Genomic DNA, 56922 nt, shown 5'->3' with positions numbered 1-56922 from the left:
TATGCCCTCACGCACGAGACGTTCAGCGACTTCGTCGAGCTCGTCGTGCCCGAGTTGCAGCGCCGCGGTGCCTACAAGACCGAATATGCGCGCGGCACGTTGCGCGAGAAGCTGCACGGCGGCGGCGCACGCCTCGCCGAGCCGCATCCGGGGGCCCGCTATCGCTCGGCGCCGATGGTACCCGTGGTCTGAGCAGTTGAATGGATCGAACGAAATACGACGAACAACAAGGGGGTTCCGATCATGGCAAGCGGGTTTGGTCAGCGCGTGGTGCGCAAGACATGGCGTGCGGCAGCAGGGTTGATGGTGGTGGCCGCGGCACTCGGATGGACCCCCGGCGCGCGTGCCGCCGGCATTCCCGGAGCACCGCCGCCGTTCGACAAGGGCGGCGTGAAGATCGCGCTCGTCAACTATCTCTCGACGGGCGATTTCTTCCAGGCGTATGAAGCGGGCGCGCAAAAGCAGGCGAAGGCGCTCGGTATCGATCTGCGCATTTACGAAGGGCGCCAGGACGCGGCGGAGCAACGCGAGCAGATCCAGCAGGCCATCAGTCTCGGCGTGTCGGCGATCATCGTGAATCACGGCTTGCCCGAGTCGCTCAAGGACGTGGTGCAGCGCGCGCTCGACAAGGGCATCAAGGTCGTCGCGTTCGATGTCGATCTGGCCAACCCGAAGGTGCCGCAGATCGAACAGAGCGACCACGATCTGGCCACGCTGCTGCTCGACCAGGCCGTAAAGGACAATGGCGCGACGTTTTCCGCGGGCTACGTGTACGTGGCGGGCTTCGCGCCGCTCGACCGGCGGGATGCCGTATGGCGCGCGTTCAAGAGCGCGCATCCCGGCGTGCAGGAAAAGGCGCGTTGGGGCACGGTGGACAACCCGATCGCGCAGTCGGTCGCGAACCAGGCGGCCGCGGCCTATCGGGCGCATCCGGAGATTCGCGTCGTGTTCGCGCCTTACGACGAGTTCGCACGCGGCGCGAAGCTGGCCGCCGACGAAGCCAGTCTCGGCGCGAAGCTGCGCATCTACAGTGCCGACATCTCGACGGCGGACATCGAAGCCATCCGCGCGCCGAACAGCCCGTGGGTGGCCACCGCCGCCACCAACCCGGCCGTGGTGGGCGCCGTGTCGGTGCGGGCCGCGGCGCTGCTGGTCGCAGGCGAGGACCCCGGCCATCGCATCGTGGTGAAGCCGACCTTGATCACACGCGACGACCTCGTGAAGAACGACATCCATACCATTGCCGAACTGGGTGCCAGGTTCCCCGCGTTCCGCGCGAGCGACGCGGCGACAGCGGTGTGGATCGGCAAGGCAGGACGCGACTGACGGCGCCGTTCGCGACAAGACGACGAACGCAACGGGCCGTCAGTGCGCGACGATACGCCGCACGAGGCCGCCGAGCCCCGTATGACGGCCCTACGTGCCCCACGGAATATGCATTTTCCACATCGTTAGTAGGGCGCATTACCTGCCGCTGATCTAATGGCCTCCGAACCGCCTCCCCGTGTGGGAGGCGCCCAACATCTTTCGGGGAGCCCCTCATGAGTCTCGACATATTCTGGTTTTTGCCGACGTCAGGCGACACACGCTATCTGGGTCAATCGGATTCGGGGCGTGCGCCTTCGAACGCCTACATGCGGCAGATCGCCGTGGCCGCCGAGGAACTCGGTTACGACGGCCTGCTGATTCCAACCGGCAGCAGTTGCCTCGATCCATGGGTGACGGCGGCGAGCCTTGCGCCCGTCACGCGGCGCATCAAGCTGCTCGTCGCGTTGCGCACTTCGCTCGGCAACGTCACGGCTTCCGCGCGGCAGGCCGCCACGCTCGACGAGGCCCTGGGCGGACGTCTGTTGCTCAATGTCGTGCCCGGCGGCGACGCGACGGAGCTTGCCGCGGACGGCATCTTTCTGGACCACGACGAACGCTATGCCCACGCGGACGAATTCCTCACGGTGTGGCGACGGCTGTTCGCGGGCGAGCAGGTGGATTTCGAGGGCAAGTACATCCGCGTGGAGAAGGCGAAGAATCACCTCTCGCTCGCGGAGCAGTCGCGTCCGCCGCTCTTCTTTGGCGGCTCGTCGCCCGCGGCGCACGAGATTGCCGCGGAACACGTCGATACCTACCTGACCTGGGGCGAGCCGCCTCACGCCGTGGCGCAGAAGTTTGCGGACGTGCGCGCACGTGCTGCGCGACACGGAAGGGAAGTGCGCTTCGGCGTGCGGCTGCACGTGATCGTGAGAGAGACGAACGAGGAAGCATGGGCCGCAGCCGACGCACTCATCAGCAAGCTGAGCGACGAAGACATCCAGCGCGCGCAGCAGAATTTCGCGCGCATGGATTCGGTGGGCCAGCGGCGCATGGCACAACTGCACGGCGGGCGCCGCGACCGGCTGGAGATCAGCCCGAACCTGTGGGCGGGCGTGGGCCTCGTGCGCGGCGGCGCAGGCACCGCGCTGGTGGGCGACCCCGCTACCGTGGCCGCACGGCTCGAAGAATATGCGGCGCTCGGCGCGACGCGTTTCGTGCTCTCCGGCTATCCGCATCTGGAAGAAGCCTGGCGTTTCGCAGAACTCGTGTTTCCACTGCTGCCGGGCAAGAAGCCCGTGACGACATCCGGCGGCGTTCAGACCGGGGGCGCGTTCGACGTGCGTGCGGCCTCGGCTTCCTGACGGGGCACCGCGAGCGGCGCCTCGCGGGCTGATTAGCAACTGACAATAAGTTAGAAGCACTGCGCGTGCAGCCGTCCATAATCGACGGCCTGCACGCCTGTACCTATTTTCCGGAGTGAATTGATGAACCGTATTGTCCGTGCCCTGCTGCGTGCGGGTGCGCTCGCTTCGCTGGTTGTCTTGCCGGCTTTCCTGAGTACCGCGGCGCAAGCCGACACGCGCGAAGTGGTGATTGCCTACCAGGACATGGTGGTGCCGTGGCGCTATGCACAGGCCACCGGCGAAGTGGAGAAGGCGACCGGCTACAAGGTCACGTACCGCAAGCTCGCGAGCGGTGCCGACGTGATTCGCGCGCTCGCGTCGGGCTCCGTGCAACTGGGCGAGGCGGGTTCGAGTCCGGTTGCGGCGGGCCTCTCGCAAGGTGTCGATATCTCGCTCTTCTGGATTCTCGACAACATCAACGACGCCGAAGCGCTGGTGGTGCGCAACGGCTCGGGCGTAACGAGTCTCGCGCAGCTGAAGGGCAAGAAGATCGGCGTGCCGTTCGTTTCGACCTCGCACTTCCATACGCTGGTCGCGCTGCAAAACGCCGGCGTGAATCCCGCCGACGTGAAGATCGTCAACCTGCGTCCGCCCGAAGTGGCCGCGGCGTGGGAGCGCGGCGACATCGACGCCACGTACATCTGGGACCCGGTGCTCGCCAAGGTGAAGAAGAGCGGCAAGGTGCTGATTACGTCGGGCCAGGTAGCGCAGTCCACGGGCAAGGCGACCTTCGACGGCTTCGTCGTCGACCGGCGCTTCGCGAAGGGCAACGCCGAATTCATGACGCGTTTCGTGAAGGTACTGGCCGCCGCGGACGAGAACTATCGCGCCCATCGCAACACGTGGGATGCGGCCTCGCCGCAGGTTGCCGCGGTGGCGAAGGAGTCGGGCGCCAATGCCGACGAAGTGCCCGCAAGCCTTGCGCTCTACGCGTTTCCGTCGCCCGCGGAGCAGGCTTCGAATGCGTGGCTGGGCGGCGGCGCACAGTCGGGCGCGGCGAAGTCGCTGGCCGCGACGGCGGCATTCCTGAAGACGCAAGGCACTATCCAGAACGTGTTGCCCGATTACTCGATCGGCGTCGATCCGCAGTTCGTGCAACGGGCGGTGGCGCATTGAACGCGTCTTCATGGAGCACACCGTGAGCATGCTGGAGATTCGCGGCCTCGCCGTGGCCTATGGCGACCCGCGCACAGGCGAGGGAGCGATGGCGCTGGCGGACGTCGATCTGCGTATCGAGGCCGGCGAATTCGTCGTGGCACTGGGCGCGTCGGGTTGCGGGAAGACCACGCTGCTCAACTGCATCGCGGGCTTCGTTACGCCGACCGAGGGCGAGGTGCTGATTGACGGCCAGCCGGTGAACGGGCCCGGCGCGGATCGCGGCGTGGTGTTCCAGAAATACGCGCTGATGCCGTGGCTCGACGTACTCAACAACGTGGCGTTGGGCCTGCGTTTTCAGGGCGTGCCGAAGGCGGAACGCGAACGCAGGGCGCGCGAGATGCTCGCGCTCGTCGGACTCGAGCGACAGGCCCATGCCCGCGTCTATACGCTCTCGGGCGGGATGCAGCAGCGCGTGGGCATTGCGCGCGCGCTTGCAAGCAATCCGCGTGTGCTGTTGATGGACGAGCCCATGGGCGCGCTCGACGCCATGACGCGCGAGTCGATGCAGGAACTGGTGCTCGACGTCTGGGACCGCACGCACAAGACGGTGTTCTTCATCACGCACAGCGTCGAAGAGGCGCTCTTTCTCGCGACGCGCCTCGTCGTGATGACGGCGGGGCCCGGGCGTATCGCGCACAGCTATACGCTTCCGTTCGCACGCCGCTATCTGGAAACGCGCGATGCGCGGGCGGTGAAGTCGTCGGCCGAATTCATCGCGTGGCGCGAGCGGCTGGTGCGCGAACTGCATGCCGGCGTGAAGCAGGAGGAGGGCGCGTGGTGAGTGCTTCGAACGAACGCGCGGGCGACGTGACGCTCGCCACGCGTGGGCAGGCAGGTTGGGCGCATGCCGATCACGTGCAGGACCGCGACGTTCCTGCGCGGCGCGCGGCGAACTTCTGGCGCTTGCGGCCCGCACGGCGACGCTCGACCGCATGGCGTTTGCCCGGCGAAGGTCCGACGCTGGCGTTGAGCGCTGCCTCCGTTGCAACACTCGCGCTCGCATGGTGGCTCGCCACTCATCTCGGCTGGCTGCCGCCTCTCTTTCTGCCCACGCCCGAAGCCGTACTGCGCGCTTTTGCGGACGCGTGGCACGGCCGCATTCAAGGCGGCCTGCCGCTCTCGACGCATCTCGCGTGGAGCACGGTGCGCGTGTTCGGCGCGTTCGCGCTTGCCGCAATCACGGCCGTGCCCATCGGCATCTTGATGGGCGTGAGCCGCGTCGCGCGCGGTCTGCTCGATCCGCCGCTGGAGTTCTACCGGCCGCTGCCGCCGCTCGCTTATCTGCCGCTCGTGGTGATCTGGTTCGGTATCGACGAGACGGCCAAGATCATCGTCATCTATCTCGCCTGCTTCGCGCCGATCGCATTGGCCGCGCGCGCCGGCGTGCGCAGCGCGACGGCCGAGCAGATCGGCGCGGCGTACTCGCTGGGCGGCAGCTTCGCGCAGATCGTGCGCCACGTCGTGTTGCCCGCGGCGCTGCCGGAGATACTGACCGGCCTGCGCATTGCGGCAGGCTTCGGCTGGACCACGCTGGTCGCCGCCGAAATGGTGGCGGCCACGGCGGGCCTCGGCCAGATGGTGCTCAATGCGTCGAGCTTCCTGCGCACGGACGTGGTGGTGATGGGCATCGTGCTGATCGGCGCCATTGCGTGGCTCTTCGATCTTGGAATGCGGGCGCTGGAGCGGCGCCTCGTGCCGTGGAAGGGGCGCGTCTGACGGCGAGCGTCGAAAACGGTCTTGTTCCCGAGGTGCTGCTCGGCGGCCAGTACGGCCACCGCCTGCATTTCTGGGATCTGCATACGCGGCAGCACAAGCCGGTGCTCGATTTCGGCGCGGAAAACCAGCTTGTGTGCGAACTGCGGCCCGCGCACAACCCCACGCGGCCCTGTGGCTTCGTGAACTCCGTCATCCGTTTGAAGGACCTCTCTGCGTCGATCTGGCAGTGGTATCTGGACGGCGACCGCTGGGCGGCGCGCAAGATCATCGAGATTCCCGCCGAGCCGGCCGACCCTGAACGGCTTCCGCCCATGCTCAAGAGGTTTGCGGCCGTGCCGCCTCTCGTCACGGATATCGCCCTTTCGCTCGACGACTGCTTCCTGCTCGAGTGGCCGAAGTCGCACCCGCCGCCCCAGATCCGGCTGGAGGGCGGTAACTGTTCGTCCGATTCGTACTGCTACCCCTGAACCGCTGTGAACGTGCCGAGTGCGCGATGAGCGGCCTGTTCGACGCGAACTGGACCATCTGGGCTGCCGTGATCGGCAGCGGGGTCTTTCATGGCGCGAATCCCGCGATGGGGTGGCTTCTTCGCGAATGGACAGCTACCTCTGGTCCTGACTGCTCTCAGGAACCCCCCACTTTGAGGTCTGGCGATCTACGGCCCGCTGGAAGGAGAGTTAATGAATCGTTGCTACCGGCCGGGCCATCCGAGTTGCTGTGCCCGGTCGAGCGAGGCTCGCACGACGAGGCGATGGAAAGGAGCGATAAGGCCAAGATAGGCCCGGCCCAGCAGACGATTGTAGAAGACAAGCGTAGTGACTATCAGGCGCTGGGGGCGGTCCTCAGATGCGGGCTGCACGAGAACCGACACACGGAAATCAAGATGCCTGTCGTCCTCGCCGAGAATGATCTCGTCCTTATGCCGTTCGAACACGCGGAAAATGCTTAGCCGGTCGTCCTTCGCGATTTTCAGATCGACCGTTTTTTTAAGTCCGAATGGCCATACGGCAACGTCACGAACTCCCTGCAGAATCGCGATCCACCCGGGTTGCCCGCCAAAGATGTGTCGAGCGAGAGACTCTGCGTCGTTGCAGGCCGTCGCCGGCAAGTCCACCGAGAATGCGTCGGCAAAATCAGCCTTGCCGTACGACCGGCTCAGCCGTGAGGTCGCCGGCAGGCCGACCTGTTCAGCTTTCTTCGAATTCGTCTGCATGCCCACTCTCCATGCGTTCAAATTTCCCCCAGCGCGACCCAAGCGAACGCGGTCCAAATTAGCGTGACATATTCCCGCTGAAGCGGAAGCCGAACCGATGGCGGCGATCCGGCAATGGACAATGCCAAAACATTCATCCGGTGGCTGCGCATCTGCGAGTCGACATTGGCGAAAAACGGATGGTCTCCATATGATGATCGACGCCGCTTTCGTCCGACCGGGAACATTGGACCGGATCACCCCTCCGGGGCAGCCCACCTTTTAGCCTTCTCCGTACTGATGCTGGTCCATTGCGCAAACCTTACGAATAGTGCCTGCACGCTCTCACGCTCGCACTGACGCAAACTGATGACGATGACGTAGCGACGTTGCAGGCGGTATTCGAACGGTACTGAAAAACAGGGCAACGTGGACGTGTTCAGCCAGCCTTCACGCCCAGCGTGGCCATTTCGCGCTTCATCGTGGTGTGGACGAGCTGCAGAAAATTCTCGACGACGGGATTGGCCTGTTGCAATTGCGGGCACAGAATGAAGCCGCGAAAAAGAATCTCCGGCACGAATGGACGAAACACGATACGCCGACGGTCCGCTTCGAGCGCCGCCAACGGATTGACGATGCCGACGCCCACGCCGCGCGACACCAGCGCGCAGATTGTCGCGCCGTACGGCGTTTCGACGGCAGGCACCTGATCGGCGCCTGCGGGCCGCAACGCGCGATCGAGCGGCGTGCGGGTATCGTCTGCATAGGACGGCAGGATCAGCCGTTCGCCGCGCAGATCCGCGGCCTGAATACGTTCCCGCGCCGCCAGCGGATGACGCGCCGGCAACGCGCATAGCCCAGGCAGACGATACAGTTCGGCGCTCGTCACACCGAACGCATCGGGCGTCGCCGTCGCAAAGCCCACGTCGCAATGTCCCGACGACACCCAGCGCTGGATCGTGCCTTCGCTGCGCATTTCCAGCGACACCGCTACGTGCGGATACACCTCGAGGAAACGCTCGATCACCGTCGGCAGGAACGACAGCGCCAGCACGGGCGCCGCGACGATGCGTAAGCGCCCGCTGCCGAGCTGACGGATCTCACGAGCCGAATGCCCGAGTTTTTCGAGCCCGACGAAGCTGCGATCCACCTCGCGATAGAAGGCACTGCCCGCATCTGTCGCGCGGATGCGCCCGCCGTTGCGCACGAACAGCGTCAATCCCGTCGAGGCCTCCAGTTCTCCAATCAGCCTGCTGATGCTCGGTTGCGACGTGCCGAGTTCTTCCGCTGCCGCCGTCATCGAGCCACGCAGCATGACGAGCCGAAACGCTTCAATTTGCCTGAGATTCATGCACTCTCCGATGCAACGCAGCATGCACAAGGCGACAGCTTGCCATATCAGAAATGAATAGAAGACGTTTTTGTCGCTATTTGACCGGATGATTTGCAGCGACCTAGACTGGCCTCACGTCGAGCTTACAGATCTTCATCCATGCGCCCCGATGCCTTGCTGTTTCACCAGACGTTCAGCTGCACGCCTTACTGGTGGGAAGCCGCGCCGCCCGAAACGTCGGCCGCGCCCTTGCCGGCGAACGTCGATGTCGCGATCGTCGGCAGCGGTTATTGCGGACTGTCGGCGGCGGCTGAAGCGGCGCTTCATGGCGCACGCGTCGCCGTGCTGGATGCGGCCGAAATCGGCGCAGGCGGCAGCACGCGCAGCGGCGGCATGGTGTCGAGCGGACAGAAACTTGCGTTGACCAACGCGATTCGCGGCGTGTCCGCCGACCGGCTCACGCGGTTGATGCAGGAATCGATGGCAAGCTTCGATTATCTGAAGCGGCTCGTTGCGCATGAATCGCTCGACGCCGATCTGAACATCACAGGCCGCTTTTTCGGCGCGTACACACCCGCGCATTTCAACGTCTTGCGCCGCCAGGGCCAACTGCTGCACGACAAGACGGGTGTGACCGTGCATGTGATCGAACGCGATGCGCAACGCGCAATCATCGGTTCGGACTACTACTACGGCGGCATTCTCGTCGACGAATATGGTGGGCTGCACACCGCGAAATATCATCGCGCGCTGCGCGATCTCGCACGGCGGCGCGGCGCGACACTGCATTCGCATGCGGCGGTGCAGCGCATCGAAAGGGACGGCGCGCAGTTTCGCGTGCATACCGTGCGCGGCACGCTGGAGGCACGGCGCGTACTGGTGGCGACCAACGGCTACACGGGCGCGCTGCTGCCATTCTTTGCGCGGCGTGTGCTGCCCGTTGCGAGCTATCAGATCGCCACCGAAACGCTGCCCGAAGGTCTGATGGATGCGCTCAATCCCGGCCGCCGCATGATCAGCGATTCGAAGCGCAATCTGTTCTATACGCGCCCATCGCCCGATGGCACGCGCATGATCTTCGGCTCGCGCCCCTCTATTCGTGAACTGAACGAACGCGAAGCCGCGCGAAGGCTTTACGCGAAGCTGGTGCAGTTATGGCCCGCGTTGCGCGACATGCGGATCACACACGCATGGAAGGGCTATGTCGCGATGACACACGACAAGCTCGCGCACGTCGGCGCACACGACGGCATCCACTACGCGCTCGGCTGCAACGGAAACGGCGTCGCGCTGATGAGTTATCTGGGACATCGCATCGCGAAACACATGCTCGACATCGAGCGCGATGCGGGCGCTTTCGGCGAAGGCACGTTCCCACTGAATGGCGCCGGCATGGTGAGCCGACTTGCCGTGCCGCTCGGCACGGCGCTCTACAAGGCCGACGACATGTGGCGCGGCCGGGTGCGCAACGCGTTGTCGTGAGCGTACGGCACGGGCAACCCATGTTTCATGAATTGGGAGGAACACGATGATCGAATTGCTCAAGGTTTCGAAATGGTATGGGGGCCATCGGGTGCTGTCCGATTGTTCGGCAACCATTTCGCGCGGTGAAGTCGTCGTGATCTGCGGACCATCGGGCTCCGGCAAGTCGACGCTGATCAAAACCGTCAACGGGCTCGAGCCCGTGCAAAGCGGGCAGATTGTCGTGAACGGCGTGGACGTCACGGCCAAAGTGGCGAATCTTAGCCAGTTGCGTGCGAAAGTCGGCATGGTGTTCCAGCACTTCGAACTGTTTCCCCATCTCACCGTGCAACGCAATCTGATGCTCGCGCAACGGAACGTGCTGGGCCGCAGCCGCGACGAAGCGGCCGACAAGGCGCGCGCCTTGCTGCGACGCGTCGGTCTTGGCGAGCATGAGGACAAGTATCCGTCGCAACTCTCGGGCGGCCAGCAGCAGCGTGTGGCGATCGCACGCGCGCTATCGATGGACCCGGTTGCGATGCTGTTCGACGAACCGACTTCGGCACTCGACCCCGAAATGGTCAACGAAGTGCTCGACGTGATGAGCACGCTTGCGCAGGACGGCATGACGATGCTGTGCGTCACGCACGAAATGGGTTTTGCGAAGCGCGTGGCCGACCGCATCCTGTTCATGGACCGCGGTGCGATCGTCGAAGACGACACGCGGGAAGCGTTTTTCGACAGGCCGTGCTCCGAGCGCGCAAGAGAATTTCTGTCGCGCATTCTTCACTAGCCGGCTTGCGAGTCGTACCAAGTCGCGCGCGAGTTTCGTTTATCGAAGTTTCTACCTGGGGAGTGTCAGATGCGATTCCTTCAATTTGCACGCAGCTTTGCTGTCGCTACATCGCTGTGCCTCGTCGCTGCAACGGCGGCTCATGCCGAAGATGTCGGCACGCTGACGCCAGGCAAGATCGTTGCGGGCGTCGATGCGAACAACAAACCGTATTCGTACGTCGACAACGGCAAGATGACAGGCTTCGACGTCGAGCTGATTCGCGCGATTGCCGCGAAGCTCGGGCTCTCCGCCGATTTTCGCGCGCAGGATTTCGCGGGCCTGTTGCCGAGCGTCGCGAACCAGCAGATCGATCTCGCAGCGGGCTCGATCTCGATCACGAAGGACCGCCTGAAGATGGTGGATTTCTCCGACGGCTATCTGACGGGCCTGCTTTCCGTCGCCACGCTGCCCGGCAGCACGATCAGCGCGGATGTTGCTTCCGTGAAAGACAAGCGCATCGGCGTCGTGCAAGGCACGATCGAAGACACTTACTCGGCCAGCTATCTGCCCGGCGCACAGATCGTGCGCTTTCCTAACCTGAACGCGGGGTTCCTTGCATTGCGCAACAAGTACATCGACGGCTATTTCGTCGACAAGACGCTCGTCGAAGGTCTGCAAAGCAAGTATCCGCAAGCGAATATCGCCGACAAGCTCGATATCTCCGCCGTCAATCTGCCCGCCGGCTTTCCCGTGCGCAAGGGCAACACGAAGCTCGAAGCTGCGCTCAACAAGACGATCGGCGAACTCGTTGCCGACGGCACGTGGATGAAGTTATATCTGCAGTTCCATCCGGGTTATCCGAAGCCTACCGATCTTCCGCCGTACGCGATGAAGTAGGCAACCCTTCACGCCAACGCTGTAAGCAACGGGCGCGCGGGAGAGTGCGGTCGCTTTTCAACGTCGGACACGCTTCAGGAGAGCGCAGATGGATGCCTTCTTGCAAAACTTTCTCGACTGGCCGCTTTTGCTCGATTCGCTGCCCGGCCTGCTTGGCACGGGCCTCGTGAACACGCTGATCCTGTCGCTGTTTTCCACGGTGCTCGGCATTCTGGCGGGCATGGTGCTGGCACTGATGACCGTGTCGAATACGCGCTGGCTGACCTGGCCTGCCCAGGTCTTCATCGATGTGTTTCGCGGCCTGCCCGCCGCGCTGGTGATTCTCGTGGTCGGCCAGGGCCTCGCGCCCATCGGGCTGTCGCTGTTCGGGCCGAATCCGTATCCACTCGCAATCGTCGCGCTCGCGCTGATCTCGTCGGCGTATATCGCGGAGATTTTCCGCTCCGGCATCCAGAGCGTGGGGCGCGGCCAGATGTACGCGTGCCAGGCGCTCGGCATGACGTACTGGAGCGGCATGCGTCACGTCATCGTGCCGCAAGGCGTGCGACGCATTCTGCCCGCGCTCGCCAACCAGTTCATCGCCATCGTCAAGGACTCGAGCCTCGTGTATTTCCTGGGTCTGCTGACGTCGCAGCGTGATCTGTTCACGATTGGCCAGAACGCAGCCGTCAATACGGCCAACCTGTCGCCGCTGGTGGCAGCGGGTTTCGTGTATCTGCTGATCACCGTGCCGCTCACGCATGCGATCAATCACATCGACCGTTGGACCAATCGCTTCAGCAATCCCGGCGCGCGTCGCGGCCGTCGATCCGCGCGCGTACTGCGCAGCCTGCGCCGCGAAGAGGCGTTGCAATCGCAGGCGCCCGCCGCCGCCGAACATCGCTGCTGATAACGAACCCTCACACACATCAATCAGAACATGGGACCGAAAGTCGACATCGTCGCCGACGATATCAAACTGCCGGAACGCGCCGACATCGTCGTGATAGGCGGCGGCATCATGGGCGTGTCCACGGCGCTCGCGCTGAGCGAAAAAGGATTGAGCGTCGCGTTGTGCGAGAAAGGCCACATCGCCGGCGAGCAGTCGAGCCGCAACTGGGGTTGGGTGCGCGTCACGCGGCGCGATCCGCGCGAATTGCTGCTGAGCATCGAAAGCCTGAAGATCTGGCGCACGCTCGACGAGAAGCTCGGCATACAAACCGGCTTCAACGAGTGCGGCATTCTCTACGTATCGAACGATGACGCAACGCTGGAACGTCATCGCGACTGGCTGCGGCGTGCGCGCGAGATTGGCGGCGATGCGTTCGATACGCGCGAGGTCGATACCCGCGACATCGCCGCGTTGTTGCCGGGCGCGACGCGTTCGTTCAAAGGCGGCATATTCACGCCCGGCGACGCGCGCGCCGAACCGCAAAAGGCCGCGCCCGCCATCGCGAACGCGCTGAGAAAACGCGGAGTCAGCATCCTCACGCCCTGCGCGGTGCGCGGCATCGAAACGAGCCGCGGACGCGTCAGCGCTGTCGTCACCGAGCACGGCACGATCTGCTGCGATGCCGCCGTTGTCGCGGGCGGCGCATGGACACGCTATTTCTGCGGCAATCTCGGCGTCGATCTGCCGCAACTGCTCACGCGTGCCTCGGTGCTGCGTACCGAGCCGCTGGAAGGCGGCCCGACGTGCAGCGCCAACAATGAGGAGTTCGCGTTTCGAAAGCGTCTGGACGGCGGCTATACGGTCGCCTATGGGCTGCGCACCCATGCGGACCTCACGCCCGATTCGTTCCGGCTGTTCTTCAAATACATCGAGGCGCTGAAAAGCCAGATGGGCGCATTGCAGATCAGCGTCGGCAAGCGCTTCTTCGACGAACTGAAACGTCCGCGCCGCTGGTCGCTGGACGCGCCGACGGTATTCGAATCCATCCGCACGCTCGATCCCGATCCTGTCGTTCCGTATGTCGACAAGGGCTTGCAGGCGTTTGTCGCCGTGTTTCCGCAACTGGCCGGCGCGCGTATCGCGCAGCGTTGGGCCGGCTATATCGACGTCACGCCGGATGCGATTCCCGTCATCTCGGACGTCGCGAAGGTGCCGGGACTGTTCATCGGGACAGGTTTTTCGGGGCATGGCTTCGGTATCGGGCCCGGCGCGGGCAGGCTGATGGCAGATATCGTGCACAACGACAAACCGCTCGTCGATACGCACGCGTTCAGGCTGAGCCGCTTCAGCGATGGTTCGAAAATCACGATCGATGCGGGCTTTTGATCCGGCCGCATGAACGAGACGCTTCGCAAGGATTCGAGCATGCAAAAGGTAGCGATGGTGTCAGGCGCTTCGCGCGGTATCGGCAGCGAGATTGCAAACGAACTGGCGCGGCGAGGCTATGCGCTTTCGCTTGGCATGCGTGAGCCGCGCGTGTTCGAGGGCATGGCCGATACATTCATTCACGCCTATGAAGCGCGTGACCCGCAGGCGGCACGCAACTGGGTGGATGCGACGATCCATCGATACGGCCGGCTCGACGTGCTCGTCAGCAATGCCGGCATCTGCAAGATGATCGATGTCGACAACGGCGACGATGCCCTGCTCGCGGAGACATTCGACATCAATGTGCACGCACCTTTTCGTCTTGTGCAGGCCGCGTTGCCGCATCTGCGGCGTTCGGGACGTGGGCGCTTCGTACAGCTTGCGTCGTTGTCGGGCAAGCGAGTCAAGAACCTGAACGTCGGCTACCAGATGTCGAAGCACGCGATGGTCGCGTTGACGCACGCGGTGCGCCGCGCGGGTTGGGACGACGGCGTGCGCGCAACGGCCGTGTGTCCCGGCTTCGTGAATACCGATATGGCGTCGGGTATCGCCGATCTTGCGCCCGAGGCGATGACGCAACCGCAGGATCTGGCGCTGCTCGTGGTCAATACGATCGAACTGCCGAACACCGCGAGCGTCGCGGAGCTGCTCGTGAATTGCCGGTATGAGGAGACGCTTTAGCCTGCCTGGAAGCTGGAGCCAGACGGCAATTCAACCTGCGTGCGTGCGTGCGGGCGATCGATCGATCGGTCCCGCGTTTTTCAATTCCTTTTTCGCGTATGCGTCGAGGAGCGACGCGCCTGAAGGCTTCAACAAGCGCGAGTTGGAGGGCGCTACGCGCGCGACGGCACGCGTGAGGTCCGATAGCCGTGCAATAACAGAACTGGTGATCTAGTCCCGCGGATTCTGCCGCGAAACGCGACATCGTCTGCTTCGATGTCGCGCCTCACGAAGCCGGAGGAAAAGTCATGTGCGACTCCGGTCGCCCGCATCATCTCCTTTCTGATTCTGCCTCTTCAGTCCGGAGAGCGACCCGAGGCACGAGGCGCCTCCCGTCGACGACGAGATGAACTCGTTCCAGGCCGAAGGCAGCGTCAACAGGCGCAGCGTGTGGCCGGTCGGCGGTTGAGGCCAGTCGCCTCCAAAAAGCGGTCAGCGATCCCCCGCCGCTATCTTCTTTTCGTCGCTCGCGGCAGACGCGTGCGCCTCGGGCGGTTCCGGGCTCCATCCGCCGCCGAGCGCCTTGAACGTCGCAATGGCCGCGCGAGCCGATTCCGTTTGGGCTTGCGCTCTCGAGTCCGCGGCCTGCAGGAGCGTTTCATCGGCGTGCAGTACGTCGATGAAGCTTGCCGCGCCGCTGCTGTACGCCGCCATCGACGAGTCTCTCGCTTTCGACAGTGACGACTCCGCCTGCTCCAGCATCGTCGTTTGCGCCTCGCGGTTCACAAGCGACGAAAGCGAATTCTCGACGTCTTCGCTCGCGCGCAATACGGCCTGGCGATAGCCGGCCAGCGCCTCGGCATCCTGGCCTTTTGCCTCGTTGACTTCGGCGTTGATGCGTCCGAAATCGAACAGGCGCCAGCGCAAGCCGACGAGCCCCGCCGCCTGCGTGGCGCCGCCCGTGAAGAGCGTGCCGGCCGACACCGCCGTCGCGCTGCCTGCGAGGGCAGAGAGCGAGAGCTTCGGGTAGTACTCGCTGATCGCCGCACCGATCCGGGCATTCGAGGCGGCAAGGTGGCGTTCGGCCGCGATCAGGTCCGGACGTCGTTGCAGCAGATCGGCCGGGGTGCCCATATCGGAGATGGAGGGCGCATCCGGGATGGGCGCGGCTGCGAGGAGTTCGCCACGATGCGTACCCGGCGGCGTGCCGAGCATGACGTCGAGCGAGTTCATCGCCGCGTCGAGACTGGCGTTGAGCACCGGCACGGTGGCCTGAACCTGGTCGAGCGATCCTTGCGCCTGCTGGACCTGATAGTCGGCGGCGGCGCCGTTCGCATACAGGAGCCTGACTCTCGCCAGCAGGTCCTGCTGGGTCTTCACCTGCCTTTGGGCAATATCCAGCCGCGCCTGAAGGCCGCGGATCGTAACGTAGATGTCCGCCGTCTGCGCAGCGACGGCGAGCCGCGTAGCGACTGCCGATGCCTGGGTCGCGGAATAGTCGGCGAGTGCGGCTTCGCGCTGCCGGCGCAGTCCGCCAAAAATGTCGATTTCCCAGCCGGCTTCGAGATCGGTCTCGTATTCGCTGCCCCGGCGCTGGTAATTCGGCGTCGCGTTGAGCAGTTGGCCTTCGGGCGTATCGATGGACTGGTACGCCCGCGCCGCGGAGCCCGAAACCGTCGCCGAGGGCAGCAGCGCTGCGGTGGCGCCGCCGAGGCGCGCGCGGGCCTGGTCGATTCGCGCGACGGCCTGGGCAAGGTCGAGGTTCTGGGCCAACGCGAGCGAAACATAACGGGCGAGGAGCGGGTCGCCGAACCCTTCCCACCAGGCGGAGAGATTCGCCGCGGGAGCCGCTGCGGCGGCTCCCGCTGACGCGGCGGACGGCCGGGCCGTGTAGCTTTGCGCGAGCGGAACATCGGGCCGCCGGTAGTCCGGACCCACCGTGCAGGCCGAGAGCACGGCGGCGCTCAGCAGAAGAAGGACGGGGCGACGTGAAAGCATGATGAGCCTCAAAGTGATAACGCTGTGACTAATATACAATATGGTCACTTGTTGTCAATCACTGTCTGAGAGGCTAAGCTTGAGGTATGACTAATCCCATCCCCCCCGCCCAGCCGTCCCGCGGCCCCACGGACCACGAGGTGCGCGCGCAGATTGTCGATGCCGCCATGGAATACTTCAGCCGGTATGGCTATGAGAAAACCACCGTTTCCGACCTCGCGAAAGAAATCGGTTTTTCGAAGGCCTACATCTACAAATTTTTCGATTCCAAGCAGGCTATCGGCGAGGTGATTTGCGCCAATCGCCTCGCGATCATCGTCGCAGCCGTGAACGAAGCCGTCGCCGACGCCTCCAGCGCCACCGAGAAATTTCGCCGTATGTTCAAGGTATTAGTGGTCTCTGGCAGCCAACTCTTTTTCCAGGATCGCAAGCTTTACGACATCGCCTCGGTGGCCGCTGCGTCGCCGTGGCCTTCGGTGAAAGGCTACGAGGCGCAGATCCGTCAGTTGCTGTCGGACATCCTGCGGCTGGGCCGCGAGACCGGTGAATTCGAGCGCAAGACACCGCTCGACGAAACAGTGAACGCGATCTTTCTCGTGATGAAGCCTTACTTCAATCCGTTACTGCTCCAGTACAACTTCGATTCCGCCGAGGAAGCGACGACCCAGCTCGCGAGCCTCGTGCTCAGAAGTCTGTCTCCGTAAATTTTTGCTGTGACCATTGACTAAATTGGTCACTAGAACCAGAATGAGCGCTCCTACTCGTCGCAAGGAGCGACCTCATGTTTCGGCGTCGTCATCTTCTTTACACACTGAGCCTGACATCGCTTGCTCTTGCGGCATGCGGTGACGGGCATGTCTCCGACCCGCGCACCGAGATTCCGCTGGTGCGCGCCAGCATCGTCCAGCAGACCCCGGGCGCGAGCCGCTCGTTCACGGGCGTGGTGGGCGCCCGCGTCCAAAGCGATCTCGGCTTCCGCGTTCAGGGAAAAGTCATCGAGCGTCTGGTCGACGTAGGCCAGACGGTCAAGCGCGGCCAGCCCCTGATGCGCATCGATCCGATCGATCTTGGGCTGCAGGCGCGCTCGCAACGGCAGCTTGTCGACGCTGCGCAGGCGCGCGCCACGCAGACCGCGGACGACGAGGCCCGTTATCGCAGCCTTGTGGCGGCGGGTGCGGTTTCGGCATCGACATACGAACAACTCAAGGCGGCCGCCGACGCGGCACGAGCCCAACTCACCGATGCGAAAGCACAGGCCGACCTCGCGAGCAACGCGGTGGGATACGCCGTTCTCGTAGCGGACGCCGACGGCGTGATTGTCGAGACCCTCGCCGAGCCGGGTCAGGTGGTCAGTGCGGGGCAGATTGTCGTGCGCCTGGCGCACGCAGGGCCGCGCGAAGCCGTCGTGCAACTCCCCGAAACGCTGCGCCCGGCTGCGGGTTCGATTGCGCAGGCAACGCTCTACGGCGCCGGCAAGAAGGCGGTGCCCGCCACGTTGCGCCAGCTCTCGGATTCCGCCGACCGGCTCACGCGCACCTACGAGGCCAGGTACGTTCTTGGCGGGGCGCTTGCCGATGCGCCGCTCGGTGCCACTGTGACCATCGATCTACCGCGCCCGGCCGGTGAGGGCGGCCAGCACGAGGCCGCGCTGGAGGTGCCGGCGGGCGCGGTGTTCGACCCGGGCACGGGCACCGGCGTCTGGACGATCGAGGGCGCTCCGGCGCACGCGTCCTGGCACAAGGTGCGCGTCACGGCGCTGGGCACAGATACCGTGACGGTCACAGGCGACCTTCGCGAAGGCGAACGCGTGGTCGCGCTGGGTGCTCACCTGCTTCACGACGGCGAAAAGGTGCGACTGGCCGATGACAGCATGGCCACGGCTTCGGTCGCCCAGAAAGGGGACACGCAATGAGCGGCTTCAATCTGTCGGCCCTCGCGGTTCGTGAGCGGTCCGTCACGCTGTTCCTCATCATCCTCATCTCCGTTGCCGGCATCGTCGCCTTCTTCAAGCTGGGGCGAGCCGAAGACCCGCCGTTCACGGTCAAGTCGATGACGGTCATCACGGCATGGCCGGGCGCCACGGCACAGGAGATGCAGGACCAGGTGGCCGAGCCGCTCGAAAAGCGCATGCAGGAACTGCGCTGGTACGACCGCACGGAAACCTATACGCGTCCGGGCCTCGCGTTCACGACGGTAACGTTGCTGGATAGCACGCCGCCCGGCGAGGTTCCCGAAGAGTTTTACCAGGCGCGCAAAAAGCTCTCCGACGAGGCCAGCAATTTGCCGGCCGGCGTGATCGGCCCGCTCGTCAACGACGAGTACTCGGACGTTACCTTCGCCTTGTTCGCGCTGAAAGCGAAAGGGCAGCCCGAGCGGTTGCTCGTGCGCGATGCCGAAGACCTTCGTCAGCGGCTCTTTCACGTGCCGGGCGTGAAGAAGGTGAACATCGTGGGCGAACAGGCCGAACGCATCTTCATCTCGTTCTCGCATGACCGCCTCGCCACGCTCGGCGTGACGCCGCAGGACATCTTCGCTGCGTTGAACGGCCAGAACGTCCTGACGCCGGCCGGTTCGATCGATACGGCCGGCGCGCAGGTGTTCATTCGCGTGGAGGGCGCCTTCGACAAGCTGCAGAAAATTCGCGACACGCCCATCGTCGTGCAGGGCCGCACGCTGAAGCTTTCGGACGTGGCTACCGTCGAGCGCGGCTACGAAGACCCGGCCACCTTCCAGATACGCAATGGCGGCGAACCGGCGTTGCTGCTCGGTATCGTCATGCGCGACGGCTGGAACGGGCTGAACCTCGGCGCGGCACTCGACAAGGAAGTGGCGAAGATCAACACGGGCCTGCCGCTCGGCATGAGCCTGACGAAGGTGACCGACCAGGCTGTGAACATCCATTCGGCCATCGACGAGTTCATGGTCAAGTTCTTCGTCGCGCTGCTCGTGGTCATGATCGTGAGCTTCGTGAGCATGGGCTGGCGCGTGGGCATCGTGGTGTCGGCGGCCGTGCCGTTGACGCTCGCCGGGGTGTTCGTCGTCATGGCTGCCACCGGCAAGAATTTCGACCGCATCACGCTCGGCTCGCTGATCCTCGCGCTCGGGCTGCTGGTGGACGACGCCATCATCGCCATCGAAATGATGGTCGTGAAAATGGAGGAGGGCTACAGCCGCGTGCAGGCATCGGCCTACGCATGGAGCCACACGGCCGCGCCGATGCTCTCCGGCACGCTTGTCACGGCGGTGGGCTTTATGCCGAACGGCTTTGCGCGCTCCACGGCCGGCGAATACACCAGCAACATGTTCTGGATCGTGGGCATCGCGCTGATCACTTCGTGGATCGTGGCGGTCGTGTTCACGCCGTATCTCGGCGTCAAGCTGTTGCCGGACATTCCGAAGATCGAGGGCGGCCACGAGGCGATCTACAACACGCCGAATTACCAGCGCTTTCGCCGCTTCCTCGTGCGTGTGGTTCAGCGCAAGTGGATGGTGGCGGGTATCGTGGTGGGGGCTTTCGTGGTGGCGGTGATGGGCATGGGCGTGGTGAAGAAGCAGTTCTTCCCGACCTCCGACCGCCCCGAGGTGATGGTCGAAGTGCAGATGCCCTATGGCACCTCGATCGAGCAGACCTCCGCGGCCGCGGGCAAGGTGGAGGGATGGCTCGCTAAGCAGCCCGAAGCAAAGATCGTGACCTCGTACATCGGGCAAGGCGCGCCGCGCTTCTATCTGGCGATGTCTCCGGAATTGCCCGACCCGTCGTTCGCCAAAATCGTGATCCGCACGAATGACGAGAAAGAGCGCGAGGCGCTCAAATTCCGTCTGCGCGAAGCGGTTGCCGAAGGGCTGGTGCCCGCAGCCCAGGTGCGCGTGACGCAGCTCGTGTTCGGCCCGTACTCGCCGTATCCCGTCGCGTTCCGTGTCATGGGACCGGACGCCCGCACGTTGCGCACCATCGCCGCGCAGGTGGAAGGCGTCATGAATGCAAGCCCCATGATGCGAACCGTGAATACCGACTGGGGTCCGCTCGTGCCCACGGTGCACTTTACGCTGGACCAGGATCGGCTCGCGGCGGTCGGGCTGACCTCCAGTTCGGTTGCGCAGCAGTTGCAGTTCCTGCTGACCGGCATCCCGGTGACGAACGTGCGCGAGGACATCCGTTCGGTGGAAGTCGTCGCGCGATCGGCCGGCGAGATTCGGCTCGATCCCAACCGCATCAGCGGATTCACGCTGGTCGGCTCGGCAGGACAGCGCGTGCCGCTCTCGCAGGTGGGCAAGGTCGATATCCGCATGGAGGACCCGATCCTGCGCCGTCGCGATCGCACGCCCACCATCACGGTGCGCGGTGATATCGCGGAAGACCTGCAACCGCCCGACGTGTCCACGGCGATGCTGGCCAAGCTGCAACCCATCATCGCGAAACTTCCGGAGGGCTACCGGATCGAGGAGGCCGGTTCCATCGAAGAATCGGGCAAGGCGACGAAGGCGCTCGTGCCGCTCTTTCCGATCATGATTGCGCTGACGCTGCTCATCATCATCTTCCAGACGCGCTCGATTGCCGCCACGATGATGGTGTTCGCGACGAGTCCGCTCGGATTGATCGGCGTGGTACCCACGCTGCTTCTGTTCAATCAGCCGTTCGGCATCAATGCACTCGTCGGGCTCATTGCGCTGTCGGGCATCCTGATGCGCAACACGCTGATCCTGATCGGACAGATCGAGCATAACGGGCGCGAAGGGATGACGCCGTTCCATGCGGTGGTGGAGGCCACCATCCAACGGTCCCGGCCGGTCATCTTGACGGCGCTCGCCGCGATGCTCGCCTTCATCCCGCTGACGCATTCGGTGTTCTGGGGCACGCTCGCATACACGCTGATCGGCGGAACGTTCGCGGGCACGATCCTGACGCTGGTCTTTCTGCCGGCGATGTACTCGATCTGGTTCAAGATCCGGCCCGATGCAGGCGATGCACCGGCTCCCCATGTGGAGAGCGAGACAGCGGTTGCATAAGCGTCGCCACGTGCATGCCCGCAATGCCACGCCGGGGCCGCGCCGTTGCGGCCCGGTTCTCCATCAAACAACAGCGTGCGTACGTCCGGCTGATGCAAACACTTCCGGAGCCGCGGCACATTCCATCACCGACATCCACTCAGGAAACGACGACGGTACGGAAACATGTCCTGCGATCACATGGTTCGACACGATCCAGCCCATCGTGACGATGGCGGGATCGAGCATCGACACATCGATAAAGCCGCCAATACACTCCAGTTCGCCGATGGCACCGGCCATCGTGATCCCGTTGCGGATTTCGGACGACCCCGAGCAAAGCGATTGCTGTGGAATGCTGGTCAGCGTGACCTTGTCGCGATTCTTGATGGCATCGATGGTCTGTCGGTCGAACGCCGCTTCGCACAGAAAGTGACTCAGTCCGCCGGAGGCGATGATTGCCACCTTCGCGTCGATGGGGGACGCGGCCATCACCACGGCGTCCACCTGTTTGCACGGCATGAAAACCGAAGTGCTGCCCGATTGTTGCCCATGTTGATCTCCGCTGTTCTTGTCCTTGTCCTGGGCCGGGGGGCTGCTCCTGCCGCGACCGCCTAGCGAAACGCGCTCATTTGCGACGAGATCATCTGCAGCATCTTGTTCGATGCAACGGACAGCGTGCGTCCCACACGCGTCACGAGATGTGCTTCGGCGTTCTGAAGAATCGGGTGTTCGATGGGAATGGCCTTCAGTTGCCCAGCCTTGAGTTCGCCGGCAACAGCAAAAGCCGGTAGCACCACGATCCCGAGTTCGGAAAGGGCGAACTGCTTCATGATGTTGATGGAGTTGGTTGTGACCGCCAGTTCCAGCGTGATCTTCTCGGCGAACTCGACCGCCTGCAGCATTTGCCGTGTGCCATAGGTGGCATGGGTCGCGGCAATCGGATACGACGCCAGTTCCTGCACGGTAAGACTCTTGCGCCTGATCGTGCGCGCCATCCTGGTGCCGACGATGGCCATCATCGGCTGCTGGCGGAACGCACGCGATACGATGCGCGGTTCGTTCGGCGGATTGTAGACGAGGCCGATGTCTCCCTCGTCCTCCGCAATCTTCGTCACCACGTCGTTCGTGCTGCCCACGTCGAGATTGACCTTGATGTTCGGATACTGTCTGCAGAAATGCTGCATCGGTCCCGACAGCATGTCGGATACGAATCCTTCTCCCAGCACCACGCTGACGCGGCCGGTACGCAGGCCGCGTAGTTCCTGCAGACGGGACAGCAGGTCTTCGCGATGCGCGCGCTGCTCCCGAAAATACTGGATGACGAACTGGCCGGCCTCGGTCGGTGTAACGCCACGGGCGTGACGTTCGATCAGCGGGGCGTCGAGTTCCTTTTCCAGCAAGGTGATCTGGCGGCTTACGGCAGAGGGTGCGACATCGAGCCAGTCAGCCGCTGCGCGGATCGTGCCGCAACGCACCGCTTCGAAAAAATAGGTGATCCGGCTTTCGGTCAGGCTGTCTGCCATGGTGGTGTTCGAATTATTAGAACGATTCGAATATTGGCACTTATTGGTTGAAACGGTCAATGCGCCGAATATCGACGTCAACGGAGCGGACCAGGCCTCGAGCCAGGCGCATCTCAATGTACTGACCAGGAGCGCAGAAATGAAAGCGGTAGGTGTCGTCGGACTCGGAAACATGGGGCGCGGGATGGCCCTGTCGCTGAAGCGGGCAGGCTTCGACGTGTTTGGATTCGATACCAGCCAGGACAGCGCGAGGAAGCTGGGCGAAGAGGGTGTGCGGCCTTGCGCATCAGTCGCGGAAATCGCCGCGGCGGTCGACGTGCTGATCCTCTCGCTGCCGACATCGGCGATCGTCGAGCAGGTCGTGCTCGGCGATGGCGGCGTAGCGTCCCATGCGAAACGCGGTCTGACCGTGATTGACACGACGACCGCCGACCCGAACAGCACGCGCAAGGTCGCTGCCGCACTCGCGGAATGTGGCGTTGCGTTCATCGATGGTCCGGTGAGCGGAGGTCCGAAGGGCGCCGCCACGGCCACCATGACGATGGTGCTGGGCGGTGCCGATGAACATATCGCCGCCGTGCAGCCGATTCTCTCCGCAATCAGCGCGAAGCAGGTTCACGTCGGGCCGGTGGGCGCGGGCCACGTCACCAAGCTCATCAACAACCTCCTGACGGGCGTTCATCTGCTGGTGACGAGCGAAGCAGTCCGCGCAGCGGAGTCCGCGGGCGTGGATGGCGCGCGTCTGATCGAAGCGCTGAGTGGCGGCTCCGGCAGGAACAGCGCGACGCTGACCAATTACCCGACGTGGATCCTCAACGGGAAATTCGACTCGGGTTTCACGATGAAACTGATGCGCAAGGACATGCGCCTCGCGCTTGAGCTGCTGCGGAGCCAGAACGTCAGCGCGCCGGTCGCGAAAGAAGCGGGACGGCTGTGGGCGAAGAGCGAGGAATCGATTGGCGATGCAGAAGATTTCAATTGCATCGTTCAGTTCGTCGACGGGCAATGAGCGCTCACGGAATACAACGAGGACACGCTATGGAACACAGCATCGCAGATAACCTGCTCAAGGCATTTCAGCACTTCTTCCCGAATGCAGAAACCGTGGGTTCGTATGTGAACGGGGAACTGGTCGAAGGCAGGGGCGAAACCATCCAGCTGTACGACGCCGCTTCCGGCGAGAAGAGCATCGCCTATCGTGATGGCGGAGCCGAAATCGTCGCGCTCGCGGCTTCGGCGGCGCAGACTGCGCAACAGCAGTGGTGGTCGCTGACGCATGCCGCGCGCGGCCGCACGATGTTTGAGGTGGCCCGTCATATTCGTCAGCATGCCGAACAGCTGGCACGCCTCGAATCGGTCGGCTCGGGCAAACCGATCCGCGATTGCCGCGGTGAAGTCGCGAAGGTCGCCGAAATGTTCGAGTACTACGGCGGGTGGGCCGACAAGTTTTACGGCGACGTGATTCCGGTGCCCACTTCGCATCTGAACTACACGCGCCGCGAGCCCGCGGGCACCGTGCTTCAGATTACGCCGTGGAACGCGCCGGTGTTCACCTGCGGTTGGCAGCTCGCGCCGGCCATTTCGATGGGCAACGCGGTGCTGCTCAAGCCGTCGGAACTCACGCCGTTCAGTTCGCTCGCCGTCGGTATGCTCGCCGAGCGTGCCGGCGTGCCGAAGGGGCTCATCAACGTGCTCGCGGGCTATGGCCACACCATCGCGCAGGCAGCGATTGCGCACAGGGTCATCAGGAAGGTCGTGTTCGTAGGCTCTCCGGCAACCGGTGCCCGCATCGCGGAAGCGGCGGCGAAGCGCGTACTGCCCTGCGTGCTGGAACTGGGCGGCAAGTCGGCCAACATCGTGTTCGAGGATGCGGACCTGAAGCGCGCGGCGCTCACCGCACAGGCCGCGATCTTCGCGGGAGCGGGTCAGAGTTGCGTGGCGGGCTCACGTCTGCTCGTTCAGCGTTCGATTTACGAGCAGTTTGTCGCGATGGTGTCGACGGGTGCGAAGAAGATCAAGGTCGGTGTACCGACCGACGACGCCACCGAAGTCGGCCCTATCTGCAATCGCGCCCAGTACGATCATGTGATGAAGATGATCGCGAGCGGGGTAGAAGCGGGCGCGACGCTCGCGGCCGGATCGGCGGAGAAGTCGCACGGCGGCTATTTCGTTTCGCCGACCGTACTCGCGAACGTGAACAATCAGATGGACGTGGCGCGCACCGAAATCTTCGGGCCTGTGGTGGTCGCGATTCCGTTCGACACAGAGGAAGAAGCGATCGCCATCGCCAACGACACGGACTTCGGCCTGGCCGGCGCGGTGTGGACGAACGACGTGGCGCGCGCGCATCGCGTAGCCGCACAGGTCGACGCGGGTACGTTCTGGGTCAATGGCTACAAGACGATCAACGTGGCTTCGCCGTTCGGTGGTTACGGCATGAGCGGTTATGGCCGTTCGAGCGGCGTCGAGGCGTTGTACGAGTACACGCAGACCAAGAGCGTGTGGGTTGAAACGGCAAAGGCGCCGTCGACCGCGTTCGGCTATCTGTGAGCGCAACCTGCCTGCGCCCAGGGTGGCGCAGGCAGGTTGCGCCATAAACTCAGTTGAGTTGTTCGACGAAGACGACAAGCTTGATAACCTTGATATCGGGCCATTGTGCCTTGGGGCGGAGACCAGCATGGAACACACGATAACGACGGACGGTGCATCGGGCAGCGGTTTCAGGGGCGCAAAATTGCTGGTCTACGCGGCTGCGATCCTGCTGGTCGCGCAGTGCATCGGTGCATTCACGTTCAAGGTGGGGCCGGGCAAGGTGGTGCTGTTGCCGATGGTCTGGGCCCTGTTGATGGGCGGCGCGCTGGGGTTGGTATCGGAGCGCTGGCGTAGCAGCATGCGGCTGGACGTGAAGACGCAGTTTCTGGCTGCCGCCGTGCTACAGCCTGCGTTGCTGCTTTTCGTATCGAAGCTCGGTCTGATGGTCGGCAGCGCATTGCCGAAGCTCGCCGCAGCCGGCTGGGCGCTCGCCTTTCAGGAACTCGGACACTTCGTCGGCACGATCCTGCTGGGCTTGCCGCTTGCGCTGCTCCTCGGCATCAAGCGCGAAGCCATCGGCGCAACGTTTTCCGTGGGTCGCGAACCTAGTCTTGCCATCATCGGCGAAAAATATGGGATGAATTCGGCGGAAGGCCGCGGCGTGCTGGCCGAATATCTGACGGGCACGGTGTTTGGGGCCGTGTTCATCGCCATTTTCGCGGGCTTTGTGGCGAGCCTGAACATCTTCCATCCGCTGGCGCTCGCCATGGGCGCGGGCGTCGGCTCGGGCAGCATGATGGCCGCTGCGTCTGGCGCGATCGCGGCGGCACAGCAATCGCCGGAAGTCGCAAAGGACGTGCTGACCTTTGCCGCCGCCAGCAATCTGATCACGACGACCATCGGCACGTATTTCACGCTGTTCATCTCCCTGCCGCTGGCGGTGTTCGGTTATCGCGTGCTCGAGCCGCTCATTGGGCGTACGACGAAGGCATCGGGCGCCTCCGAAGCTGTGGATGCAGCGCGCCCGAAGCTCGGCGATGTCCAGACCGAGGCACCCTCGCTGAGCTATTCAGGCAAGATCGCGGCTTGGGGTTTGACCGCGATCTTCTCGCTCGTGTGCGACTGGATCACGCACGGCACGACACCGCTGCAAGGGCTGCCGGGTATGGGCTTCATGGTACTCGCCACCATAATCGGTGATGCGTTGTCGACTGCTACACGACGCAAGATTCCGGCGGTGTGCTGGGTGTCGATTGTCGCGATGTTCATGACTTCGCCGCTGTGCCCGTGGGCGTCGCAGATCGCGGCGATGAGCGCAAAGAACGACTTCCTGGGCGTCGTGACGCCGATGCTGACCTTCGCCGGCCTCTCGATCGCAAAGGACATCCCGGCGTTCCGCCGGCTCGGCTGGCGCATCGTGCTCGTGTCGTTCGTCGCCAACGCCGGCACATTCATCGGCGCCGCACTCGTCGCACAGATCTTCCACATCTGACCTGTCCTCTGCGTGCAGCCGACGTTCCCACGGCTGCACCTCGTTGTATTCCATCTGTTACGACATGACACCGACGGTTGACATCGAAGCGCTTGCGCCTGCTCTCAAAGCGCTTCGGCGCGATATCCACGCGCATCCCGAACTCGGCTACGAGGTTTTCCGGACATCGAACCTGGTGGCGCGCAAGCTGGAAGAGTGGGGCATCGAGGTGACGCGGGGCGTCGGCAGGACTGGTGTGGTCGGCACGCTGCGCCGCGGCGCGGGCACGCGCTCGATCGGTCTGCGCGCGGACATGGACGCCTTGCCCATGCAGGAAACCAATACGTTCGCGCATCGCTCGACGGTGGCCGGTGTGATGCACGCGTGTGGACACGATGGTCATACGGCGATGCTGCTTGGTGCGGCCCAGCACCTGGCGAGCCATGGCGATTTCGACGGCACCGTGCATTTCATTTTCCAGCCTGCTGAAGAGGCGGGTGCAGGTGCGCGGGCGATGATCGACGACGGCCTGTTCGAACGCTTTCCAGTCGATGCCGTATTCGGCGTACACAACTGGCCCGGCATTGCCACTGGCCATTTTGCGGTTCGTCCGGGGCCGCTGATGGCCTCGACGAGTCTCTTCAAAATTACGTTGCGTGGCGCAGGCTGCCACGGCGCGATGCCGCACCTTGGCCGCGACCCCGTCATCGCCGCGGGCCATGTGCTGCTCGCGCTTCAAAGTATCGTGTCGCGCAACAAGAATCCGGTGGAGGCCGCTGCGTTGTCCGTCACGCAGATTCATGCGGGCGAGGCGCAAAACGTCGTGCCGGCCGACGCCTGGCTCGGCGGCACCGTGCGCACATTCACGACGGCGATGCTCGACCTGATCGAATCACGCCTGCGCGCAGTCGTCGCGGCGACCGCCACAGCATTCGATTGCGAATACGAGATTGCGTTCGACCGCAACTATCCGCCGACAGTCAACGACCCAGCACAGACTGCGTTCGCGGTCGAGGTGATGCGCGAGGTGGTCAGTGCCGAGAAAGTCGACCCAGCGGTCGATCCCACGATGGCCGCCGAAGACTTCTCGTTCATGCTGAAGGCACGGCCGGGCTGTTATGCGTTCCTCGGCAACGGCATGGGCGACCATCGCGAGATGGGGCATGGCGGCGGCCCGTGTCTGCTGCATAACAGCAGCTACGATTTCAACGACGAACTGCTGACCATCGGCGCGCGCTACTTTGTCAGGCTGGTTGAGCGTTTCCTTCAGACGTAGTTCTGAGGACTGCACGCATGCCACGGTTCCGTCGTGGTGGCGCGACTGACGGTGTGGCAGGTATTGGACAAAGGAGAAAGAATATTGGCGGAGGCGGGTAGAAGAATACTGCACTGGCATCTGCGATGCCGTTCCCTTTGCACGCGATTCAAACCCGATTGACCGTGAGTTTTTTCGGGAGGTCCCCTGGAGCCTCACACGTACGAGGCGCAGGGCAGCTTGACCTGAGGGCTCGGGCCGCAGCGCTTTCGGGCGGCGACTATCTGTTTCCGGGTCGCATCCACGATTCGCCGCACCTGTCGACGCGAGAATACGCCCGACTGGTCCATCGCTGGATACGAGCGATCGGACTGGATGATGCGGCTTACGGAACGCATACGATGCGCCGGACCAAGGCTTCGCTGATTGATCGTCGCACGAAAAATTTGAGGGCAGTACAGTTACTGCTCGTACACACGAAGCTAGCGAGCACGGTTCGATACCTCGGAATTGAGGTCGATGAGGCGCTCGAGATGGCTGAGCAAACCGACGTGTGCGGGACGTAGGCCGGACGGCGTCGGGTCGCTGCCCGGCCACCTGCCGTCATTCATCACCGTGCAGCCTGGGACGCGAAAACGGTCGTTCCGCAGTAGATGGCTGACGTTCGCTCGCCAACCTCTACCGTCGCGTTCGTGGCCATCATGGCGCTGCAGATGTCGGTATGGGCGAGGGCACTGCAGCCGGATGCGCGGCGGGCCCGCGTGTTGACGGGCAATGTCTACGGCGCGGTCATGAAGGCGCATGCCGCGGCGCCGCGTAGCGTTCCGATAGCGCTTCGTACAAGGGGGGAGCGAAGAGCCGCGATACCCGGCTGGCAATCAATGCCGTCGCCATCAGGGAGATAACGAGGGCGTGGCCGTTGATCATCTCAATCACGATGACGAAGGCCGTAATGGGGCTTTGCGTGACTGCTGCGAGATAGCCGACCATGCCGAGCGCGATCAGCATGGGCAGTTGCATCTGCGAGAACACCATGTGAACGGAATTGCCGATACCTGCGCCGATTGCCAGCGACGGCGCAAAGAGGCCGCCTGGCGAGCCGGGCAGATAAGAGCCCACCATCGTGACCATCTTGAACACGGGATAGAGCGCAGTGAATTCTCCGTGCCCTTCCAGCATCGAACGCGCTTCCGCGTATCCGCTACCGAACGTATGCCCTGAGCTGACGACGCCGATCACTGCGATGATGAGTCCGCAGAGCGCGCCGAACATGACCGGGCGATCAAGGCGCATCTGCAGCACGCTGGGCGGCATCCAGCGCTTCGTGTTCAGCAGCAGCCAGCAAAAAACGCCGCCGGCGACCCCTGCGATTACGCCGATCAGCGGCACGGCCGCAACAAGGAGATCTGGCAGGTGCGGGCCGATCTCGATTGTGCCGAAATAGACGTAGTTGCCCTGCAGACCCAGTGATACGACGCCTGCGAAGATGATCGCGGTAATCAGCACGCCGCTCGTGCGCTGTTCGAAACTGCGCGTGAGTTCCTCGATGGCAAAGACCACCCCGGCGAGCGGCGCGTTGAAGGCCGCCGAGAGGCCAGCCGCCGCGCCGGCCAGCGCTAGCTTGCGCTCGAGTGCCGCTCCGCTGATTGCCCGAAAACGCGCCGGGTAGAACTGCCGCAGGCTGAACATCAGTGCGGCGCCCACATGAATGGTCGGCCCTTCGCGGCCGATCGTCAGTCCACCCATGATAGCGAGAAACGAAACGAGGATCTTGCCGACGAGAATGGGGAGCGTGAGCAGCCGCTGGCCCAATTCCCGCGGGCCGTGCAACGCGGCGATGACCTGCGGAATGCCGCTGCCTTCCGCTCCTTCGAAGAAGCGTCTCGTGAGCCACACACATAGCGCACTGATCGCCGGTGTGACGAGCAACGGCAGCCAGCGATTGTGCGCCAGGTACGTGAGAAAGAGGGTGTATCCAAAATCGATCAGGCGGGCATACAGTACCGCGACGAGCCCTGCGGTAACGGCCCCCATCCAGAAGACGCCGTAGTGAAGCCACAGTTTGTAGGCGTGCCTGAAAGACCATTTGTCCATTAGGATCGGCATTGGTATGGGCGTGCGGTTCATGCGGAAGGCGGAAGTATACCGTTGCGCATCCTTGCGAGCAGTCGCCTGCACGAGCGGTGTTCCCTGCGGGGGGAGGGGTTGTCCCTATCCTGCGTCGCGCAATCTTGGGGAACTGTCCCGCGCAAAATGGCTCTCTGCGATCGGCGGGCAAGGCTCATGCCCTCCCGCCGTAACTCGAATGAAAGACCAGCACGCTGTCGCAAAAACCGGACCGCCAAGGCGGTATCCGCAAACGGGAGTCAGAAAAATGACTGTAAAGGCCGAAAAACGGGTGTTCTTCAGCGTCGCGAGGGCGTTGTGCCAGATCCTGCTCGGCGGCGCACTCGCCGCTATCGCGATGGTGGGTGTGAGCATCGTGGTGGGCAAGACCGCCCTTCCCCCTGACCATGCGACGCCCGTGTCCGTCGCGACGGTACTGGCCGCGGTACCGGGCACTCAGTCGGCGAACGACGAATTCTTCAGCGCACATGACGCGGGCATCAACGTTCCCAACGCGATGGGGATTCCGATTCCGAAGCCGCTGAGCTCGGTGCTGACAAGCGATGCGACGAGCCAGCCCGTTCTGAACGGCTGGCTCGACGACATTCCCGTGCAAAATCGACCCGCTTTCGTCAACGGTCTTGCTGCGGTGGTTGCTGCGGCCGACCAGCACGCGACGTCGTGGGAGTGGGACAACCGGCAGCACTACGTCGCGGCGGCGATGAGCGAGTATGCGCGCATGACCATCGACCGCCTCGCAGAGGTTGCCGACGCCCGCAAGCGCGCGGCCGAAAAGCTTGACGAGTATCGCAATGCTTTCGGCACGCTGCTCGGAGTTGCCGCCACCCTCACGCTATTGCTGACCGTCATGGCCATCGAGCGCAATACGCGCCCTCGGCAGACTTGAGCGCCTGCGCGCCCGGTGTCGATGGGCCATCGATCGTTCGGTCAGGCGGTCATACTGACGTCCGGGCGTTGGCTCAGCATTCAACAACGGACGCACGACCGGTGAGGGACGTCCGCGCCAGTGACGCGTCGGGCAACTGATCAGCTGAGCCATTTAGCGATACGCACGTCATCTTCCCCGACCTCCGGTGCGCTCAGTAAATCGATTAGGCGGTTCCCTTGGTTACCGAGATGGGCGTGGATGGGATACAAACTCAAGGTGGAGGCATGTCCAGGCGCGGCAACCGAGAACGAGGCAACAGGCGCCGCCCCCAAGGCCATATAGCGTCGAATTGAGGAAACCGCCTGGAGGCGAAGGCTTCCGCTGACGAGCACAGGCGACGCCTCCGGGAGCCTCCGCCATCGCTCGCAAAAACTGTCGCGTGCGCTAATGCTGCGGTGCGGAGATCTGCCTTGACTACCTCGACGCTCCACGGAGCACCTGTTGCGTTGACACGTCGGCGGCGTCGCCGCTGCCTTGGCTCTGCCATGCAACGTCGCGCTTTTGTCTCTGCTGGTCGGTCGCATCAAACGCTGGAGGCCACGCGAGCGGCGCTACGCGTGGGGCGCTACGCGTGGAGCGGCGTGCAGCCGCAGCTGCAGCGAGTGTCTGATCACGCCTACCTGGCCGTGCTCGAGCAATTGATCAGCGCGGCGGGGAGTGCACGATAGGCCGCAGCTCAGGCACCGGCTTGGACAGTGCGTCAAGGTCCGGCACATGGCGGCGCAGGGCGGGGTCCGTGGAAAATGCCCCTTCGAGCGCCTCCGAGACATCGAGCAGCATGGGCATCGAGTATGAATCGGATGGCTGCTCAAGCTGCGGCTTGCGAAGGCGAGGCTTGCACCACACAGGCGATGATCGCATCGCGCGTGTTCTCGAGATGCGCGCGCGTCTGCGCATGCACGGCGCGCGTATCGCGCGCGCGGAATGCGTCGAGGAGATCCGCATGCTCGCGGTTGTTGCTGTCGAGCATATCGCTTTTGACGTGCATGGAAAGCGACACGTATGGCCGCGCGATGAGCGACAGCCCTTCGACCATTTCGGAGAGACGCGTGCCGGCGGCGCTCGTCATCAAATGCTTGTGGAACCCTTCATTGAGTACGGCCCACGTCTCTGCCGACGATGTCGCGCACATCTGTGCATGAACGTTTGCGGCAGCGGTGAGGTCGCTCTCGGTGGCATGCGCGCAGGCACGCTCGGCCAGCATCGGTTCGAGCACCATGCGCAACTCGTAGATTTCGCTCACGTCCGCAGCCGTGAGCGGGCGCGTGACGACGCCCTTGTTGGGATCGATGGAGACAAGCCCTTCCGCGCGCAGGTCGCGAAACGCTTCTCGCACCGGCGTCGTGCTCACGCTCAGGCGTTTGGCGATCTCTTCCTGCCGCAGCCGCGTGTTCGGTGCATGGATGCCGTTGAGTATCTCGGCGCGCAACGTGCCGAGCACGTATTGCTGAATCGTGCGAAAGGGCTGGCTCATGCGCGTCTTCGTGAGCGGTTGTTATCGTCTGGCGCGCATGCCGATCCAGCAACGATAGCGCGTGGTTCGAATTCCAGCATGCTTTCGATGCGCGCGGCCACGCTTAGCAGCTTCGCATCATCGCCGAACGCGCCGACGATCTGCAAGCCGAGCGGCAGATTGGCTTCGCTCCATCCGGAGGGCACGTTGACGGCGGGCGCACCCATGAGGCTCCACGGGGCACAGAAGCGGGCGTCGCCGGTATCCGCATGTCCGTGAGGCGCTTCACCGCTGGCAGGCAGGGTCACGAGCGCGTCGCAGCCCTGCATCAGTGCGGCGGACTGCGAGCGCACGTGCGCTTGCAGCAGCAAGGCTTGCTGATACCGTTCTAGCGGCATCGCCGCGCCTTCGGACAACAGCAGGCGCATATGTTCGCTCATGAGGGCGGGTGCGCGCGCGGCCACATCGCCGATGGCGCGATACGCCTCGACCGCGAGGATGGTCAATGTCGCTTCGCGCATGCGCGGCAGGTCCGCGCCATAGTCCAGCTCGACGATGCGCGCGCCGCCTTCGGCGAGCGTCTGCAACGATGCCTCGAAGTTTTCGCGTTGATGCGGCGCGACGAGTTCGTCCCAGAACGGCGTGCGAACGACGCCGAGCGTGAGCGCGGACGTATTGCGCGGAAAGTGACCGCGCCACGCCGATTCGCTTTCCACCGCGTGCGGCGCGCGTTCGACGAACAGTGCATGCGCCACGGCCACGTCTTCGACGGATCGCCCGAAGAACCCGACGTGATCGAGCGATGCAGCAAGCGGATGCACGCCTTCGCTCGGCACCGCGCGATACGACGGCTTGTAGCCGACGACGCCGCAGTACGCCGCCGGACGAATGATGGAGCCGACCGTCTGCGTGCCGATGGCAAGCGGCACGATGCCCGCCGCGACGGCCGCCGCCGATCCGCTCGACGAACCGCCCGGCGTGTGCGCCCGGTTCCATGGATTGACGGTCGCAGCCGGACCGCGCCAGGCGAACTCGGTCGTCGCGGTCTTGCCGAAAATCGCGCCGCCGAGCGCGCGGATCGTCGATACGATGCGCGCGTCGCGCTCGGGCCGATGGCCGTCGTAGGCCGGCGAGCCGTAGCCCGTGGGCATGTCGGCCGTGTCGGCCAGGTCCTTGACGCCGATGGGCACGCCGGCGAGTGGATGCGCCACCGCGCTATGCACGTCGTACGTATCCGGCCGATGTATGAAGGCTCGAAGCCAGGGCTCGAGCGCATCGGCGCGGGTCTGCGCGGCGAGGAGCGTCGCACGCGCGGCAGCCTCGTCGTGACGGTTCGCGAGCAGCGTCGCGAGCAGGGAGCGAGCGCGCTGGATCATGGCTACTTGCTCACGGCCGCGGCGAAAGTGTTGTCGACGCCATTGGCATAAGTGATCGCGCCGGGCTTGATGTTGCCAATCGACTCCTGAAGGTCGAGCGCATTGCGAAAGGCCTGCTCGGAAATATCGGGCGTGGCCGCATAGATCTTTTGATCGATGAGGCGCTGCACCGCTGAATCGACGATCTTCGGATCGAGCGAGGGGAACTCCGCGCGCGCGACGCTCTTCGCCGTATCGTGCGATTGCTGAATCAAGGCTTCGGCCTCGCCGATCGACTTCACGAACGCGGCCACCATCTTCGGCTTGCTCTTGACGGTGGAAGCGAGCGTGTCGATGGTCGAGAACGCATACCCGCCCGGATACGCCTTCGGGAACGCATAGACGATGCGATACCCTTGCGCGAGCCCCGTTTCCGCTTGCGGCATGTAAAGCGCGGCGGCTTCGGACCGGCCCGCGGTCACGGGTGCGAGTTCGGTGCCGATCTGCACCGTGTTCATCTTCACGTCCGTGAGCTTCTGTTCGCTGATGAGGCGCTGCAACAGGTACGTGCTGGTCGATGGCGGCAACGCGGTGGCCACGCTCTTGCCCGCGAGGTCGCCCACGTCCTTGACCTTCGAATCCTTCGGCGCGATCACCCAGACGGGCACGCCCGCGACGACGTTCGCCACGTTCACGAGCGACGCGCCCTTGAGGTTTGCGAGCATCGCGGTCATGGGGTCTTGCAGCGAGAAGTCCGCGTGACCGCCGATCACCGCCGCCACGCCCGCCGCGCCGCTGCCGGCAGTCACTTTCTGCACGGCGAGGCCGTTCTTCTCGAAGATACCCTTGTCGATGGCGACATAGAGCGGCAGATACTGTATGGACTGAAACGCTTGATAGATGACGACCGGCTCGGCGGCCGCCGCGCCGATTCCCGATGCAACGAGACATGCCGCCGCGATACTGTTGAGCAGAGCGTGTGTCTTCTTCATTTTTTCTTCCAGGAAATGATCTTCGCTTCCGCGAGTTGAACGATCCAGCTGAGAACCGAGGCCATCAAGGTCAGCACGATGATGCCGAGCCAGACGGTATTGAGATCGAAGAGGGAGCCCGCCACGAACACCGCGTGCCCCAGTCCTGCTTGCGACGCGATGTATTCGCCGACGACCGCGCCGATCAACGCGAAGCCGATGTTCACGCGCAGCGTCGAAAAGATCCACGGCAGCGCGCTGGGTACGATGAGCCTGGTGAAGATCATCGACGGCCTGGCCTTGAACGAGTGGAAGAGATTCAGCAGGTCCTTGTCGACTTCGCGCGCGGCGGCGCACGACGAGATCATGGCGACAGCGAAGGTGGAGATGCCGGCGAGCCATATCTTCGAGGAGGCGTCGGAACCGAACCAGATCACGATGAGTGGGCCGAGCGCGATCTTCGGGATACTGTTGAGAATCACTGACAAACCCTCGGCGACTCCCGACACGGCGGGCAGGAACCATAGCAGCAGACCAAGACCGATTCCGAGGCCGCTGCCGATGGCGAGACCCGCCAGCGTTTCATACAGCGTGACCCACGTGTCGGAGGCGAGCGTGCCTTGCGTCAGTCCGATGACGGCGGCCTCATAGACGCCGGATGGCGAGCCGAGCAGCTTGCCGTTGATCCAGCCCGCGCTGACAGCAAGCTGCCAGAGGACGATCAGCGCAACGACGATGCCGACCACGGCGCCGGTCGTGCCGAGCTTGCGGGACGCGCGGCGTACGACTTTCTTCGGCGTGACGTGCGTAGAGAGAACGGCTTCAGTCATGGACGGCTCCTGCCAGAGTAGTCGGTTGAGCGACTTGATCGGTGTCGCGCGCGGTGACGTTTCCGCGCAGGCCGTTCCAGATGCGCGCGTGGTAGCCGCGGAATTCTGGCGCTTCGCGCGCGGACACGGCGTTGCGCGGTCCGTGCGTCGTCAGTTCGATGAGGATCTGATCTTCGATGCGCGCGGGACGCCCGCCAAGCAGAATCACGCGGTCGCTCATCGCGATGGCTTCTTCGATGTCGTGCGTGACGAGCACGACACTGGTGCCGCTTTGCGCACGCAGCGAGATGATGTCGTCCTCGAGTGCGAGCCGCGTCTCGTAGTCGAGCGCGGAGAAGGGTTCGTCGAGCAGCACGAGCGTCGGATCGACGAGCAGCGTGCGCGAGAGCGCAACGCGCTGTCTCATGCCGCCCGAAAGCGAATGCGGATAGGCATCGGCGACGGCGCCGAGCCCGTAACGCGCGAGCATTTGCCGCGCGCGGGCCGCATCGTCCGGGCGGACTTTGCGATATAGCTCGATGCCGAGCAGTGCGTTTTGCAGCACGGTGCGCCACGGCATCATGAGGTCCTTTTGCAGCATGTACGCGATGCGGCCCGCTTCGCCGTCGGCGCGTCTGCCGACCGATATCTCACCCGACTGCGGCTTGAGCAGGCCCGAGATGAGATTGAAGAGCGTGCTCTTGCCCGCGCCGCTTCGTCCGACGATCGACACGATCTCGCCTTGCCGCACCGAAAAGTCGAGCCGGTCGAAGATGGTCACGGTCGAGCCATCGGGCGACTGGAAACCGTGAATGAGCTGCCGCACGGTCAGCGTTTCCGGGAACGTGTCGGCTGCGGTTGCGTTCGATCCCTTCATGTCGTTCCTCGCAAGGTCTCGCACAAGTGAAGTGGTTCCTGAAATGCATAATGCACAATCAAAAACAGGAAGGTGTTTTCCCCAAAAAAGTTTTTAGCGTGGAGTCCGAACGCGACGCGTCATGCGCACGACGATGCCGCAAGGGCCGGGATAAGCGTCATCGTGGAACACGGCAGACGTCACCTGCAGCGCAGTCTCGTTCGAGCCGATGCCACGCATGCCGCGTTCGCAGGAACGATTCACGAACGCGCGTCGCCATCGGCCCGACGGACGATCATGCCGCCGTGTTTTTCAGGAAGCGAGTGCGCATCGGCTTGAGCACGAAGAGCGCGAGCGCGGCCGTGACGATGTCGAGCGTGATGGCGGCGCTGAAAACCGGCACCCAGCTTCCCGCATGCTGATGCAGGAGCGCCGCGAGCGGGCCGCCGAAGATCGATCCGATGCCCTGCGAGATATACAGCCACCCATAGTTCTCGGTGGCATGGCGCGTGCCGAACGTGTCGGTCAGGGTAGAAGGAAAGAGCGAGAAGATCTCGCCCCAGCCGAAGAACACCACGCCCGACAGCAGGACGAACAGCAGGGCGTTGTCGCGCGTCAGCAGCCACAGCGCCATCGCGATGCCTTCCAGCGCGAACGCAAAGAACATTGTGTTTTCGCGGCCGAAGCGGTCCGAAACCAGCCCGAACAGCGGACGCGTGAGGCCGTTGGTGAAGCGATCGATGGTCAGCGCGAGCGGCAGCGCGGCCATGCCGAACACAATGACTTTCGTGATGCCGAAGTCCGCCGCGAAGGTGGCCATCTGCGAGGTGACCATGAGGCCGGAGGTGGACATCATCGTCATCATCGCGAACATGAGCCAGAAGAGAGGCGATTTCATCATCTGCGAGGGACGAAGGTTCGGCACGTTCGATGCCGCCAGCGCCGATGTCCTGGCCGGCGTTGCATCCTGCGGCACGCGCAGACCCTGCGATGCGACGAAGCCCACGATCGCGAAAGCGATGCCGTAGATCCACAGCGTGGCGTCGAGTCCGCGCGTCGCCAGCGAAGCGGACACCGGGAACGTGGTGACGATCGCGCCCATGCCATAGCCCGCCGCCACCGCGCCGGCCGCGAACCCGCGCCGATCCGGAAACCAGCGAACCATCAGCCCGACCACGCCGACATACACGATGCCCGTGCCCAGCCCGCCGACCAGGCCGTACGTGAGATACAGCATGGACGTGCTCGTGGCCATCGACGCGAGCACCCAGCTCAGCCCCGACATCACCGTGCCGAGCGAGATCAGGAGACGCGGGCCGAAGCGGTCGATCAGCTTGCCCTGAAACGGCGAAAAGAACGTCTGCAGGATGATGAGCAGCGAGAACGTCACCTGCAATTCGGGCAGCGGCACGCCGAGCTTCGCCGAGAGCGGCCTGGTCAGCAGCGTCCACACATATTGCGGGCTGGAAATCGCCATCATGCAGAGCAGGCCCAAGCCCAGTTGAAGCCAGCGGTGCCAGGCCGCGACGGCGGGCGCGCTCGCGGCGGCATCGTCGTGCAGCGTATGAATGCGTGTGTTCATGTGCGTTCCCCGGTTGAATCGCGAATCGAAAGAATGAAGGGTGCCCTCCGGTCCGACGAATCGCGGGACCGGGGAGATGAAGCGGTGACGTTATGCGCGCGTGGCGCGCTACCAGCCTGCGGCAGCGCCGTCGCTGCGCGGATCGGATCCCGCCTCGAACAATCCATCAGGATGCCGAATGATCGCGCCTGCGTGACCCATCACTTCGTCGTACGGGGCGAGGACGTCCACGTCATGGCCGAGCGCGCGCAAGGCGTCGATGGTCTCTCCGGAGAAACGCGCTTCGAGCTTGAGCGAATCGGTCGACTGGCCCCAGGTGCGGCCGAGCAGCCAGCGCGGCGCATCGATCGCGGCCTGCGGATTCCAGCCGAATCGCGCGATGCGCGAGAACACCGCGCTTTGCGATTGCGGCTGGCCGTCGCCGCCCATGTTGCCGTAGACCATCGTGCGGCCATCGGCGAAATGAGCCAGCGCCGGATTGAGCGTGTGGAACGGACGGCGGCCCGGCATCAGCGGATTGAGCGACGACGGGGCCAGCGAGAAGCTGCAGCCGCGGTTCTGCCAGTTGATGCCGGACTCCGGCAGCACGATGCCGCTGCCGAATTCGTGATAGATGCTCTGGATGAAGCTGACAGCGACGCCGTCGCCATCGATGACACCCATCCACACCGTGTCGCCGGGACCGCGCCCACGGCCCCAGGGCGCGGCGCGCGTCATTGAGAGTCGGCTCGCCATGGTGTCCAGCGAGGCGGGATCGAGTTGCGCGACCGCGTCGATACGCATGTGATCCGGGTCCGTCACGTGTTCGTCGCGCACCTGGAAGGCGAGCTTCGTCGCCTCGACGCACGCATGCACGAACTCGGGCCCGAGCGGGTCCATGTCGTCGGTGAGCACGCGGTCCAGCACGCCCAGGATGAGCAGCGAGACGAGGCCCTGCGTCGGCGGCGGCATGTTGTAGACGGTGCCGAGCGTGTGTTTCAGCGCGAGCGGCGTGCGCTCGCGGGCGCGGTGCCGTTCGAGATCGTCCAGCGTGACGAGCGTTTCGAGCGACGACAAATCGTGTGCGATGCTGCGCGCGAGATCGCCGCGATAGAAGTCATCGAGGCCGGCATCGGCGAGGCGTTGCAGCGTCGCGGCGAGACGCGTGTTGACGAAGCGGTCGCCGGTGCGCGGCGCGTGTGCATCCGGAAGGAAGGTCTGCGCGAAGCCGGGCGCGCACGCCAGCTCGCCGCGCCTGGCCGCGATGCAGTCGGCCTGACTGCGCGTCACGGGAATACCCTGCTTCGCGTAGTGGATCGCGTCCTCCAGCAGGCGCGCAACGGGCAGGCGGCCGGCGAGCGCGTCTTGCGAGAAGCGGTGCGCGAAGTCCCAGCCGGACACCGTGCCCGCGACCGTGTTGGCTGCGAGCGGACCGCGTGCGGGAATCGCGCTCAGGCCGAGTCCGCGATACGTGTCGATGTCGGCGCGCATCGCCGCCGCGCCGCACGCCTCGATGCCGATCGGTGCATGACCGGGGCGCGAGATCAGCCAGAAGCCGTCTCCACCGATGCTGTTCATGTGCGGATACACCACCGCGATGGTCGCGGCGGCGGCGATCATTGCCTCGACCGCGTTACCGCCTTCGCGCAACACGGCGAGCGCGCTTTGCGATGCAAGCGCGTGCGGCGCGACCGCCATGCCGCGCGATCCGCGCGTGGGATTCAATGTGTTCGCCGCGATGTGCGGGTGAGTCAGAGGCATTGACGTTTCCTTGTATACATGGGAATCCATCAACGCGAGATCCGTGCCAGGCATCGGTGCAAACCCTGAGAAGGCTTGCTGCGTAAGGCCCGGCGGCCTGCATGCTAGAGCTTTGGATAACGTCTGACGATGTCGTCAGATGGTGCGCCGAGGCCGCGCTGGTGCCTCGTTGGTGACCGTTCGCCCCGTCTCGGTGCGGGCGGCGAGCAGGCGTTGCAGCGTCAGGCTGCTCACGCTGGCCTGGCTGCCGCCGATATGGCGTGAGACGAGTTCGACACTCCGCGTGGCGTCGCCGCGACGAATGGCGTCGAGAATCGAGGCGTGCTCGTCGTAGGTTTCCGCGATGCCGTCGCCATGCACGAGATCGAGCCGTCGCACGACGCGGATGCGGTCGGTGACGCGCTGCATCGTCGAGGTCAGTTCGTCGTTGCCCGCGGCGGCTACCAGTGCGTGGTGCAACGCTTCGTCCAGTTCGACGAGCTTCCGGCCGTCGGCAATGCGCCGCGCGCGCTCGACTTTCCAGATGCGGTCCAGCGCATCGAGCAGCAGATGCAGTTCGGCCTGCGGTGCGTCGCCCGCGCAAAGCTTGCGCACCGCGAAGGTTTCGATCATCTGACGCATTTCGTAGAGATCGTCGAAACGCTTGTTGTCGATCGGCACGACTTCCCAGCCGCCGCGCACGTAGCCTTGCATCAGGCCATCGCTTTGCAGGCGCTGCAGTGCTTCCCGCGCAGGCGTGCGCGAAACCGCGAAGCGTTCGGCTATCGCACCCTCGGTGAGCCGGTCCCCCGGCAGGAGGCGCATGTCGAATATTTCCGCCCGCAGCGTGTAATAGACGCGATCCGCGCGCGAAAGCGCGGCGTCCGGCGTGATGGCAGGGCGCTCGTCGGGCGTCATGTTTAGCTTGATGTCGGGCATGGCCGAAGAGCTTAACAAAGGACCGCGCGTTGCAAAAGGTCCGTGGCTTCGGGCTGGCTTCGCTTTTGGTGGGCGAGCAACCGGCGGCAAGAGCGCGTGACACGAGGGCACCCTCTTCGAGGCGCTTCGAATTCAACGGCAAGCGCTTTCATCAATTTCTCGCCGTGCCAATGAGCAAACCGATCTCGTATGCCTGTCCCTGCGCGCGCCGAGAGCCGTTCGCCGATCTTGGAAGCCGGCTTCTCGGAGCACTGGGTTTGGAAGGACGGCAAAGCGACCAGGATGGTGTCCGTGGCAGGCGACCGCCGCACCATTGCCCAGATTGCAGGTGACTATGCAGCAGCAACGGGCAAGGCGCTTCATCGGGTGCGTCGAGGCTCGATCGCGGACGGATATGCCGAACTACGGCGAATGGCGAAGGCCGGTGCTCATCCGATGGCAATGCTGCCGCTCCAGTATCTGCTGCCGATGATGTCGGGCGAAGGGACGTTGCGCGACATCGCAAATGACCAATATCCGACAGTGCGGCCGACCTCGCTCCTCGACTTCATGAAACGTCACTACGCAACCAAAGGTAGCAAGCGATGAGTGATCTGATTCAGCCGTTTCAGCTCAATGTGTCTGAGCAGGAGCTATCCGGGTGCGCGAGCGACGGCAGCGGCTGCGCTGGCCAGGCCGTGAACGACGCATCGACCTCAGCGAACATTGGAGCGTCCGCGCGGCTTCGGAAACGGCCCCCGATCGCCGCATCACTGCAAGTCATGCTGCTCGAATGCGCCTCCGCGTGGCCGATGAATCTGTTGCGCCATGGCATGGATAGCGACCATCGCCGCGGCAAAGCCCGACGCCGCGCCGACGCCGAGCGCCCAGCGTGGCCCCAGATGGTCGGCTACCCAACCCACGACCGGCGCGCCGATCGGCGTACCGCCGAGCGCGATGGCCACGCGCAGCGCCATCACCCGTCCCCGCATGGCAGGCTCGGTCGTGAGCTGCATCAGGCTGTTGGTCGCGTTGGTGAAGGTCAAGGCGGCCACACCAATGACGACTAACGCGCCAGCGAACAACCAGTAGCCCGGGGCGATGGCGGCCAGCATGCAGCCGATTCCGAAAATCGCGGCACCGATCAACAGGGACATGAACCGCGGCCGATCGCGGCCGGCGGCAAGCAGTGCTCCCGAAATAGTACCGACGGCCATGATTGACGACAGAAGGCCGTAACCACGTGCATCCGTGTGGAAGACACTGACGGCCATGGTCGAGATGAAGATCGGGAAATTCAGTCCGAACGTGCCGATCAGGAACAGCATGACGAGAATCGCCTTGAGGTCGGGTCGAGACCACACATAGCGCAATCCCCCGGTGAGACTACCCTTGGTCCGGTGTGCGCGTGCGTTCGTGTGCAGAGCGGAAACGCGCAGCAGAAACAGGGAGGCCAGCACCGCCGCAAAACTGGCGCCGTTGAGCAGAAATGTCCAGCCGGTGCCAATCGAAGCGATGACCACACCGGCCGCCGCCGGGCCGATCATCCGCGCCGCGTTGAACGAAGTTGAGTTGAGCGCGACCGCGTTCGGCAGATCCGCATCGCCGACAAGCTCGGCCACAAATGTCTGACGCACGGGGGCATCGAACGCCGAGGCGCAGCCCGACAGAAAGGCGAATACATAGACGTGCCAGAGCTGGACGATGCCAGTCACCGTGAGAAGACCGAGCATCAAGGCTAGAACGCCCAAGACGGCCTGGGTTGCCATCAGAAGCTTGCGCTGGTTGTAGTGATCGGCGGCGAATCCCGTCCAGGGCAGCAGCAGAAGCTGTGGCCCGAACTGGAGCGCCATCACGGTGCCCACGGCGGCCGCATTGTGCCGTGTGAGTTGGGTCAGCACCAGCCAGTCCTGGGCCGTACGTTGCATCCACGTGCCCACGTTCGAAACCAGCGCGCCTGCCGCCCAGATGCGGTAGTTGACGTTTCTCAGCGAACGGAAGACACCGGTTGCCGGAGGGCTCACGAATGCCCCGGTGTATTGCCGCCGTGGAAGCGGCCGAAATGTCGTGCCGTGGGCAGGCTGAGTACCAGGACGCCGAGCCCGAGCGCGATGGCGTCACTCGTGTCTCTCAGATCGAAATGTCCGACACGGCAAAGAAGCAGGTAGCCCACGACCAGATTGAGAAAACCCCAGAGCACGTTCACGGTCGACGAGGACAGCCCTTGCCCCGACGGTTTCGCGAATGGACTTTGGAACGGTTTTCCCATCAGGCCGCTGACGGAGTGCGGCACGGCGTTCGTGAGAAACGCACCGCCAAAGAACCAGGACACGAGATGAAGCCATTCCATTCTCAGACACTCCTCGTTGCCAGCAGATCGATGATGTCCTGAGCCGTGCCCGTTTCGCCGAGCTTCGGAAAGACGTTCTTGATGCTGTAGTCGTGGGCCTCGGGACGCGCGTCAGTTATGGCGTCGAGGGCTAAGGTGACGTTGAAGCCATGCTCGCGCGCCAGGCGTACGAGCATGGCGCGCGAGCGACTCACGATCCCATCAATGGGATGGATGAAGGAGGAGCCGACGATGCCTTTTTGCAGGTCAACGATGATGAGGGCCGTGTTCGGATCGAGCGTGGTGACAGCCATGCAATTTCCTCCAACGGGCTCGGAATGGCTCAGAAGTCGGCGAGTCGCTGTAGCAGTTTGACCGCAGCCATGAGTTCGCCTTGTTCCTGGGGGGACAGTTGCGCCTGGAGGGCACGGACGAGCCAGTCTTCCTTGGCAGCCCGGCTCGCCTTGATCTGTTTCCGGAAACGGGGCGTCAGGTTTATCAGCGTTTGCCGGCCATCGGCCGGGTCGGGCTCGCCACTGATAGCCCCCATCGCCTCCAGACCGGCTACCGTGACGCGCATGGACTGCGGACGCACGCTCTCTGCCCGGGCGAGAGCGGAGACGGTTGCGGCCCCGTCACGATCCAGACGAAGAAGAACCGACTTCTGGGCGGAGGTGAAGTCGCCCGGATGCGCCTGCTCGCGCAACCGTCGAATCAGTTTGCCCAGAGAAATGCGCAGCTCGCCAGCCAGAGCGGCCAACTCGGGAGTCTCGGACGTGTTTGCCTGCTTTATCATGAAGCGATGGTAGCATGTCTACAGTTTATCTGTACATATTGACTGTAGATATGCGGACCTGAACTGAGCGGGCCACCAAGTTCACTGCTCGCAGTTTGTGACCGTAAGGTGGTTCCGTTCCACCTTGAAAGCCGCCGTAGATGCTGCGGCGCGCCGACCGTCCGCAACGGGTTGATAAGAGCCCGACGCTCAAGTCGTGAAGAGCACGGTCGCCGATACCACCGGAGGAGCGAAGGCGAGTGCCAATCTCTATTCGCTCGTCGAGACGTGCAAGGCCAACGGCGTCGACGCCTACCGCTAGCTGACCGAGTTGTTCAAAGCGTTGCCTTACGCCCGAAGCGCCGATGATTACGAGGCGCTGTTGCCATGGAAGTTGGGCCAGCGTAACGGCGACACGACGGCCTAATTCGCGTCACAGTGCAGGGTTTGGTCAAAGGACCGCTTACAAGGCAACGCATGAAGATGGGGCACTGCCCGGCTGCAGCCTTCGTATGAATACCTGAACGACCTCCAGGTCGTCCGGGATTTTAGCCGCAGCCCCCTCCAGCCCGCTTTTGCAAGAGATCCACGAATGCCCGCACCTTCGCTGGCCTGAACCGGGCTGCCGGAAACACCACGTGAATACCTCCGGGTGGGAGCACCCACTGCGGCAGTACCTGTACCAGTCGGCCGGCCGCCAGGTCCTCGGCAACAGCGAAATCGGGCAGCACCGACAGCCCCGCGCCCAGGCGTACTGCCTCGCGAACCGCCAGCGTCGCGTCAAGTGAGATCGCGGGGTTGACCTCGACGCTCTGGCGCTCCCGGTCATCCAGCGAAAAACTCCAATGGATGGGGTCGCGCAACGCCTTATTCGCGACGAAGGGCAGAAGGCCGATGTCGCGGGGTTCCTTTAGCCGTGTGGCCTGCTTCTGAAACGCCGCAGCAGCCACGAGCAACTGGTTGAAGGAGCCGATCTGACGGGCCTGCACGCTCAGATCCGTCAGCCAACCGACGCGAATGGCCAGTTCCATTTGGCCTGACATCAGGTCGAGCGACTGATCGCTGAGCACCGCCTCCACTTTGCACTGCGGGTAGCACCGTGTGAACTCCGTGATGGCAGGCACCACAGCGACGATCCCATAGTCGAGCGGGGCCGTAAGCCGCAACACGCCCGAAGGCTGCGCCGACACCTCGCCCAGTTCATCGAACGCGTCGCCTGCCTCCTTGAGGATCAAGGCGCAGCGTTGATAGAAGGTCTTGCCTGCGTCGGTTGGTGCGACCTTGCGGGTCGTGCGTGTTAGCAGCGTGGTCTTGAACTCACGTTCCAAACGGGCCACGTGCTGGCTGACCACCGCCTTGGTCACGCCCAGGCGTTCGGCAGCGCGAGTAAAGCTGCCGGTTTCCACGACGGCCGCGAAGTATGCCATCCGCTTGAGATTCGCAAAGTTGCCGTGACTTAATTCGACCGGATTGTTTGCTTTTGACATACGGTCTATCTATTCCATCCGGCTTTTTCTGTCAATGCGCGACCCCTATCATGAGCGCATTCACTGAAACGGAATCAGTCATGAACAAGACGCTGTACTACGTATTTGACCCGCTGTGCGGCTGGTGCTATGGCGCGGGTGCCGCCGTGGCGGCTCTGGAAGATGTGCCGGGCCTGGAAGTGGAACTGTTGCCCAGCGGCCTGTTCTCCGGCGAAGGAGCGCGCTCGATGGACGACAGCTTCGCCGCCTATGCCTGGAGCAACGACCAGCGCATCGAGCGCCTGACGGGCCAGCCCTTCAGCGGCCGCTACCGCAGCAAAGTCCTGGCCGACCGCCAGCAAAGATTCGATAGTGGCGCCGCCACCCTGGCATTAACGGCCGTTGCCCTGATCTCGCCGCAGCGTGAACTGGAAGCCCTCAAGGCCATTCAGAAAGCCCGTTACGTCGATGGCCAGGACATCACACGACTGGAAACGCTGGACGCCGTGTTGAGGGCCATCGGTCTCGAACAGGCCGCCGCGCGCTTGACGCAAACCGATGACGAGTTGGTCGCGGCCAACCGCGCACGTTTAGCCAACGCACAGGATCTGTTGCGCCAGTTCAATGCGCGTGGAGTGCCTACCTTCATTCTGGAGACGAGCGGTCAGCGCCAGCTATTGCATTCCAGCACTGTGTTTCCCAATCCACAGGCTTTCATCGAGGAATTCGTCGCAGCCTGAGGTTTTCGTTCTTTATTTCGACTTTTACCTGAGGGCATCATGATGACACGCCGAGACTTCATTCAAACCGCTGCAGCCGCCGGCGCAGTAGCCGCTCTTTCCTCCGCAGGAGCGAACGCTCTCGCCGCCACCCCGTTGCAATGGAAGCATTTCCCCGCTGGTGAAAAAGGCTTTTTCCGCGCCCCGGTGCTGCTCTCCGGTACCAAGGAAGCCATCCTCATCGACGGCGGCTTTTCGCTGTCAGACGGCCGCGCAGTAGCCGACGCCATCAAGGCCTCCGGCAAGACACTGACCACCATCTACATCAGCCAGAGCGACCCGGACTACTACTTCAGCCTGGGCCCGATCAAGGACGCGTTCCCCGCTGCCAAGGTGATCGCCGCCTCCGACACCATCGCCGCCATCCGCGCCAACGTGCAAAAGAAGATCGACACCTGGGCTCCGCAACTCAAGGAGAACGGTCCCCAGAAGCTGGCCGATATCGTTTTCCCCGAGGCCTTCGACGGTCCGTCGCTGACGCTGGAAGGGAACGTGATCGAGGTCGTGAAGGCACAAGGCCTGGAGAACCGCCGCTACCTGTGGGTGCCGTCGCTGAACGCCGTGTTTGGTGGCGTACTGATCTTTTCAGGCCTGCATGTGTGGACGGCGGATACCCCGACGCCCGCGTCTCGCGCCGCCTGGGTCAAGAACCTCGAAGCCATCGCCGCGCGCCAGCTCGCCGCGGTTGTTCCCGGCCACCTGGCCGTCAACGGCGCACTGAACGCTTCGGCCGTGGCCTACACCCGCGAATACCTGCTGGCCTTCGAGGACGAGCTTGTCCAAGCCGCCAACGGTGATGCGCTGATCGCGGCCATGACCCGGCGCTACCCGGACGCCGGCCTTGCTCCGGCATTGCAGATCGGCGCGAAGGTAGCCAAGGGGGAAATGAAGTGGGGCTGATCTCCGGGATACAACCGTGACTACAAACCTTGACATCATCCGAGCGACCTACGAAGGCTCGTCTGAGGAGAACGGCAAGAACCTGCTTTCGGTGCTGGCCCCCGATGCCACGTGGACGGAAGCCGCAGGCTTCCCCTACGCTGGCACCTACATCGGCCCCGAGCAGATCATCTCCGGCGTGTTTCAGCGGCTGGGAACGGAATGGGATGGCTATAACGCCAAAGTCCATACCTATCTGGCCGATGGCGATCGTGTGGCCGCCTTCGGAGTCTATTCCGGCACCTACCGCAAAACCGGAAAGCCTATGTCCGCGATCTTCGCGCACCTGTACTGTCTCAAGGACGGCAAGATCTTGAGCATGGAGCAGTACGTCGACAGCCACCCCGTGCAGCAGGCGCTGCTTCCCTGACGGAGCTCGACAACCGTCAGGAGTGAATCTCTCGCCTCGCTATGCGACATCCTTGTGGAAGACGGAATGGCTGCCGTCAGTGGGGTATATGGCGGCGCAGGAAGCACACCGGGATATCAGCCATTACCTGATACACCGGTACAACTGGATACGGCCGCATCAGTTCAATGACGGACTGGCGCCGGCCGTTGCGGAAGAAAAACTCAATGCAGTGTCCGGGATCACTTGACCACTACACGCCCCCTGGACAAGCGCGAGAAGGGCGATGTGTGCGGCTCGTCTGGGACGAGATTGAAGAAAGATAGATTTAATCGCGTTTTCCAAAAAAATTACCGTTCCAATTCATTTTTTAAAAATGCAATTCAAAAAAATAAAAATCGGATATGCCCGTGTTTCCACTGAGGAACAGCATCTGGACATGCAGCTGACGGCTTTAAGAGATCATGGATGCAATATGGTCTTCTTCGACAAAGGAATCTCGGGGGCACGATTCGACCGGCCCGGCTTGCGCCAGGCATTCGAAGCCGTCGCCAGCGGGGGGGCGTTGGTGGTCTGGCGGTTGGACAGATTGGGGCGTTCGCTGCAGCACCTTGCCAGCATCATGGTCGATCTGGAGCAGCAAAAGGTGCGGCTCGTCTCTCTAAGCGAATACATCGATACCGGCTCGACAACTGGCCGCTTTACGTTCCACATGCTTGCGGCACTTGCAGAATTCGAGCGCGGGCTGATCAGTGAACGGACGCGCGCTGGAATGGCCGCTGCGCGTCAGCGGGGCAGCAGCATTGGGCGTCCGTCAGGAATGAGTGCCGCGCAACGCGAACAGGCACGTGCTCTTCTCAAGAACCATTCGGCCAACGTAGTCGCCCAGACCTTCAACGTCCACCGGAGCACACTGCAGCGCCATTTGCGAAAGCCCGATTGAGGGCGGTTCCGAAGCCTCGCGGAGTGGTGCCCCGGGGCAGAATGGATGTCGGTGTGCCAGAAAGCAAAGCGACCGAGGGTCGCTGTACATGCTGTAGCCGTGGTGACCCTGTCCACACCGTGCGGCTCTGGCAGCGACGCTAACCCGCGCCAGGCCAGCCCTCGCCTCACGGAAAGTCATACTGCCTTATCCGACGGCCCGGTTTTGCTCGGCCTCCTCTACGTTCCAGCTTCGAGCCGCGCGGTATTTCGGTGAGCCGCGCACGCTCACTGCGGATACGGTCGTTGCGGTGCTCGACGTCGTCGGGTCGGACGGCAGTGACCGGGAATTCGCGAGGCGGGAAGTCACGTGGGGCGAAATACGCTTCGATGCCTTTGAATCCTTCACGCTTCGCATCGACGCGGCGCTGCCTGTGTCGGCGCTCGAGTGCCGCATCTATTCGACGGGTGCGTGCGAACTCGAAGCGCCGTCGGTCCTGCGGATGGACCGGGAGGAGGCCGGCGAAAACGTGCTGGAATTGAGATTGACCACGATGTCGGGTTGATGCGTGTTTCTCTGCAAGGCGGCGGAGTCCCTCTGCATTCGCCGCCGCATTCGCTCAGCTGCGGCGATCGTCGTGCGCCATCATCAGCGCGCGCATCTGTGTCCACATGCCGAAATAATGAACGATAAAGCTGCGTGGGCCGCGCATGAACCACGGCGTATTGAGCAGCAGCGGGCTGTCGATCAGGTCTTCGTCCAGCAGGTTGTGCTGACGCATCACTTCGATGAAATAGAACTGGTCGCCGTTTCCGGTATAGACGCCTGAGCGGTCGGGCAGCGCGGCGATGCGCTGCATCAGCGCAGTGAGCATCGCGAGATTGGCGTCGGTACGCCGGAAGCCCATTACGCCGGCATTGAAGGGCCACTGCCCAATGTCTTTCGCGAGCCATTGCGTGCGTTCGGCGAGCAGAGGTTCGAGCGGCTGGTCGTGGTCGGCAATGAGTACGTCCGCATCCACCCAGACCACCCATTCATGGTGTGCCAGATAGGCATGCAGCAGCCACGGCTTGAGCCAGTTGCCCGTGCCCGGCAGCCCCACCTCCTGCGGCATGTCGCGATGCACGTACAGCGTATAGCCGTGACGCTCGCAGTAGCGCCTGAAGCTGTCTTCGGCAATCCGTCCGTAGCAGGCGATATCGGGCGTGTAGAGCGTGACGAGTGCGACGCGATGGCCGGGCTGGAACGTGCTGCGCTCGGGCATGGGCGCGATGTCGCCGGGCAGGGCAGCGGCATCGAACAACGCCTCGCCGCGCAGCTGGCAATGATTGATGTGGCCGAACAGGGCGTCGCGAAACCTCGGCACGATGCCGAGCTCGGGCGGCGAGTGCATCGCAGCGTCCAGACTGATCGCGAACGCCGGCACCACGCTCCAGCGCGGATCGACATTCGGCCCCGCCGGCATGACCGCATACACGCCGTCGATGGTTTCGTACCACGGTAACGCGGGCACGGCGTCGAGCAGCTGGCTCTCGCTGACGAAGGCTTCGCCGCCCAGCCGGCATTGTGCCGCGAGCCCGCGCACGCACGCGCGGGCCGCGGGCGTATTGCGCCATACCTGCACGTTGTGCTGCACGCAGTCAGGGGACGTGGCCACGAGCAGACGGTCCCGGCCCTCCATCAGGCGGGATAGCGCAACGGGCCAGACGACGGCGGCGTTCTCCGTGAGCAGCAGCACGAGGTGGTTTTCTGCTGCCGCGTCCAGCGCGGCCAGCAGGCATTCGTAGCGGTGCAGCGCCTGAAGCTGCGGCCCCCTCGGACCGCTGCTCATGTCGATCCAGCAATGCCGGTAGCCGTGCGCGAATGCGTAGTGCCGGTGATTCTCGAGACTCGCCGGTGCGGCTTCCGCGAAGCACGAAATGACGGTGACTTCGGCGGAACCCGCGTGGGCGGGTTGGGGAACGGGCACTGGCGGGGGGCGCATCGACATGGGTCAGGCGCGCCCCATGCCCGTGCGTGCGCGACCGGACCACGTGTCGGCCACGAGCGGGTAGATCAGCCCGGCGACGATGGCGCCGGCGAGCGGCGCGGTCCAGAACAGCCAGAGCTGGTCGAGTGCGGCGGGACCGGCAAAGAGCGCAGGCGCGGTTGAACGGGCGGGGTTGACGGAGGTGTTCGTCACAGGGATCGACACGAGGTGAATCAGCGTGAGGCACAGCCCGATGGCGATGGGCGCGAACGGGCCGGCGCCGCGAGCGTCCGTGGCGCCGAGAATGACGAACAGAAAGAACGCGGTCATGACCCCCTCGCAGAGGAACGCTGCGGCCATGGAGAAATGCCCCGGCGAGCGGTCGCCGTATCCGTTCGACGCAAAGCCGCTTGCTACCGCGTCGAAGCCGGGGTGACCCGATGCAATGAACCACAGCACCGCCGCGCCAAGCACGGCGCCCACGAGCTGGGCGCCGACGTAGGGCAGCAGATCGCGCACCGGAAAGCGGCCCGCCACGCACAGTCCCACACTGACGGCGGGATTCAGGTGGCAGCCGGATATATGGCCGATGGCGAAGGCCATGGTCAGCACGGTCAGTCCAAATGCCAGCGACACGCCGGCAAATCCGATGCCGAGTCCTGGAAAGGCTGCCGCCAATACCGCGCTGCCACAGCCGCCGAACACAAGCCAGAAGGTGCCGAATAGTTCTGCTGCAAGACGTCGGGATAACGGCATGTCGTTCTCCTTTGGGGTTGAGGGAGTGTTGCTGCGTGTTTGGTCGGTGATCAGTCGCCGCCCACGCGTTGCGTCGTGCCGGCATGGGGTTGCAGTGCGCGCTTGACGGTGCGCGGGTGCACGTTGAAACGGCGCGCCACTTCCCCGATAGGTGTGGTTTCCAGCAGCGCGATGGCCTGGCTGCGCTGGGCATCCGTGAGCGACGGCTTGCGGCCTATCGTGCGGCCCCGTGCGCGCGCCGCGAGAATGCCCGCGCGGGTTCGCTCGCTGATCAGGTGGTGCTCGAATTCAGAGAGAGCCGCCATCATGTGGAACATCAGCACTCCGCCTGCAGAAGTTGTATCAATCGATTCGGATAACGAAACAAATCCGATGCCGTGACGCCCGAGCCAGGCGATGAGGTCAATGAGCTTGCCGATCGAGCGGCCAAGCCGGTCGAGCCTCCAGACCACGAGTGAGTCGCCTGCGGAAAGCTTCGCGAGGGCACGGTCGAGCCCTGGACGGCTGAAGTCGGTCCCCGACACACCGCGGTCGGTAAACAACGTATCGCAACCCGCCCGCCGCAAGGCGTCCTGCTGGAGGGCAAGATTCTGCTCCTCGGTGGATACACGCGCGTAGCCCGCCTTCATGATAGCCCCCACGAATACAGAAAGCTTGCAGCGGACGAACACGAATCGAAGGACAGATGCGGAGAACACGTCAGCCCTGAAAACGCACATTGCACAAGTGATGGATAAGCGACTGGAGGGGGCGGACCTTTGCCGCAACCCTGCGACGAAACCGTCATTAGGTCTCCTTGTGGAAAGTATTGCCGCTTACAGGGCAATTGTCAGACATTGCAAGATGGCCTGCATTCTACTGGACAAAAAGGTTCCTTTTTGTCCACCCCTTCCAGCGCTCAACAGGCTCCTTATTCCACGGGCCTTTGAGCCGCATCAGGATTTTTTTTACCAATTTGGCACAAAGGAACCTTTTTGCACCACTCAAAGAGCATCAATGCAGTGCTTCAAATACAACCCTGATTACAGGTGATGCTGGTTTGGAGAAAAAGATGAACGACATGGATGTGGCAGCGGAGGTGTTCGGTGCGATGCGCGATGCACGCGTGTTGCTGCGTCGCGAACCGGTGCGCAGCATCGTCGGCGGCGATGCCGTTCTGTATTGCGAATGTCTTTCCACGGTAATCAATTCCCATGGGCGTCAGTTGCGTCCGGTCCAGTTCATTCCGTCGCTTGAGCGTCTCCAGCTCATTGGCGCCTTTGACCGGCACGTGTTCAGACAGGCCATTACGCTGCTGCGATCCATGCCTGAAGTCCGGCTGGGCATCAACGTCTCGGCCCAGAGTGCGGTGGCCGACATCGCATGGGAAGCCATGCTTCATCTGGTTGAGCGCGCCCCGGACGTTGCCACGCGGCTCGTTGTGGAAATCACCGAAACCGCGCCGCTGGACGCCGGGCAGGGCCGGCGCTTCGCACAACGCCTCCGGCAGGCCGGCTGTCGTGTGGCGATCGACGATTTCGGCGTGGGCTATGGCGTCGAGACAGCCATCCGTATCCAGACACCGGACATCATCAAGATCGATGGGTCATTCGTTGCCGCCGCGCGGCGCGGCGAAACCTACCTGGCGCGTCTCGCGCGCCTTGTGCGGCTCGCATCCGAACTGGCCGGGGAAGTGGTCGTGGAAGGAGTCGAGCAGCAGGATGACCTGACGCATGCGCGCGAATGCGGCGCGAAATGGGCGCAGGGCCGTCTGCTTGATGAGTCACAGGCCAGCGTGAAGCAGGGTCATGTGGACAGGACGGCAACAGCCGGGCAAGCGGGCGGGGAGATCTGACATGGGTGCATCGACACGAACGATGGCTTCACGTGAATGGAAGTCAATTCAGTTATCCGAAACGTATAGCCGGGCCGACCTGGGGGTCCGAACGCTGGCCACCGTGCTGGCCGGAATTTCCTCTTTGGCGAACAGTGGCACCGGGCAGTCGGGAGCCGACCGGGACGGGCTGCGGACTCGGGTGGAGTGGTTCCGGAGGTCGGTACACGCGCTGATCGCCGAATACGTCGTCGAGCATTACGAGCTTGTGGTCAGCGCATATGACGTTGGTCTTTCATCCGGGCTTTATGGGCCGGAGGCTGCGACAACGCAGGTGTACCGGCGATGCTACGAGGTACACGTCGCCGTTGACCCACAGGGCGCTTGCAACGTCGCCTCACTGATTGACCATCTCGTCGAGGTGGGTTGTGTTCACGGGCGAGGTATGCGTGCCATGGTTCATGGAGAACTAGCGGAAGGGAGCTGATCTCTCTGTCAGGCATGCGTGATCCTAATTATGCATGGCTGATCCGGTTGGGGTGAAAAGAACAAGAAGGCACATTAACCAGGTCAGATATGCATGAACACAATTTATCTGCGGTGCGGAGGGGGCGCCGTCAGAAGCCGCGATTCCACCATTAGGCACCGATGCAATGGCCCCAGCGACGGCCCGTTTGTTCCAGACTCGATATATCCGTGTTTGCTGGATTCGTAATTTATTTGTTTCGGTATTCAAGATTGTGAAGATCGGTGAGTCAGAATTTATTTAATAAGAATGAATTTTGAGTAAAAATAATTTGTACTACTGAATTAAAAATTCAGAACTTGCTGCAGCCTTAAAATGTTGAGGGGGGAGAGGTGAATAAAGTATTCAGAACGATTTGGAGCGAATCCGCAGGTGCGTGGGTCGCTGTTTCGGAGCTTCAGGCCTCTCATGGAAAGGGCTGCAAATCCAGCGCCAGCAAACTGGTGGTCGGGGCGATCTTGTTGGGCTCGATTCATTCAGTTCATGCTGGCGTTTATACGTTCAGTAGTGGATCCGCGTGTAATACAGTCGCAGGGTCCATGCCTGATGGAACGACGTATCCAGCGGGTACAGCACCTGTCGATGGAAATGGGGCTTACTCGAACGTCGCGGGATGCAGCGCTAACGGGGGGAATTTTAAGGGTGTTACGCTCTTTGGTTCTTTCGCAACTGCTGCGAACTCCGGGGCTGTTGCATTAGGGTTTGCTTCGTATGCAAATCTATATGCAACGGCGACCGGCCCAAATGCCACTGCGTCGGGAAACTATGCTGTTGCGATGGGCCACGACGCTTTGGGGGCGGGTGATTACTCGAGTGCGATTGGCTCAAATTCGACAGCGTCCGCGCAAAATGCGACAGCTCTTGGCAGTTCATCGACTGCTAGCGGGCAGGCTTCGGTTGCTATTGGCTCCAGTTCGACCGCAAGCGCAACTAACGCGAGTGCAATTGGGGTATCGACGACCGCTTCGGCGAATGGCGCGCTTGCTATCGGCGTTTCGACCACGGCAAGTGCGACTTCGTCGATTGCGATGGGTAGCGGCAGCATAGTTGCGTCAGGCGCTGGTTTAGGGGCAACAGCTATTGGCTACAACTCGACGGTATCAAGTGGCACAGGGGCGGTGGCCATCGGGAATACACAAACTGCCTCAGGGAATGGGGCCGTAGCTATTGGTGATCCGAACTCGGCAACTGGGACTGGTGCGGTAGCGGTGGGGGCCAATAACACGTCGTCTGGTCAGGGCGCTGTTGCAATTGGCAATTCGAATGTGGCTACGGGGACCGGATCAGCAAGTCTTGGAAACGCGTCTACAGCAGCCGGAGGCGGTTCGGTCGCACTGGGGTCTGGCGCGACGGCGAGCAATGCGAATGATGTGGCATTGGGATCAGGTTCGGTGACTGCATCGGCCAACCCGACTTCGACCGGTACCATTGGCGGTGTCACGTATAGCTACGCTGGGACGAATCCATCGAGCGTGGTGAGCGTTGGCGCGGCTGGAGCAGAGCGTCAGATCACGAACGTGGCAGCTGGCCAGATCACTGCGACAAGTACCGACGCGGTCAACGGCAGCCAGCTGTATGCGACGAACCAGGCGGTCGGTAGCCTGTCGACCTCGACATCGACCGGCATCAGCTCGCTGTCCACAGGTGTGAGTTCGCTTTCGACGTCCACGTCGACCACGGCCAGTTCGCTTTCCACGGGAGTCAGTTCGCTCTCGACGGGGCTGTCGAGCACGAACAGTAGTGTGACGTCGCTTTCGACGTCCACCTCGACCACGGCGAGTTCACTCTCCACAGGCGTGAGTTCACTGTCCACGTCGACTTCCACGGCCGCCAGTTCGCTTTCCACCGGCGTGAGTTCGCTCTCGACGGGGCTGTCGAGCACGAACAGCAGTGTGACGTCACTCTCGACGTCCACCTCGACCACGGCGAGTTCACTGTCCACGGGCGTGAGTTCACTGTCCACGTCGACTTCCACGGCCGCCAGTTCGCTTTCCACTGGCGTGAGTTCGCTCTCGACGGGGCTGTCGACGGCGACCAGCAGCATCGCGTCGCTGTCCACCTCGACGTCGACCACGGCCAGTTCGCTTTCGACGGGACTCTCGACCACGACGAGTTCGGTGACGTCGCTCTCGACGTCGAGCTCGACGGCAACGACTTCGCTGTCGACCGCGATTTCGGCGAGCAAGACGCACTACTACAGCGTCAACGATAACGGCACGCAGCAGGCCAACTACAACAACGATGGCGCCACGGGTGCGAACTCGATGGCCGCGGGCGTGGCCGCGTCGGCGTCCGGTGCGAACGCTACCGCTGTAGGTTTTGGTGCAAATGCACTGGCCGCTTCGACGGTGGCGATCGGCGACAGCAGCACCGCTTCGTCGTCGGCTGGGGTGGGTTCGGTGGCGATGGGTTCGCAGTCGCTGGCCACGGGCGGCAGTGCGGTGGCGATCGGTAACCAGCAGACCGCGAGCGGCAATGGCGCGGTGGCGATCGGCGATCCGAATTCGGCCACCGGCACAGGCGCGGTGGCGCTGGGCGCGAACAACGCGGCCAGCGGCAACGGCGCACTCGCCATCGGGGACTCCAACACGGCGAGTGCTCAGGGGGCGGTGGCGCTCGGCGAAGCCAACATGGCCGCCGGCACGGGCGCGGTGTCCATAGGGAACGCTTCGACTGCAGCCAGTACGGGCGGCGTAGCGCTGGGTTCGTCGGCCACCGCCGCCAATCCGGACGATGTTGCGCTGGGATCGGGTTCGGTGACGGGCTCACCAGCGGCCACCTCGGGCACCACGATCGGCGGCAAGTTCTACTCGTTTGCTGGCACAGCGCCAACCAGCGTGGTCAGCGTAGGTAGCCCGGGCAACGAGCGCCAGATCTCCAACGTGGCCGCAGGTCGCGTAGCCGCGTCAAGCACAGATGCAATCAACGGCTCCCAGCTGTATGCCACGAACCAGGCGGTGAATTCGCTGTCGACGTCCACGTCCACCACGGCAAGCTCGCTTTCCACGGGTCTGTCGACGGCGACCAGCAACATCGCATCGCTGTCCACCTCGACGTCGACCACGGCAAGCTCGCTTTCGACCGGTCTCTCCAGCACGAACAGCTCGGTGACGTCGCTCTCGACGTCGAGCTCGACCACCGCCAGTTCACTGTCCACAGGCGTGAGTTCGCTTTCGACTGGCGTCAGCTCGCTCTCAACGGGTCTGTCGAGTACGAACAGCAGCGTGACATCGCTCTCAACGTCTACCTCGACTACCGCCAGTTCGCTGTCCACGGGGTTGTCGACGGCGACCAGCAATATCGCATCGCTCTCCACCTCCACCTCGACCGCGGCAAGCTCGCTCTCCACCGGCCTTTCGACCACGAACAGCTCGGTGACGTCGCTCTCGACATCGAGTTCGACAGCAACGACTTCGCTCTCCACGGCGATCTCGGCGAGCAGGACGCACTACTACAGCGTCAACGACAACGGCACGCAGCAGGCCAACTACAACAACGACGGGGCCACGGGCGTGAACGCGCTCGCCGCAGGCACGGGTGCGACGGCAGCGGGGGCGGCCGGTGTAGCTGTGGGCAACAACGCGAACGCGGCGGGGGCGGATGCCGTGGCA

At 63.4% G+C, this 56922-nt stretch carries 51 protein-coding genes and 6 pseudogenes (1 of these 57 only partly in view); 33 read left to right on the top strand and 24 right to left on the bottom strand.

Annotated elements, in window-relative coordinates:
* From PXJ20_RS21005 to PXJ20_RS20975, 7 genes and pseudogenes are all read left to right on the top strand, one after another.
* Window positions 1–192: the 3' portion of an LLM class flavin-dependent oxidoreductase gene (locus PXJ20_RS21005; RefSeq protein WP_421031045.1), read on the top strand. 1191 nt of this gene lie to the left of the window's left edge; only the last 192 of its 1383 coding nucleotides appear in the window; the start codon falls outside the window, past its left edge; the stop codon is at window positions 190–192.
* Between the two features lie 51 nt (window positions 193–243).
* Window positions 244–1326, top strand: a complete 1083-nt coding sequence (locus tag PXJ20_RS21000) for a substrate-binding domain-containing protein (RefSeq protein ID WP_421031044.1) — start codon at window positions 244–246, stop codon at window positions 1324–1326.
* A gap of 215 nt (window positions 1327–1541) precedes the next feature.
* The gene (gene ssuD / locus PXJ20_RS20995; protein WP_277599520.1) at window positions 1542–2669 is read left to right on the top strand and encodes an FMNH2-dependent alkanesulfonate monooxygenase; all 1128 of its coding nucleotides are present in this window, start codon (window positions 1542–1544) and stop codon (window positions 2667–2669) included.
* Window positions 2670–2792: 123 nt separating this feature from the next.
* Window positions 2793–3827 carry a taurine ABC transporter substrate-binding protein gene (tauA, locus tag PXJ20_RS20990; protein WP_126876398.1) on the top strand — a complete coding sequence of 345 codons (1035 nt, stop codon included), beginning with the start codon at window positions 2793–2795 and terminating at the stop codon, window positions 3825–3827.
* 22 nt (window positions 3828–3849) lie between these two features.
* Window positions 3850–4650 (top strand): taurine ABC transporter ATP-binding protein, encoded by an 801-nt coding sequence (locus PXJ20_RS20985; RefSeq protein WP_421032588.1) that lies wholly within the window; start codon window positions 3850–3852, stop codon window positions 4648–4650.
* On the top strand, window positions 4647–5585 hold the full coding sequence (locus PXJ20_RS20980; protein WP_421031043.1) for an ABC transporter permease subunit: 939 nt from the start codon (window positions 4647–4649) through the stop codon (window positions 5583–5585). The genes PXJ20_RS20985 and PXJ20_RS20980 overlap by 4 nt, the downstream gene beginning before the upstream one ends.
* A pseudogene (locus tag PXJ20_RS20975) lies at window positions 5582–6052 on the top strand (selenium-binding protein SBP56-related protein); the annotation flags it as partial. The gene PXJ20_RS20980 and the pseudogene PXJ20_RS20975, both read left to right, overlap by 4 nt.
* Window positions 6053–6276: 224 nt before the next feature.
* Here PXJ20_RS20975 and PXJ20_RS20970 read toward each other — a convergent pair.
* Window positions 6277–6798, bottom strand: a complete 522-nt coding sequence (locus PXJ20_RS20970) for a DUF2867 domain-containing protein (RefSeq protein ID WP_017777541.1) — start codon at window positions 6796–6798, stop codon at window positions 6277–6279.
* Window positions 6799–7216: 418 nt separating this feature from the next.
* Window positions 7217–8128, bottom strand: a complete 912-nt coding sequence (locus tag PXJ20_RS20965; protein WP_033351847.1) for a LysR substrate-binding domain-containing protein — start codon at window positions 8126–8128, stop codon at window positions 7217–7219.
* 141 nt (window positions 8129–8269) lie between these two features.
* On the opposite strand from PXJ20_RS20965, the gene PXJ20_RS20960 reads away from it, so the two are divergent.
* From PXJ20_RS20960 to PXJ20_RS20935, 6 genes are all read left to right on the top strand, one after another.
* Window positions 8270–9592, top strand: a complete 1323-nt coding sequence (locus PXJ20_RS20960) for an NAD(P)/FAD-dependent oxidoreductase (protein ID WP_421031042.1) — start codon at window positions 8270–8272, stop codon at window positions 9590–9592.
* 46 nt (window positions 9593–9638) lie between these two features.
* Window positions 9639–10364, top strand: a complete 726-nt coding sequence (locus tag PXJ20_RS20955; protein ID WP_421031041.1) for an amino acid ABC transporter ATP-binding protein — start codon at window positions 9639–9641, stop codon at window positions 10362–10364.
* Window positions 10365–10433: 69 nt separating this feature from the next.
* A complete protein-coding gene (locus PXJ20_RS20950) occupies window positions 10434–11243 on the top strand; it encodes a substrate-binding periplasmic protein (RefSeq protein ID WP_126876392.1) in 810 nt (269 codons plus the stop codon).
* 88 nt (window positions 11244–11331) lie between these two features.
* Window positions 11332–12132, top strand: a complete 801-nt coding sequence (locus tag PXJ20_RS20945) for an amino acid ABC transporter permease (RefSeq protein WP_421031040.1) — start codon at window positions 11332–11334, stop codon at window positions 12130–12132.
* Between the two features lie 30 nt (window positions 12133–12162).
* Window positions 12163–13500 (top strand): NAD(P)/FAD-dependent oxidoreductase, encoded by a 1338-nt coding sequence (locus PXJ20_RS20940; protein ID WP_421031039.1) that lies wholly within the window; start codon window positions 12163–12165, stop codon window positions 13498–13500.
* Between the two features lie 39 nt (window positions 13501–13539).
* Window positions 13540–14223, top strand: a complete 684-nt coding sequence (locus PXJ20_RS20935; protein WP_421031038.1) for an SDR family NAD(P)-dependent oxidoreductase — start codon at window positions 13540–13542, stop codon at window positions 14221–14223.
* A 471-nt stretch (window positions 14224–14694) separates the two neighbouring features.
* Here PXJ20_RS20935 and PXJ20_RS20930 read toward each other — a convergent pair whose 3' ends face one another.
* Window positions 14695–16200 carry an efflux transporter outer membrane subunit gene (locus tag PXJ20_RS20930; RefSeq protein ID WP_421031037.1) on the bottom strand — a complete coding sequence of 502 codons (1506 nt, stop codon included), beginning with the start codon at window positions 16198–16200 and terminating at the stop codon, window positions 14695–14697.
* An 86-nt stretch (window positions 16201–16286) separates the two neighbouring features.
* On the opposite strand from PXJ20_RS20930, the gene PXJ20_RS20925 reads away from it, so the two are divergent.
* From PXJ20_RS20925 to PXJ20_RS20915, 3 genes are all read left to right on the top strand, one after another.
* Complete coding sequence (locus PXJ20_RS20925; RefSeq protein WP_026122002.1) at window positions 16287–16904, top strand: TetR/AcrR family transcriptional regulator; 618 nt, start codon at window positions 16287–16289, stop codon at window positions 16902–16904.
* Between the two features lie 77 nt (window positions 16905–16981).
* Window positions 16982–18112: an efflux RND transporter periplasmic adaptor subunit gene (locus PXJ20_RS20920; protein WP_421031036.1), complete on the top strand. Its 1131-nt coding sequence runs from the start codon at window positions 16982–16984 to the stop codon at window positions 18110–18112.
* Window positions 18109–21207, top strand: coding sequence for an efflux RND transporter permease subunit (locus PXJ20_RS20915; RefSeq protein ID WP_421031035.1), 3099 nt, complete (start codon window positions 18109–18111; stop codon window positions 21205–21207). The genes PXJ20_RS20920 and PXJ20_RS20915 overlap by 4 nt, the downstream gene beginning before the upstream one ends.
* 63 nt (window positions 21208–21270) lie before the next feature.
* On the opposite strand, the gene PXJ20_RS20910 is transcribed toward PXJ20_RS20915, so the two are convergent.
* Entirely contained in the window at window positions 21271–21693 is a 423-nt protein-coding gene (locus tag PXJ20_RS20910) for a hypothetical protein (protein ID WP_421031034.1), read from the bottom strand.
* 107 nt (window positions 21694–21800) lie between these two features.
* Entirely contained in the window at window positions 21801–22712 is a 912-nt protein-coding gene (locus tag PXJ20_RS20905; protein ID WP_017777555.1) for a LysR family transcriptional regulator, read from the bottom strand.
* Between PXJ20_RS20905 and PXJ20_RS20900 the strand changes: the two genes are divergently transcribed.
* From PXJ20_RS20900 to PXJ20_RS20880, 5 genes and pseudogenes are all read left to right on the top strand, one after another.
* Window positions 22711–23721, top strand: coding sequence for an NAD(P)-dependent oxidoreductase (locus tag PXJ20_RS20900; protein ID WP_421031033.1), 1011 nt, complete (start codon window positions 22711–22713; stop codon window positions 23719–23721). The genes PXJ20_RS20905 and PXJ20_RS20900 overlap by 2 nt on opposite strands.
* A 29-nt stretch (window positions 23722–23750) precedes the next feature.
* The gene (locus tag PXJ20_RS20895; protein WP_421031032.1) at window positions 23751–25262 is read left to right on the top strand and encodes an aldehyde dehydrogenase family protein; all 1512 of its coding nucleotides are present in this window, start codon (window positions 23751–23753) and stop codon (window positions 25260–25262) included.
* 127 nt (window positions 25263–25389) lie between these two features.
* Entirely contained in the window at window positions 25390–26736 is a 1347-nt protein-coding gene (locus tag PXJ20_RS20890) for a DUF3100 domain-containing protein (protein WP_421031031.1), read from the top strand.
* A gap of 64 nt (window positions 26737–26800) precedes the next feature.
* Window positions 26801–27991, top strand: a complete 1191-nt coding sequence (locus PXJ20_RS20885) for a M20 aminoacylase family protein (protein ID WP_421031030.1) — start codon at window positions 26801–26803, stop codon at window positions 27989–27991.
* 251 nt (window positions 27992–28242) lie between these two features.
* Window positions 28243–28536, top strand: a pseudogene (locus tag PXJ20_RS20880) (tyrosine-type recombinase/integrase); the annotation flags it as partial.
* A gap of 223 nt (window positions 28537–28759) precedes the next feature.
* Here PXJ20_RS20880 and PXJ20_RS20875 read toward each other — a convergent pair.
* Complete coding sequence (locus PXJ20_RS20875) at window positions 28760–30064, bottom strand: chloride channel protein (protein WP_421032587.1); 1305 nt, start codon at window positions 30062–30064, stop codon at window positions 28760–28762.
* Window positions 30065–30344: 280 nt separating this feature from the next.
* Between PXJ20_RS20875 and PXJ20_RS20870 the strand changes: the two genes are divergently transcribed.
* Window positions 30345–30983 (top strand): hypothetical protein, encoded by a 639-nt coding sequence (locus tag PXJ20_RS20870; protein ID WP_017777561.1) that lies wholly within the window; start codon window positions 30345–30347, stop codon window positions 30981–30983.
* A gap of 684 nt (window positions 30984–31667) precedes the next feature.
* Here the strand turns inward: PXJ20_RS20870 and PXJ20_RS20865 are convergent.
* The 9 genes from PXJ20_RS20865 to PXJ20_RS20825 form a co-directional block, all read right to left on the bottom strand.
* Window positions 31668–31805, bottom strand: a complete 138-nt coding sequence (locus PXJ20_RS20865; protein ID WP_421031029.1) for a hypothetical protein — start codon at window positions 31803–31805, stop codon at window positions 31668–31670.
* A 28-nt stretch (window positions 31806–31833) separates the two neighbouring features.
* Complete coding sequence (locus tag PXJ20_RS20860; protein ID WP_199541210.1) at window positions 31834–32499, bottom strand: GntR family transcriptional regulator; 666 nt, start codon at window positions 32497–32499, stop codon at window positions 31834–31836.
* Window positions 32496–33854: an amidase gene (locus PXJ20_RS20855; protein ID WP_421031028.1), complete on the bottom strand. Its 1359-nt coding sequence runs from the start codon at window positions 33852–33854 to the stop codon at window positions 32496–32498. Before PXJ20_RS20855 ends, PXJ20_RS20860 begins: the two co-directional genes overlap by 4 nt.
* A gap of 2 nt (window positions 33855–33856) precedes the next feature.
* A complete protein-coding gene (locus tag PXJ20_RS20850; protein WP_421031027.1) occupies window positions 33857–34825 on the bottom strand; it encodes an ABC transporter substrate-binding protein in 969 nt (322 codons plus the stop codon).
* A complete protein-coding gene (locus PXJ20_RS20845; protein WP_421031026.1) occupies window positions 34822–35634 on the bottom strand; it encodes an ABC transporter permease in 813 nt (270 codons plus the stop codon). Before PXJ20_RS20845 ends, PXJ20_RS20850 begins: the two co-directional genes overlap by 4 nt.
* Window positions 35627–36490, bottom strand: coding sequence for an ABC transporter ATP-binding protein (locus PXJ20_RS20840; protein ID WP_421031025.1), 864 nt, complete (start codon window positions 36488–36490; stop codon window positions 35627–35629). The genes PXJ20_RS20845 and PXJ20_RS20840 overlap by 8 nt, the downstream gene beginning before the upstream one ends.
* A gap of 274 nt (window positions 36491–36764) precedes the next feature.
* Window positions 36765–38051, bottom strand: coding sequence for an oxalate/formate MFS antiporter (oxlT, locus tag PXJ20_RS20835; RefSeq protein ID WP_017777567.1), 1287 nt, complete (start codon window positions 38049–38051; stop codon window positions 36765–36767).
* Between the two features lie 108 nt (window positions 38052–38159).
* Window positions 38160–39791 (bottom strand): gamma-glutamyltransferase family protein, encoded by a 1632-nt coding sequence (locus PXJ20_RS20830; protein ID WP_421031024.1) that lies wholly within the window; start codon window positions 39789–39791, stop codon window positions 38160–38162.
* 135 nt (window positions 39792–39926) lie between these two features.
* A complete protein-coding gene (locus PXJ20_RS20825) occupies window positions 39927–40709 on the bottom strand; it encodes a GntR family transcriptional regulator (protein WP_421031023.1) in 783 nt (260 codons plus the stop codon).
* Window positions 40710–40898: 189 nt separating this feature from the next.
* Between PXJ20_RS20825 and PXJ20_RS20820 the strand changes: the two genes are divergently transcribed.
* Window positions 40899–41297, top strand: a complete 399-nt coding sequence (locus PXJ20_RS20820; RefSeq protein WP_413214398.1) for a hypothetical protein — start codon at window positions 40899–40901, stop codon at window positions 41295–41297.
* Between the two features lie 161 nt (window positions 41298–41458).
* Here the strand turns inward: PXJ20_RS20820 and PXJ20_RS20815 are convergent, their stop codons facing one another.
* Genes PXJ20_RS20815 through PXJ20_RS20800 form a run of 4 tightly spaced genes read right to left on the bottom strand, consistent with a single transcriptional unit; the run spans window position 41459 to window position 43813 of the window.
* Complete coding sequence (locus PXJ20_RS20815; RefSeq protein ID WP_126876376.1) at window positions 41459–42712, bottom strand: MFS transporter; 1254 nt, start codon at window positions 42710–42712, stop codon at window positions 41459–41461.
* Window positions 42709–43038 (bottom strand): hypothetical protein, encoded by a 330-nt coding sequence (locus PXJ20_RS20810; RefSeq protein WP_413214400.1) that lies wholly within the window; start codon window positions 43036–43038, stop codon window positions 42709–42711. The genes PXJ20_RS20815 and PXJ20_RS20810 overlap by 4 nt, the downstream gene beginning before the upstream one ends.
* 2 nt (window positions 43039–43040) lie before the next feature.
* Complete coding sequence (locus tag PXJ20_RS20805) at window positions 43041–43331, bottom strand: hypothetical protein (RefSeq protein WP_421031022.1); 291 nt, start codon at window positions 43329–43331, stop codon at window positions 43041–43043.
* 29 nt (window positions 43332–43360) lie between these two features.
* Window positions 43361–43813: a MarR family winged helix-turn-helix transcriptional regulator gene (locus tag PXJ20_RS20800; protein WP_413214402.1), complete on the bottom strand. Its 453-nt coding sequence runs from the start codon at window positions 43811–43813 to the stop codon at window positions 43361–43363.
* A 211-nt stretch (window positions 43814–44024) separates the two neighbouring features.
* On the opposite strand from PXJ20_RS20800, the pseudogene PXJ20_RS20795 reads away from it, so the two are divergent.
* Window positions 44025–44219 (top strand): annotated as a pseudogene (locus tag PXJ20_RS20795) (transposase domain-containing protein); the annotation flags it as partial.
* Window positions 44220–44340: 121 nt separating this feature from the next.
* Here PXJ20_RS20795 and PXJ20_RS20790 read toward each other — a convergent pair.
* The gene (locus PXJ20_RS20790) at window positions 44341–45279 is read right to left on the bottom strand and encodes a LysR family transcriptional regulator (RefSeq protein ID WP_421031021.1); all 939 of its coding nucleotides are present in this window, start codon (window positions 45277–45279) and stop codon (window positions 44341–44343) included.
* A gap of 80 nt (window positions 45280–45359) precedes the next feature.
* Between PXJ20_RS20790 and PXJ20_RS20785 the strand changes: the two genes are divergently transcribed.
* From PXJ20_RS20785 to PXJ20_RS20760, 6 genes and pseudogenes are all read left to right on the top strand, one after another.
* On the top strand, window positions 45360–45998 hold the full coding sequence (locus tag PXJ20_RS20785; RefSeq protein ID WP_421031020.1) for a DsbA family protein: 639 nt from the start codon (window positions 45360–45362) through the stop codon (window positions 45996–45998).
* Window positions 45999–46037: 39 nt separating this feature from the next.
* Window positions 46038–46937 (top strand): twin-arginine translocation signal domain-containing protein, encoded by a 900-nt coding sequence (locus PXJ20_RS20780; RefSeq protein WP_421031019.1) that lies wholly within the window; start codon window positions 46038–46040, stop codon window positions 46935–46937.
* Between the two features lie 16 nt (window positions 46938–46953).
* Window positions 46954–47346: a nuclear transport factor 2 family protein gene (locus tag PXJ20_RS20775; protein ID WP_421031018.1), complete on the top strand. Its 393-nt coding sequence runs from the start codon at window positions 46954–46956 to the stop codon at window positions 47344–47346.
* 58 nt (window positions 47347–47404) lie between these two features.
* Window positions 47405–47575 (top strand): annotated as a pseudogene (locus PXJ20_RS20770) (IS3 family transposase); the annotation flags it as partial.
* A gap of 126 nt (window positions 47576–47701) precedes the next feature.
* The gene (locus PXJ20_RS20765) at window positions 47702–48268 is read left to right on the top strand and encodes a recombinase family protein (RefSeq protein WP_017777581.1); all 567 of its coding nucleotides are present in this window, start codon (window positions 47702–47704) and stop codon (window positions 48266–48268) included.
* A gap of 289 nt (window positions 48269–48557) precedes the next feature.
* Entirely contained in the window at window positions 48558–48812 is a 255-nt protein-coding gene (locus tag PXJ20_RS20760; RefSeq protein WP_421031017.1) for a hypothetical protein, read from the top strand.
* Between the two features lie 54 nt (window positions 48813–48866).
* Here the strand turns inward: PXJ20_RS20760 and PXJ20_RS20755 are convergent, their stop codons facing one another.
* The 3 genes from PXJ20_RS20755 to PXJ20_RS20745 are packed head-to-tail and all read right to left on the bottom strand — an operon-like array spanning window position 48867 to window position 51601.
* Window positions 48867–50231: a galactosyl transferase GMA12/MNN10 domain protein gene (locus PXJ20_RS20755; protein ID WP_421057436.1), complete on the bottom strand. Its 1365-nt coding sequence runs from the start codon at window positions 50229–50231 to the stop codon at window positions 48867–48869.
* A 9-nt stretch (window positions 50232–50240) separates the two neighbouring features.
* The gene (aqpZ, locus tag PXJ20_RS20750) at window positions 50241–50972 is read right to left on the bottom strand and encodes an aquaporin Z (RefSeq protein WP_421032585.1); all 732 of its coding nucleotides are present in this window, start codon (window positions 50970–50972) and stop codon (window positions 50241–50243) included.
* A gap of 50 nt (window positions 50973–51022) precedes the next feature.
* The gene (locus tag PXJ20_RS20745) at window positions 51023–51601 is read right to left on the bottom strand and encodes a recombinase family protein (protein ID WP_413215902.1); all 579 of its coding nucleotides are present in this window, start codon (window positions 51599–51601) and stop codon (window positions 51023–51025) included.
* Window positions 51602–52023: 422 nt separating this feature from the next.
* Here PXJ20_RS20745 and PXJ20_RS20740 point away from each other — a divergent pair, with 422 nt between their 5' ends.
* Window positions 52024–52806: an EAL domain-containing protein gene (locus PXJ20_RS20740; RefSeq protein ID WP_421032584.1), complete on the top strand. Its 783-nt coding sequence runs from the start codon at window positions 52024–52026 to the stop codon at window positions 52804–52806.
* An 837-nt stretch (window positions 52807–53643) separates the two neighbouring features.
* Window positions 53644–54891 (top strand): annotated as a pseudogene (locus PXJ20_RS20735) (ESPR-type extended signal peptide-containing protein); the annotation flags it as partial.
* On the opposite strand, the gene PXJ20_RS20730 reads toward PXJ20_RS20735, so the two are convergent.
* Entirely contained in the window at window positions 54816–55496 is a 681-nt protein-coding gene (locus PXJ20_RS20730; protein ID WP_421057435.1) for a hypothetical protein, read from the bottom strand. The pseudogene PXJ20_RS20735 and the gene PXJ20_RS20730 overlap by 76 nt on opposite strands.
* Here PXJ20_RS20730 and PXJ20_RS20725 point away from each other — a divergent pair.
* Window positions 55429–56922 (top strand): annotated as a pseudogene (locus PXJ20_RS20725) (hypothetical protein); the annotation flags it as partial. The gene PXJ20_RS20730 and the pseudogene PXJ20_RS20725 overlap by 68 nt on opposite strands.

Origin of the sequence: Paraburkholderia sp. A1RI_3L (assembly GCF_048957895.1) — a bacterium.
In the GTDB taxonomy this organism is placed as follows: domain Bacteria; phylum Pseudomonadota; class Gammaproteobacteria; order Burkholderiales; family Burkholderiaceae; genus Paraburkholderia; species Paraburkholderia kururiensis.
The sequence above is the reverse complement of the archived record's forward strand: the minus strand, read 5'-3'. Positions and strand labels throughout refer to the sequence as shown.

Coding starts and splice junctions, on each gene's coding strand:
- PXJ20_RS20765 (WP_017777581.1), top strand. CDS start 47,702: ATGCAATTCAAAAAAATAAAAATCGGATATGCCCGTGTTTCCACTGAG.
- PXJ20_RS20940 (WP_421031039.1), top strand. CDS start 12,163: ATGGGACCGAAAGTCGACATCGTCGCCGACGATATCAAACTGCCGGAA.
- PXJ20_RS20830 (WP_421031024.1), bottom strand. CDS start 39,791: ATGCCTCTGACTCACCCGCACATCGCGGCGAACACATTGAATCCCACG.
- PXJ20_RS20900 (WP_421031033.1), top strand. CDS start 22,711: ATGGTGGTGTTCGAATTATTAGAACGATTCGAATATTGGCACTTATTG.
- PXJ20_RS20945 (WP_421031040.1), top strand. CDS start 11,332: ATGGATGCCTTCTTGCAAAACTTTCTCGACTGGCCGCTTTTGCTCGAT.
- PXJ20_RS20740 (WP_421032584.1), top strand. CDS start 52,024: ATGAACGACATGGATGTGGCAGCGGAGGTGTTCGGTGCGATGCGCGAT.
- PXJ20_RS20965 (WP_033351847.1), bottom strand. CDS start 8,128: ATGAATCTCAGGCAAATTGAAGCGTTTCGGCTCGTCATGCTGCGTGGC.
- aqpZ (WP_421032585.1), bottom strand. CDS start 50,972: ATGCCGTTATCCCGACGTCTTGCAGCAGAACTATTCGGCACCTTCTGG.
- PXJ20_RS20860 (WP_199541210.1), bottom strand. CDS start 32,499: ATGAGCCAGCCCTTTCGCACGATTCAGCAATACGTGCTCGGCACGTTG.
- PXJ20_RS20870 (WP_017777561.1), top strand. CDS start 30,345: ATGACTGTAAAGGCCGAAAAACGGGTGTTCTTCAGCGTCGCGAGGGCG.
- PXJ20_RS20800 (WP_413214402.1), bottom strand. CDS start 43,813: ATGATAAAGCAGGCAAACACGTCCGAGACTCCCGAGTTGGCCGCTCTG.
- PXJ20_RS20930 (WP_421031037.1), bottom strand. CDS start 16,200: ATGCTTTCACGTCGCCCCGTCCTTCTTCTGCTGAGCGCCGCCGTGCTC.
- PXJ20_RS20955 (WP_421031041.1), top strand. CDS start 9,639: ATGATCGAATTGCTCAAGGTTTCGAAATGGTATGGGGGCCATCGGGTG.
- PXJ20_RS20790 (WP_421031021.1), bottom strand. CDS start 45,279: ATGTCAAAAGCAAACAATCCGGTCGAATTAAGTCACGGCAACTTTGCG.
- PXJ20_RS20875 (WP_421032587.1), bottom strand. CDS start 30,064: ATGGACAAATGGTCTTTCAGGCACGCCTACAAACTGTGGCTTCACTAC.
- PXJ20_RS20895 (WP_421031032.1), top strand. CDS start 23,751: ATGGAACACAGCATCGCAGATAACCTGCTCAAGGCATTTCAGCACTTC.
- PXJ20_RS20935 (WP_421031038.1), top strand. CDS start 13,540: ATGCAAAAGGTAGCGATGGTGTCAGGCGCTTCGCGCGGTATCGGCAGC.
- PXJ20_RS20755 (WP_421057436.1), bottom strand. CDS start 50,231: ATGCGCCCCCCGCCAGTGCCCGTTCCCCAACCCGCCCACGCGGGTTCC.
- PXJ20_RS20915 (WP_421031035.1), top strand. CDS start 18,109: ATGAGCGGCTTCAATCTGTCGGCCCTCGCGGTTCGTGAGCGGTCCGTC.
- PXJ20_RS20850 (WP_421031027.1), bottom strand. CDS start 34,825: ATGAAGAAGACACACGCTCTGCTCAACAGTATCGCGGCGGCATGTCTC.
- PXJ20_RS20780 (WP_421031019.1), top strand. CDS start 46,038: ATGATGACACGCCGAGACTTCATTCAAACCGCTGCAGCCGCCGGCGCA.
- PXJ20_RS20950 (WP_126876392.1), top strand. CDS start 10,434: ATGCGATTCCTTCAATTTGCACGCAGCTTTGCTGTCGCTACATCGCTG.
- PXJ20_RS20855 (WP_421031028.1), bottom strand. CDS start 33,854: ATGATCCAGCGCGCTCGCTCCCTGCTCGCGACGCTGCTCGCGAACCGT.
- ssuD (WP_277599520.1), top strand. CDS start 1,542: ATGAGTCTCGACATATTCTGGTTTTTGCCGACGTCAGGCGACACACGC.
- PXJ20_RS20785 (WP_421031020.1), top strand. CDS start 45,360: ATGAACAAGACGCTGTACTACGTATTTGACCCGCTGTGCGGCTGGTGC.
- PXJ20_RS20865 (WP_421031029.1), bottom strand. CDS start 31,805: ATGCTGCTCGATGTCTCGGAGGCGCTCGAAGGGGCATTTTCCACGGAC.
- PXJ20_RS20820 (WP_413214398.1), top strand. CDS start 40,899: ATGCCTGTCCCTGCGCGCGCCGAGAGCCGTTCGCCGATCTTGGAAGCC.
- PXJ20_RS20825 (WP_421031023.1), bottom strand. CDS start 40,709: ATGCCCGACATCAAGCTAAACATGACGCCCGACGAGCGCCCTGCCATC.
- PXJ20_RS20810 (WP_413214400.1), bottom strand. CDS start 43,038: ATGGAATGGCTTCATCTCGTGTCCTGGTTCTTTGGCGGTGCGTTTCTC.
- tauA (WP_126876398.1), top strand. CDS start 2,793: ATGAACCGTATTGTCCGTGCCCTGCTGCGTGCGGGTGCGCTCGCTTCG.
- oxlT (WP_017777567.1), bottom strand. CDS start 38,051: ATGAACACACGCATTCATACGCTGCACGACGATGCCGCCGCGAGCGCG.
- PXJ20_RS20745 (WP_413215902.1), bottom strand. CDS start 51,601: ATGAAGGCGGGCTACGCGCGTGTATCCACCGAGGAGCAGAATCTTGCC.
- PXJ20_RS20840 (WP_421031025.1), bottom strand. CDS start 36,490: ATGAAGGGATCGAACGCAACCGCAGCCGACACGTTCCCGGAAACGCTG.
- PXJ20_RS20890 (WP_421031031.1), top strand. CDS start 25,390: ATGGAACACACGATAACGACGGACGGTGCATCGGGCAGCGGTTTCAGG.
- PXJ20_RS20905 (WP_017777555.1), bottom strand. CDS start 22,712: ATGGCAGACAGCCTGACCGAAAGCCGGATCACCTATTTTTTCGAAGCG.
- PXJ20_RS20925 (WP_026122002.1), top strand. CDS start 16,287: ATGACTAATCCCATCCCCCCCGCCCAGCCGTCCCGCGGCCCCACGGAC.
- PXJ20_RS20885 (WP_421031030.1), top strand. CDS start 26,801: ATGACACCGACGGTTGACATCGAAGCGCTTGCGCCTGCTCTCAAAGCG.
- PXJ20_RS20960 (WP_421031042.1), top strand. CDS start 8,270: ATGCGCCCCGATGCCTTGCTGTTTCACCAGACGTTCAGCTGCACGCCT.
- PXJ20_RS21000 (WP_421031044.1), top strand. CDS start 244: ATGGCAAGCGGGTTTGGTCAGCGCGTGGTGCGCAAGACATGGCGTGCG.
- PXJ20_RS20845 (WP_421031026.1), bottom strand. CDS start 35,634: ATGACTGAAGCCGTTCTCTCTACGCACGTCACGCCGAAGAAAGTCGTA.
- PXJ20_RS20920 (WP_421031036.1), top strand. CDS start 16,982: ATGTTTCGGCGTCGTCATCTTCTTTACACACTGAGCCTGACATCGCTT.
- PXJ20_RS20970 (WP_017777541.1), bottom strand. CDS start 6,798: ATGCAGACGAATTCGAAGAAAGCTGAACAGGTCGGCCTGCCGGCGACC.
- PXJ20_RS20805 (WP_421031022.1), bottom strand. CDS start 43,331: ATGGCTGTCACCACGCTCGATCCGAACACGGCCCTCATCATCGTTGAC.